Source organism: Carnobacterium sp. (genome assembly GCF_049673005.1).
Classification (GTDB): Bacteria; Bacillota; Bacilli; order Lactobacillales; family Carnobacteriaceae; genus Carnobacterium_A.
This window is the reverse complement of sequence record NZ_JBATXB010000035.1, coordinates 1-52,313: the sequence shown is the minus strand read 5'-3', so window position 1 is coordinate 52,313 and position 52,313 is coordinate 1. Positions and strand designations below refer to the sequence as shown.

51 protein-coding genes and 1 other annotated feature are annotated in these 52,313 nt (G+C 33.9%); of the genes, 17 read left to right on the top strand and 34 right to left on the bottom strand.

All coding sequences use genetic code 11. From position 1 onward, the window contains the following. Positions 1-453: 453 nt before the first annotated feature. Positions 454-1,431, top strand: a complete 978-nt coding sequence (locus tag WBF61_RS03475) for an L-lactate dehydrogenase (protein WP_424253940.1) — start codon at positions 454-456, stop codon at positions 1,429-1,431. An 82-nt stretch (positions 1,432-1,513) separates the two neighbouring features. Here WBF61_RS03475 and WBF61_RS03470 read toward each other — a convergent pair whose 3' ends face one another. From WBF61_RS03470 to glmU, 5 genes are all read right to left on the bottom strand, one after another. Then, on the bottom strand, positions 1,514-2,851 hold the full coding sequence (locus WBF61_RS03470; RefSeq protein ID WP_424253938.1) for a M20 family metallopeptidase: 1,338 nt from the start codon (positions 2,849-2,851) through the stop codon (positions 1,514-1,516). 26 nt (positions 2,852-2,877) lie between these two features. Beyond that, complete coding sequence (locus WBF61_RS03465) at positions 2,878-4,527, bottom strand: peptide ABC transporter substrate-binding protein (RefSeq protein ID WP_424253936.1); 1,650 nt, start codon at positions 4,525-4,527, stop codon at positions 2,878-2,880. A 211-nt stretch (positions 4,528-4,738) separates the two neighbouring features. Further along, complete coding sequence (locus WBF61_RS03460; RefSeq protein ID WP_424253934.1) at positions 4,739-5,170, bottom strand: NusG domain II-containing protein; 432 nt, start codon at positions 5,168-5,170, stop codon at positions 4,739-4,741. A gap of 163 nt (positions 5,171-5,333) precedes the next feature. Then, a complete protein-coding gene (locus tag WBF61_RS03455; RefSeq protein WP_424253933.1) occupies positions 5,334-6,317 on the bottom strand; it encodes a ribose-phosphate diphosphokinase in 984 nt (327 codons plus the stop codon). A gap of 121 nt (positions 6,318-6,438) precedes the next feature. Further along, a complete protein-coding gene (gene glmU / locus WBF61_RS03450; protein WP_424253931.1) occupies positions 6,439-7,806 on the bottom strand; it encodes a bifunctional UDP-N-acetylglucosamine diphosphorylase/glucosamine-1-phosphate N-acetyltransferase GlmU in 1,368 nt (455 codons plus the stop codon). Positions 7,807-8,073: 267 nt separating this feature from the next. On the opposite strand from glmU, the gene WBF61_RS03445 reads away from it, so the two are divergent. Continuing rightward, positions 8,074-8,580 carry a cupin domain-containing protein gene (locus tag WBF61_RS03445; protein ID WP_424253929.1) on the top strand — a complete coding sequence of 169 codons (507 nt, stop codon included), beginning with the start codon at positions 8,074-8,076 and terminating at the stop codon, positions 8,578-8,580. Between the two features lie 83 nt (positions 8,581-8,663). Here the strand turns inward: WBF61_RS03445 and WBF61_RS03440 are convergent, their stop codons facing one another. The 10 genes from WBF61_RS03440 to metG all read right to left on the bottom strand — a co-directional run bounded on the left by WBF61_RS03440 (position 8,664) and on the right by metG (position 19,520). Next, a complete protein-coding gene (locus WBF61_RS03440) occupies positions 8,664-10,643 on the bottom strand; it encodes a glycosyltransferase (RefSeq protein ID WP_424253928.1) in 1,980 nt (659 codons plus the stop codon). 304 nt (positions 10,644-10,947) lie between these two features. Further along, positions 10,948-11,778: a pur operon repressor gene (gene purR / locus WBF61_RS03435; RefSeq protein ID WP_424253926.1), complete on the bottom strand. Its 831-nt coding sequence runs from the start codon at positions 11,776-11,778 to the stop codon at positions 10,948-10,950. Between the two features lie 179 nt (positions 11,779-11,957). Beyond that, positions 11,958-12,791: a metal ABC transporter permease gene (locus WBF61_RS03430; RefSeq protein WP_424253924.1), complete on the bottom strand. Its 834-nt coding sequence runs from the start codon at positions 12,789-12,791 to the stop codon at positions 11,958-11,960. Next, entirely contained in the window at positions 12,737-13,444 is a 708-nt protein-coding gene (locus tag WBF61_RS03425; protein WP_424253922.1) for a metal ABC transporter ATP-binding protein, read from the bottom strand. Before WBF61_RS03425 ends, WBF61_RS03430 begins: the two co-directional genes overlap by 55 nt. Before the next feature lie 326 nt (positions 13,445-13,770). Beyond that, positions 13,771-14,628: a 4-(cytidine 5'-diphospho)-2-C-methyl-D-erythritol kinase gene (gene ispE / locus WBF61_RS03420; protein ID WP_424253920.1), complete on the bottom strand. Its 858-nt coding sequence runs from the start codon at positions 14,626-14,628 to the stop codon at positions 13,771-13,773. 163 nt (positions 14,629-14,791) lie between these two features. Then, positions 14,792-15,049, bottom strand: coding sequence for a Veg family protein (locus WBF61_RS03415; RefSeq protein WP_424253918.1), 258 nt, complete (start codon positions 15,047-15,049; stop codon positions 14,792-14,794). Positions 15,050-15,214: 165 nt separating this feature from the next. After that, a complete protein-coding gene (gene rsmA, locus WBF61_RS03410; protein WP_424253917.1) occupies positions 15,215-16,102 on the bottom strand; it encodes a 16S rRNA (adenine(1518)-N(6)/adenine(1519)-N(6))-dimethyltransferase RsmA in 888 nt (295 codons plus the stop codon). Next, the gene (gene rnmV, locus WBF61_RS03405) at positions 16,092-16,655 is read right to left on the bottom strand and encodes a ribonuclease M5 (RefSeq protein ID WP_424253915.1); all 564 of its coding nucleotides are present in this window, start codon (positions 16,653-16,655) and stop codon (positions 16,092-16,094) included. Before rnmV ends, rsmA begins: the two co-directional genes overlap by 11 nt. After that, positions 16,643-17,422 carry a TatD family hydrolase gene (locus WBF61_RS03400; protein ID WP_424253913.1) on the bottom strand — a complete coding sequence of 260 codons (780 nt, stop codon included), beginning with the start codon at positions 17,420-17,422 and terminating at the stop codon, positions 16,643-16,645. Before WBF61_RS03400 ends, rnmV begins: the two co-directional genes overlap by 13 nt. 70 nt (positions 17,423-17,492) lie before the next feature. Further along, a complete protein-coding gene (gene metG / locus WBF61_RS03395; protein WP_424253912.1) occupies positions 17,493-19,520 on the bottom strand; it encodes a methionine--tRNA ligase in 2,028 nt (675 codons plus the stop codon). A gap of 375 nt (positions 19,521-19,895) precedes the next feature. Here metG and WBF61_RS03390 point away from each other — a divergent pair, with 375 nt between their 5' ends. Continuing rightward, a complete protein-coding gene (locus tag WBF61_RS03390; RefSeq protein WP_424253910.1) occupies positions 19,896-20,735 on the top strand; it encodes a DUF72 domain-containing protein in 840 nt (279 codons plus the stop codon). Between the two features lie 65 nt (positions 20,736-20,800). Here WBF61_RS03390 and WBF61_RS03385 read toward each other — a convergent pair whose 3' ends face one another. Continuing rightward, positions 20,801-21,793, bottom strand: a complete 993-nt coding sequence (locus WBF61_RS03385) for an LLM class flavin-dependent oxidoreductase (RefSeq protein ID WP_424253908.1) — start codon at positions 21,791-21,793, stop codon at positions 20,801-20,803. 196 nt (positions 21,794-21,989) lie between these two features. Between WBF61_RS03385 and WBF61_RS03380 the strand changes: the two genes are divergently transcribed. Further along, complete coding sequence (locus WBF61_RS03380; protein ID WP_424253906.1) at positions 21,990-23,165, top strand: cation:proton antiporter; 1,176 nt, start codon at positions 21,990-21,992, stop codon at positions 23,163-23,165. A gap of 58 nt (positions 23,166-23,223) precedes the next feature. Here WBF61_RS03380 and WBF61_RS03375 read toward each other — a convergent pair whose 3' ends face one another. The 3 genes from WBF61_RS03375 to WBF61_RS03365 all read right to left on the bottom strand — a co-directional run bounded on the left by WBF61_RS03375 (position 23,224) and on the right by WBF61_RS03365 (position 26,243). Then, positions 23,224-24,219, bottom strand: coding sequence for a hypothetical protein (locus WBF61_RS03375; protein ID WP_424253905.1), 996 nt, complete (start codon positions 24,217-24,219; stop codon positions 23,224-23,226). A gap of 124 nt (positions 24,220-24,343) precedes the next feature. Continuing rightward, positions 24,344-25,147 carry a hypothetical protein gene (locus WBF61_RS03370; protein WP_424253903.1) on the bottom strand — a complete coding sequence of 268 codons (804 nt, stop codon included), beginning with the start codon at positions 25,145-25,147 and terminating at the stop codon, positions 24,344-24,346. Between the two features lie 220 nt (positions 25,148-25,367). Continuing rightward, positions 25,368-26,243, bottom strand: coding sequence for a DUF1295 domain-containing protein (locus tag WBF61_RS03365; protein WP_424253902.1), 876 nt, complete (start codon positions 26,241-26,243; stop codon positions 25,368-25,370). A gap of 282 nt (positions 26,244-26,525) precedes the next feature. Beyond that, positions 26,526-26,745 (top strand) — a binding site (T-box leader). A 69-nt stretch (positions 26,746-26,814) separates the two neighbouring features. On the opposite strand from WBF61_RS03365, the gene tyrS reads away from it, so the two are divergent. From tyrS to WBF61_RS03350, 3 genes are all read left to right on the top strand, one after another. Then, on the top strand, positions 26,815-28,077 hold the full coding sequence (gene tyrS / locus WBF61_RS03360; protein WP_424253900.1) for a tyrosine--tRNA ligase: 1,263 nt from the start codon (positions 26,815-26,817) through the stop codon (positions 28,075-28,077). A gap of 106 nt (positions 28,078-28,183) precedes the next feature. Beyond that, positions 28,184-28,675: a GNAT family N-acetyltransferase gene (locus tag WBF61_RS03355; RefSeq protein ID WP_424253898.1), complete on the top strand. Its 492-nt coding sequence runs from the start codon at positions 28,184-28,186 to the stop codon at positions 28,673-28,675. Positions 28,676-28,723: 48 nt separating this feature from the next. Continuing rightward, the gene (locus WBF61_RS03350) at positions 28,724-30,187 is read left to right on the top strand and encodes an amidase (RefSeq protein WP_424253897.1); all 1,464 of its coding nucleotides are present in this window, start codon (positions 28,724-28,726) and stop codon (positions 30,185-30,187) included. A 51-nt stretch (positions 30,188-30,238) separates the two neighbouring features. On the opposite strand, the gene WBF61_RS03345 is transcribed toward WBF61_RS03350, so the two are convergent. The 6 genes from WBF61_RS03345 to WBF61_RS03320 all read right to left on the bottom strand — a co-directional run bounded on the left by WBF61_RS03345 (position 30,239) and on the right by WBF61_RS03320 (position 35,526). Beyond that, positions 30,239-30,886: an SDR family oxidoreductase gene (locus WBF61_RS03345; protein ID WP_424253895.1), complete on the bottom strand. Its 648-nt coding sequence runs from the start codon at positions 30,884-30,886 to the stop codon at positions 30,239-30,241. Between the two features lie 109 nt (positions 30,887-30,995). Further along, on the bottom strand, positions 30,996-32,180 hold the full coding sequence (locus WBF61_RS03340; protein ID WP_424253893.1) for an amidohydrolase: 1,185 nt from the start codon (positions 32,178-32,180) through the stop codon (positions 30,996-30,998). Positions 32,181-32,295: 115 nt separating this feature from the next. Beyond that, complete coding sequence (locus tag WBF61_RS03335; RefSeq protein WP_424253891.1) at positions 32,296-33,426, bottom strand: sodium ion-translocating decarboxylase subunit beta; 1,131 nt, start codon at positions 33,424-33,426, stop codon at positions 32,296-32,298. Between the two features lie 22 nt (positions 33,427-33,448). Next, complete coding sequence (locus tag WBF61_RS03330; protein ID WP_424253889.1) at positions 33,449-33,817, bottom strand: biotin/lipoyl-containing protein; 369 nt, start codon at positions 33,815-33,817, stop codon at positions 33,449-33,451. Positions 33,818-33,831: 14 nt separating this feature from the next. Beyond that, entirely contained in the window at positions 33,832-34,113 is a 282-nt protein-coding gene (locus tag WBF61_RS03325) for an OadG family transporter subunit (protein WP_424253888.1), read from the bottom strand. A 15-nt stretch (positions 34,114-34,128) separates the two neighbouring features. After that, positions 34,129-35,526, bottom strand: a complete 1,398-nt coding sequence (locus tag WBF61_RS03320) for an oxaloacetate decarboxylase subunit alpha (RefSeq protein WP_424253887.1) — start codon at positions 35,524-35,526, stop codon at positions 34,129-34,131. Between the two features lie 350 nt (positions 35,527-35,876). Here WBF61_RS03320 and WBF61_RS03315 point away from each other — a divergent pair, with 350 nt between their 5' ends. Continuing rightward, positions 35,877-36,782: a Gfo/Idh/MocA family protein gene (locus WBF61_RS03315; RefSeq protein WP_424253885.1), complete on the top strand. Its 906-nt coding sequence runs from the start codon at positions 35,877-35,879 to the stop codon at positions 36,780-36,782. 86 nt (positions 36,783-36,868) lie between these two features. On the opposite strand, the gene WBF61_RS03310 is transcribed toward WBF61_RS03315, so the two are convergent. From WBF61_RS03310 to WBF61_RS03300, 3 genes are all read right to left on the bottom strand, one after another. Continuing rightward, positions 36,869-37,051 carry a hypothetical protein gene (locus WBF61_RS03310; RefSeq protein WP_424253883.1) on the bottom strand — a complete coding sequence of 61 codons (183 nt, stop codon included), beginning with the start codon at positions 37,049-37,051 and terminating at the stop codon, positions 36,869-36,871. A 10-nt stretch (positions 37,052-37,061) separates the two neighbouring features. Then, positions 37,062-37,754, bottom strand: a complete 693-nt coding sequence (locus WBF61_RS03305; protein WP_424253881.1) for an NAD(P)H-dependent oxidoreductase — start codon at positions 37,752-37,754, stop codon at positions 37,062-37,064. 150 nt (positions 37,755-37,904) lie between these two features. Continuing rightward, positions 37,905-38,930 carry a DUF7309 domain-containing protein gene (locus tag WBF61_RS03300; RefSeq protein WP_424253879.1) on the bottom strand — a complete coding sequence of 342 codons (1,026 nt, stop codon included), beginning with the start codon at positions 38,928-38,930 and terminating at the stop codon, positions 37,905-37,907. A 219-nt stretch (positions 38,931-39,149) separates the two neighbouring features. Here WBF61_RS03300 and dhaK point away from each other — a divergent pair, with 219 nt between their 5' ends. The 4 genes from dhaK (at position 39,150) to WBF61_RS03280 (ending at position 41,748) form a co-directional block, all read left to right on the top strand. Continuing rightward, the gene (gene dhaK, locus WBF61_RS03295; protein ID WP_424253878.1) at positions 39,150-40,139 is read left to right on the top strand and encodes a dihydroxyacetone kinase subunit DhaK; all 990 of its coding nucleotides are present in this window, start codon (positions 39,150-39,152) and stop codon (positions 40,137-40,139) included. 15 nt (positions 40,140-40,154) lie between these two features. Next, positions 40,155-40,742, top strand: a complete 588-nt coding sequence (gene dhaL, locus WBF61_RS03290) for a dihydroxyacetone kinase subunit DhaL (RefSeq protein ID WP_424253876.1) — start codon at positions 40,155-40,157, stop codon at positions 40,740-40,742. Next, positions 40,735-41,109 carry a dihydroxyacetone kinase phosphoryl donor subunit DhaM gene (gene dhaM / locus WBF61_RS03285; protein ID WP_424253874.1) on the top strand — a complete coding sequence of 125 codons (375 nt, stop codon included), beginning with the start codon at positions 40,735-40,737 and terminating at the stop codon, positions 41,107-41,109. Before dhaL ends, dhaM begins: the two co-directional genes overlap by 8 nt. Before the next feature lie 198 nt (positions 41,110-41,307). After that, complete coding sequence (locus WBF61_RS03280; protein ID WP_424253872.1) at positions 41,308-41,748, top strand: OsmC family protein; 441 nt, start codon at positions 41,308-41,310, stop codon at positions 41,746-41,748. A gap of 60 nt (positions 41,749-41,808) precedes the next feature. On the opposite strand, the gene WBF61_RS03275 is transcribed toward WBF61_RS03280, so the two are convergent. Further along, a complete protein-coding gene (locus WBF61_RS03275; RefSeq protein ID WP_424253870.1) occupies positions 41,809-42,336 on the bottom strand; it encodes a DUF1456 family protein in 528 nt (175 codons plus the stop codon). A 328-nt stretch (positions 42,337-42,664) separates the two neighbouring features. Between WBF61_RS03275 and uraA the strand changes: the two genes are divergently transcribed. Further along, entirely contained in the window at positions 42,665-43,927 is a 1,263-nt protein-coding gene (gene uraA, locus WBF61_RS03270; RefSeq protein WP_424253869.1) for a uracil permease, read from the top strand. Between the two features lie 48 nt (positions 43,928-43,975). Here the strand turns inward: uraA and WBF61_RS03265 are convergent, their stop codons facing one another. Both WBF61_RS03265 and WBF61_RS03260 read right to left on the bottom strand, forming a co-directional pair. Then, the gene (locus tag WBF61_RS03265) at positions 43,976-44,548 is read right to left on the bottom strand and encodes an NUDIX hydrolase (RefSeq protein ID WP_424253867.1); all 573 of its coding nucleotides are present in this window, start codon (positions 44,546-44,548) and stop codon (positions 43,976-43,978) included. A gap of 371 nt (positions 44,549-44,919) precedes the next feature. Next, complete coding sequence (locus WBF61_RS03260; protein WP_424253865.1) at positions 44,920-45,468, bottom strand: DUF488 family protein; 549 nt, start codon at positions 45,466-45,468, stop codon at positions 44,920-44,922. Between the two features lie 182 nt (positions 45,469-45,650). On the opposite strand from WBF61_RS03260, the gene WBF61_RS03255 reads away from it, so the two are divergent. Continuing rightward, positions 45,651-46,841 (top strand): coenzyme F420-0:L-glutamate ligase, encoded by a 1,191-nt coding sequence (locus WBF61_RS03255; protein WP_424253864.1) that lies wholly within the window; start codon positions 45,651-45,653, stop codon positions 46,839-46,841. Positions 46,842-46,908: 67 nt separating this feature from the next. Here the strand turns inward: WBF61_RS03255 and WBF61_RS03250 are convergent, their stop codons facing one another. The 3 genes from WBF61_RS03250 to WBF61_RS03240 form a co-directional block, all read right to left on the bottom strand. Continuing rightward, a complete protein-coding gene (locus WBF61_RS03250) occupies positions 46,909-47,925 on the bottom strand; it encodes an FUSC family protein (RefSeq protein WP_424253862.1) in 1,017 nt (338 codons plus the stop codon). A gap of 69 nt (positions 47,926-47,994) precedes the next feature. Continuing rightward, on the bottom strand, positions 47,995-48,792 hold the full coding sequence (locus WBF61_RS03245) for a hypothetical protein (protein ID WP_424253860.1): 798 nt from the start codon (positions 48,790-48,792) through the stop codon (positions 47,995-47,997). A gap of 100 nt (positions 48,793-48,892) precedes the next feature. Next, a complete protein-coding gene (locus WBF61_RS03240; RefSeq protein WP_424253859.1) occupies positions 48,893-49,360 on the bottom strand; it encodes a GNAT family N-acetyltransferase in 468 nt (155 codons plus the stop codon). 338 nt (positions 49,361-49,698) lie between these two features. Between WBF61_RS03240 and WBF61_RS03235 the strand changes: the two genes are divergently transcribed. From WBF61_RS03235 to fabV, 3 genes are all read left to right on the top strand, one after another. Beyond that, complete coding sequence (locus tag WBF61_RS03235) at positions 49,699-50,406, top strand: pseudouridine synthase (RefSeq protein WP_424253857.1); 708 nt, start codon at positions 49,699-49,701, stop codon at positions 50,404-50,406. A gap of 112 nt (positions 50,407-50,518) precedes the next feature. Then, on the top strand, positions 50,519-50,845 hold the full coding sequence (locus tag WBF61_RS03230; RefSeq protein ID WP_424253855.1) for a PTS sugar transporter subunit IIB: 327 nt from the start codon (positions 50,519-50,521) through the stop codon (positions 50,843-50,845). A gap of 111 nt (positions 50,846-50,956) precedes the next feature. Next, positions 50,957-52,153: an enoyl-ACP reductase FabV gene (gene fabV / locus WBF61_RS03225; RefSeq protein ID WP_424253853.1), complete on the top strand. Its 1,197-nt coding sequence runs from the start codon at positions 50,957-50,959 to the stop codon at positions 52,151-52,153. Positions 52,154-52,313: the final 160 nt, after the last annotated feature.

The following is a 52,313-nucleotide window of genomic DNA, read 5'->3' as shown; positions in this document are numbered from 1 at the left end:
ACAAGATGTCTTAGATATTGTAGAAGCATTAGATTTAAAAGAAATAATCTTTGTAGGACATTCCGTTAGTTCAATGATAGGTTTATTATCAGTACTTGAAAAACCAGGTCTTTTCGAAAAATTAATTTCATTTCACTTTAATTGCTTTTTCAGCTACATCTATTAGTATAGAGTATTTTACAACTTATTGCCCTACTAATTCCATTTTTGCTGAGTTAGTGATTTTATTATTATTTTTTTTGTCACATAATAGATAAAATCTATTTATGTGTCGTGTTTTTATTTGTTCATGATATTAAATTCGTTTACGGTAGTTAAATAGTGAGCAAATATAGCGATAATGAAATGAATGCGTTTTAATTTACTATTAACCGCTCTCTTCTATTTCCACTTCTTATACCAGAGTGCTATAATCAAGATGCATGATAATGTTTATAAGGGGGACAATATATTATGGTCAAGAATGAAATAAAAGATCATCAAAAAGTTATTATCATTGGAGATGGTGCAGTAGGATCTAGCTACGCTTTCGCCTTAGTCACACAAAACATTGCTCAAGAAATCGGTATTATTGATATCGATACTGCAAAAGCAGAGGGTGATGCGATGGACCTTTCTCACGCATTAGCTTTTACCTCTCCTCAAAAAATTTATGCTGCTAAGTATAGCGACTGTCATGATGCAGATATTATTGTTATTACTGCTGGGGCAGCTCAAAAGCCCGGCGAGACTCGTCTAGACTTGGTACAAAAAAACTTAAAAATATTTAAAGGAATTGTCGATAGCATTATGACAAGTGGTTTTGATGGTATCATCATCGTTGCTACCAATCCAGTTGACATCCTAACGTACGCTACTTGGAAATTCTCTGGATTGCCTCAACACCGTATTATCGGATCCGGTACTTCTTTAGACAGCGCCCGCTTCCGTCAAGCTATTGCTGAATTGTTAGGAGTGGATTCTCGTAATGTTCATGGATACATTTTAGGTGAACATGGAGATACAGAATTCCCAGTTTGGTCACATGCCAATGTAGCCGGCCTCCAAATTTACGAATGGATAAAAGATAATCCCGGAGTAGATGAAAAAGCTTTAGTTGATATGTTCTTTAAAGTTCGTGATGCTGCTTACGATATCATTGAGCGTAAAGGAGCAACTTTTTATGGAATTGCAGTTTCGTTAACGCGCATTACCAAAGCTATTTTATCTGATGAAAATGCTATTTTACCAATTTCTGTTTATTTAGATGGGGAATACAACCAAAAAGATATCTTTATTGGTGCACCCGCAATAGTTAACCGTCAAGGTATTAAAAGTGTTATTCAAATACCTTTAAACGATTCCGAACAAGAAAAAATGAATTACTCTGCTGAAACACTCAGAAAAGTTACTGAAGAAGCTATGAATAAACTAGAAAAAGAATCAGACTAAATAAATATAGACTAACTGCTTTCTTAAACTAAAAAAACATCTCACTACTTATTGATAAGTGGTGAGATGTTTTTTAGTTGAATTATTTACAACATAGTTGATAGATTGTTTCTGCATAGATATCCATTGCTCGGAACAGTTCATCCAACGATATCCCTTCATTACTCTGATGAGCTAATCCAGCTGATGTGGGGAAATGAGAACCAAAAGCAACCATATTTTTCATCGTTCTTGCATAAGTCGCTCCTCCCGACGTAAGCGCTTTTGTTGTATCCCCTGTTTTATTTTGATAAATAGCCATTAATGTTTTTACTAGTTCACTTTCCTCAGGAACATATAATCCAGCTACGCGATCAAACTCTTTATATTCTAAATCATAAGCGGTTATTTTTTCTTTCAGTGTTTGTACTAAATTTTCTATTGAAAAACTAACAGGGATACGTAAATCTAAGTCTATTTCCGACTTATCTTCACCAACATAAAGGGATGCAACATTAAACGTTAATCCACCGGTCATTTCGTCTTTGATTTCACCAAAAATACTGGAACCATTCGATTCATTTCCTACTTTTTCTACTAAAAATTTCAGTATCGGATGGGAGTGTACATGAATTAAACCTGTTGCTAATTGATTAATTGCATTAACACCTTCGCCAGCTATACTAGCATGGACAGCTTTACCATTTACTGTAACAGTTTGTCCATCGAATTCCTGTTCAATAGCCTTTTTACTTAATTCTTGACTTACTAATTTAGCGTCCTTACCTTGATAACTTGCACGTCCAGGAACTATATTAAAAGCCTCTCCACAAGTCAAATTAAATTCAGAACTTCCTGGTCCAATCAGTTTAGCTTGAAGCAATCCTTTTTCAGCATAAGTTACAGGGAAAGAACTATCTGGAACAAATCCCATTGTAGGTTGCTCCTCTTTCAAGTTGTAACGCTCCATACAACGCCATAAGGTTTCTTCGTCTGTTCCAAAAACAAAACGGATACGTTTTGTGAATAGAATCCCCTCATCGATTACTGCTTTAAATCCATATAAAGCTGCAATTGTAGGGCCTTTATCGTCTTGCGAACCACGTCCAAGTACTTTTCCATTTTTAATCACTGCACTGAACGGAGGAGTATCCCACAAACTCAAGTCCCCTGCAGGAACAACGTCTAAATGACATAAGACAGCTACCATTTCTTCTCCTTGCCCATAGTCAGCATACCCATAGTACCCCTCTGGGTCTAAATAAGTAGACATTCCTAAATCTTCACAAAGTAATAACGTTTCTTTTAAACAATCATCTATAGCTTGTCCAAATGGTGGATATGTTGTTCCATCTCCTGAATTAATTGAGGGAATATCAATTAATTTTTTCAAAGCTTGTATACTCTCTTTCTGATGCGTTTCATTTATCCATATTTTCATAAGCTAGTTAAGCTCCTTTTGAATTTTTATTTCTTAATAGAAACATATTTTAAATTGACACTATTAATTTGACTCAAATGATAGTTATGAACTGTTTTTCTTAAAAGCATGGCTTGAGCTTGTTGATACAACGGAATAATTGCTGCCTCATCCATCAGAATTTTTTCAGCTCCTAAATTATTCTTCCATTTTTTTTCAGGATTAGTACTCTCTCCACCCATAGAATCTTGAATCAGTTTATCATATTCCTCATTCGAGTATTTCCCACCATTAAAAACAGAACCGGATAAAAATAAACTTAAGAAATTATTTGTATCATTTGTATCTGCACCCCAGCCGGATAGTAATAAATCAAAATCTCCATTGTCACCTAATTCAATCCGATTTTTAAAAGGAACACTTTTTATAGTAACTGCTATACCAGGTAAATTTTTTTCAATTGTATTTTGTAAATACTGACTTACTTTTTTTGTTACTTCATCATCATCTGCTACCAGTTCTAGCTCTAGATTATCCAATTCCAATTCTTCTTGTGCTTTCGCCCATAACTCTGAAGCTTTTTCTGGCTCATACTCTAAATAATTGCCGGCTTCTTCTCTAAAATCTTTTCCAGTCTGAGGATTTTCTACTAATCCTTTTGTAACCAATCCTCCTAGTGGTTCAGATCCGTTAGCAATTATACTTTCTGTCAACTCTTCGCGAGATATCGCTAGTGCTAGAGCTTTCCTTAAATCCTCATTTTTTAATGCAGGGTTGTTTTTATGATCTATCTCTAAGTATACCGATTTAGCCATTAATGGTGCTATAAACTCAGTATTTTCGTTATATTGTTTCGCGAATTCTCCAGTTAATGCAATTGAATCAATTTCTCCGTTATTATATAAATTTAATCCTGTAGAAGTCTCTTTAATCACCTGATTAGTAACCGTTGTTAAAGCAACATTTTCTTTATCCCAATAATGATTGTTTTTTTCATATGTCCAAGATAATCCTGTACCGTCCCAATCTTTCAAAATAAAAGGCCCATTATATAATGCCGCCTCACTATTTGTTCCAAATTTCGAACCTTGAGCAGTAACGAATGATTCTTTTTGAGGAGAAAATGTAGGTTTTGTTAATAGTTTCAAAAAGTTTTCTACTGGCTTCTCTAAAGTTATCTCTAATTGTGATTCATTTATTGCTTTTATACCCAAATCAGCAACATCTGCTTCGCCTGCTAAAATAGCTTCAGCATTTTTTATGTCTGTCATCACAAATGAATAATTAGCAGCTGTTTTAGGATCTACAATTCGTTTCCAACCATATTCAAAGTCAGCAGCTATCAATGACTCACCGTTTGACCATTTCAAATCCGGTTTTAACGTGAAGAGATACTTTAAACCGTCCTCACTCACTTTAGGTTCTTCTTTAACTAACGCTGGAACTGGCTTTTCATTTGTATCTAAACGATAAAGCCCCTCCATAACTTGATTCAATGCAGTGAAGCTAATTGTATCTTGTGACAAAGCCGGATCAATTGTTGGTAATTCTGAAGCGACACTTAAGTTTAGCGTTTGTTCAGTTTTATTTTTTTCTTTTGAACCTAATAAGGATTCTTCATTTGTTGCCTGAGTAGTAGATTGACCACACCCGCTTATAACCATCATTCCAACAGCGAAGTAAATGAATTTTTTCATTTTTTATCTCTCCTTTTTTAAATGTTTTATCTTATTACGATAGTTTAATCTGTTTAAGCTTTTTCCTATCATACAAGATTAAACATAAATATACAACATTAAACTTAATTTTAAATAAAAATACGTTTATTATACATTAATTTTGCATATATTCATTTTTAATTTAAATTTATTCAAAAAAAATAAAGCTGAATTGTTTCTTTCAGCCTTATTACAGAGGTATTATAAAATCTTCTTCCGTTTCTTCATTTGAATTAATTGACTTTATTTCAATAATTAGTTTATGAGGCAAACAAATACTTGTTTCTCCTGGTTTACTAATCCAACCCGTTTTCACCGCTATTTGATCAGGACTATTATCTTCTTTATTTCTTATTTTCGTTCCATCCACTTCAATAATATTGTATTGGTCACCTGATGGATAGAAAGTAAATAGTTCTTTTTCTGTTTCTTCTGATAACTCTATCTGTTTTACTTCTTTGCCATCAATTGAAATAATGGCCATGACTATACTATTTTCATCTTCTGAACGATTGGACATAGTAAATATAAAATATGGAATAAACGAACCCATAAGCAATAAGATAATAATAACTACGTCAAGTGGCTTAACTAATTTTTTATACATTTTAAATTTAATCATAAGAATTGGCTCCATCCATCCTACACTTCTTAATAGAGTGTCTGTTACTCATATTGTAGCAATCAAAAGACTACTCAACAAGAGTAACGTTTCTTTTTAATTCTTATTTTAGTCAAAAAAAGCAACAAAAGCTATACAGCTCTTGTTGCTTTTTTCGCTATTTTTACTTATGGCTTTCTTTAAACTTTCTTTCGAAAAGTGGGCTAACAGATTTATTTTCATGGATCCGTTTAATGGCATCTGCCATTAAAGCACTAACACTTATTCCGATAATTTTATCGATTTTTTTCTCATCAGGAAGATAAATAGAATCTGTCACAATCAATTGCTTGATAGCAGAATTTTGGATTCGTTCGATTGCAGGACCTGATAAAACTGGGTGTGTGCAACAAGCATAAACTTCCGTAGCTCCTGCTTCTTCTAAAGCTTTAGCAGCTAAGGTAATTGTTCCAGCTGTATCAATCATGTCGTCAATTAAGATACACTTTTTACCTTCAACTGACCCAATGATATTCATTACTTCAGCCACATTAGCTTTTGGACGACGCTTGTCAATTATAGCAATTGGAGCTTTTAAAAACTCAGCTAATTTGCGAGCACGAGTAACTCCACCATGATCAGGAGAAACAACAACTACTCCTTCTCCTTCAAGACCACAGTCTAAGAAGTAATTCGCTAAAAGAGATGCTCCTAGCAAATGGTCCACTGGCATGTCAAAGAACCCTTGGATTTGTGAAGCATGTAAATCTAATGTCAGAATACGGTCTGCTCCTGCAGCTGTAATCATATTTGCGACTAATTTGGCAGTTATCGGCTCTCTAGAACGTGCTTTACGGTCTTGTCTAGCATATCCGTAATAAGGAATAACTAGATTTACTGTTTTTGCACTAGCTCGCTTTAATGCATCAATCATAATCAACATTTCCATGATATTATCATTTACTGGATTAGAAGTCGATTGAATAATATAAACATGATCTCCACGAATACTTTCTTCAATATTGATTCGAATTTCTCCATCGCTGAACTGATCCACTGAGAGTTTTCCTAATTCTACCCCTACTTCACTAGCGATTTTCTCCGCTAATGGTTTATTGGAGTTTAACGCAAAAATCTTTAACTTTGGATCAAAATAATGTTCTGACATAGTGACCTCCACTTTCTTTATTTTCAAGAATATCCTTTGTTTACAATTCAATTCTATACTATGCATTTTCATCAAAGAAATCAAGACAATTCTTATCTTTACTTGAATTTCACAGGTTATTTTAATGTGGTAATTTATTATAGTACTCTAATTTATTTTCTTGGCGTGCCCGAGCAATTGCCATAGCTTGAGTTGGAACGTCCTTTGTAATTGTAGACCCTGCAGCAATGTAAACATTTTCTTCAATGGTTAATGGTGCAATTAAGTTAGCATTACAGCCAATAAAAACATTATTTCCCACAGTTGTTCTGAATTTATTTTTACCGTCATAGTTCACAAAAATTGTGCCACAACCAATATTAATATTTTCACCCAAGTCAGCATCACCAACATACGTTAAATGTCCAACTTTAGATGTCTTTCCGATAGTTGCATTTTTTATTTCAACAAAATTACCGATATGAACTGATTCTCCAATATGACTATTGGGACGAAGATGGCTATAAGGTCCGATATTGCTATCTTTTTCCATTACAGAATCCTTAATACTTGAATTCGTAACACGTACGCCGTCACCAATTGTTCCATTTACTATTTCAGAATGAGCTCCAACAAAGCAATCTTCGCCTATTATAGTCTTTCCTTTTAACGTAACATTTGGCTCTATAATGGTATCTGATCCAATCGTAACGTCGCTATCAATATAGGTTGTCATAGGATCAATCAATGTTACACCATTTTGCATATGCATTGTATTAATACGTCTACGCATTAATCTAGAAGCCTCAGCAAGGGCAACCCGATCATTAACTCCCATTCCTTCATTTTCACTAGTCATGATATAGGCATCTACGATTTCGTTTTGATTTTTAAGTATTTCGATAACATCTGGTAGATAGTACTCTCCTTGAGAATTTTCATTGCCTACTTGTGAAAGCGTCTCAAATAATAGTTTGTTATCAAAGCAATACGTTCCTGTATTAACTTCTTGAACTAATTTTTCTGTATCATTAGCGTCTTTTTGCTCAACAATTTTTTCTACGTAGTTTTCTTCATTACGAATAACTCGACCATATCCTGTTGGATCTTGAGCATGTGCCGTTAAGATTGTTGCTTTTGCACCCTTTTTTTGATGATAGTCGAATAAGTTGTTTAACGTTTCTGCTGATAATAAAGGTGTGTCTCCACAGATAACTAAAGTAATCCCGTCTTTATTCTTCAAATGAGTTTCCGCTTGTATTACTGCGTGCCCCGTACCTAACTGTTCTTCTTGCACCGCGTAGTTTGTTCTATCCCCTAAGTAATCCTTAACTTTCTCTGCACCAAATCCCACGATTGTAACAATTTTACTTGCACCTGTTGCCTCTACTTGTTCAATTACATGTCCAACCATCGGTTTGCCAGCAACGGGATGCAACACTTTATATAACTTAGATTTCATACGTGATCCTTGACCTGCCGCTAACACTACTGCATATCTTTGTGTCACTTTCTGTACCCTCCATTCGCTATTCTAGGCGTTGCTTATTTTTTCATCTCTATTTTTATGACTTTATTTAATTATTCTCTTAACTCTAGCTACTCAATAATAGCTTAAAAAAGCTGATTTTTCAAGAAAAATCCCTATTCCTTGCTAGTCTATAACAATAATTCCAAACTAATTAGAATGAATAATTCCCTCTTTTTTCAAAAAAATTATCGTCTTCGTGCATCTTCTTGTATACTGATAGAAAAGAGAATAAAGGAGTTCATTAATATGAATCAAAAAACGGAGCACTACTGGATAAAAAATTTAGAACTATCTCCTCACCCTGAAGGAGGTTTTTTTAAGTCTATCTCTCAGCCAGCTGAGTCGTATACTACTAAAGAAGGAGATGAACGACCTTTATATACAAGTATTTATTTTTTATTGAATCAAGATAGTCCTTCTCATTTTCATCGTTTAAAATCCGATGAGGTTTGGTATTTCCATGCTGGTAATGCATTAACTATCCATATGATTTATCCTGATGGACGTTATGATCAAGTCAATTTAGGCGCTAAACTTGAAAACAATGAAAAACTGCAATACACGGTTCCTAAAGGTGTTATTTTCGGGTCAAGTATTGAAGGGATTCGGGGTTATTCATTAGTTAGTTGTATGGTCTCTCCTGGTTTTGACTACGAAGATTTCGAGTTATTTACACAAGCAGAATTGCTTAAGGATTATCCACAACACGAAGCAATAATACAAAAATTAGCATTTGAGATCTTGCCTGATTAAACAATTTAATTTTATGTATCAGTAAATTAAAAAAACGACGTCTTTCATATAAAAAGGCGTCGTTTTTTCTACTCATTAAATTGTTAAACATTTAGGGCTTTTTTTATTTTTAACTTTGCCATGTAATAGCCTATAGTTAAGTGATATACAGGACGTTTATAATCTGTTTCTCTTTTTTTGAATCTTTTTGTATTTAATTGATCTAAGTACTCAAAAAAAGACAAATAGGTTTGTTTATCTAATTCTTTTACTTTAACAGAATATCGTTTTGTTTGAGAAGGATGTGACGATTTTAGAATGCAGACAGGAATTAGAAGTCCTTTTTCAACTTCCATAATATATTCTTCCCCTACTTTTATCGAGAATCCAAAATCATTGTTTACTTTAATAACAGCTTTTTCCGCATGTATCTTTATAATAGTAATTGGAACTTCATTTTGTTTGTTTTTCAATACTGCTTTGGAATTACAAGGAACTAATTGATTCTTATATCTTTTTCGATCGACTGATATGTGCAAGGCTCCTATTAAACAAAGGATATTATAGCTAAGCCAGAACAACGGAAGAGCCCAATAAATTAAGACTTGAACTGGATTTACTATCATTTTTATTCCGATTATTCCTAAACTAAGAAGTGATAAAATTAAAAAACCAAGTTGAACAATCATCATTCTCCAATGAAAAGTTGTTTTATCAATAGTTTGCCCTTTTGTTGTAACAGCAAATGTTTTTGTTTTTTGTCCAATTAATTCTAAAAAAACTGCCAATGCAATATGTGGAAAAATAGCTAATTCAGCTACACTAGCCCACATCGGTCTAAATTCTTTTCCTGCAACAGAAGAAAAAACTAGGTTTGATAAAATATAAGAAACCAGCCATATTGGTAAGAAGATTGATGACGGGGTTTCAACTACTTGAACACCGAATAAAACGGATACGATAGGAAACATCAAATATAAGAAGTGATAAATACCAAAGAACCAGTAATGCACACCATCCATGTACAATAATTTTTGAATACTATTAAGATGGTTCAATTTTCTAGGTGAATATTTCTTAAATACCTGTATATTTCCTTTAGCCCAACGTACACGTTGTTTTATAAGTTCCTGAAATGTTTCAGGTGAAAGTCCAGTAGCTAATACTTTATTCAAAAATTCTGACTTCCAGCCTTTATTTTGAATCAATAGACCAGTTGCCATATCTTCAGTTATAACATCTGTCACAAAGCCATTGACAGATTCAAGTGCAGTTCTTCTAAATACTGCATTACTTCCTACATAAATAACCGCATTAAATTTATTTTTAGCTGGTTGTAAGAAGCGCATAAAAAAATCTTGATCATTTCTTACATTACTTTCTACATATAGATTATGCTGGAAAACATCAGGATTATGAAAAGCTTGAGGTGTTTGAACGAATCCCATTTTTTCATCTTGAAAGAATGGAATAATTTCTTTAAGAAAGTTTGGTTTCATCATCATATCTGCATCCATCGTAACAATCAGCTCTCCCTTTGAATGCATTAAACCATAATTTAAATTTCCTGCCTTAGCTCCTTTATGGTTTGGTCTAGATAGATATTGAATAGACCACTTTTTGGCAAGTTCTTTTATTTCTACTCTGTTTCCATCATCACATAGATATATTACTTTTTTATCTTCTGGATACTTAGCTAATTTAGCAGCAACTACTGTTTTCTCAAGTAATTCTACTTCCTCGTTATATGTAGCAATGAATATATCTACCTTTGGAACAAAATCGTACGAAAATACTACTTCTTGACTAATCTTTTTTTCTTTTGAAAATAAAAGAATGAAAACAGCCGTTTGTAAAAAAGAAAATATTTCAGTGAATACTAACAGTAACCCAAAAAATGTTCCATCAATACTTGTAATGGGGATTGTACTTGTTACCCTCCATAAAAGATAAAACAACTGAAAGGAAGCATAAACAATCATAATTCCTTTTCTATAAGCAGGTATTTTTAAGGCTAGCGCCCATAACCCTACTCCTATTACTAATATGGATACACACATTATCCATATAAAAACATTTGACATATAATGGCCTTCCTTCTCTATAAATGAGTGTACTTTTTAACTTCTTGCTATTCTACCACTTAATCTTAAAATAACTATGCTTTATTTAATACGCCTGTTAAAAAATAATGTAGTATCATAAATGAATAAAAAATAAAGAGGCTGGGACAAAACTACTTTTGCGAATAAAGTAGTTCCACTCTCATTTGTTTTTATAAAGATATAGAAAAACACACTCCCACTACTGAACAAAATAGTTCATAGTTTTGGGAGTGTATTTTTTTTGAGAGACCTTTTGTCCCAGCCTCTTTAGAATAGCCTATAACTACTCTTTGCTTTTTTGATTAAAGTAATTTCCTGGAGTTACGTGGATAGTTTTATCACGTATATCTACTTCATCTACACACAATAAAGATGTGTAGTCTTCAATCATTCTGTTGCCACTAAAGGTTGACTCTGCAAAGACAGTTACTCCAACCAATTGAGCCTCAAACTCTTCAATCAGACTCTTCATTCCATTAACGGTCCCGCCGCCTTTCATGAAGTCATCTACGATTAGGACGCGTGACCCTCTTTTCAAGCTCCGCTTGGATAATTCCATTTTCTCTATTCTTTCAGAAGATCCTGAAACATAATTGATGCTTACAGTTGACCCTTCGGTAATTTTAGAATCACGTCTCACCATTACGAACGGTACATTTAAATAACTTGAAACTGCTTGGGCAATTGGCACACCTTTTGTAGCTACTGTCATAACAGCATCAATAGAATCATGAAGATACTGCGATGCAATGATTTTACCAATTTGTCGTAAGATTTGTGGCTCCCCTAGTAAATCAGATAAATAAACATAGCCTCCTGGCAATAAACGATTGGTCTCTGACAAACGTTCGCACATCTCCTCGATAAATTCCTTAGCTTCTTCTTTAGCGATTTCAGGAATGTATCGAACGCCTCCTGCTGCTCCAGGCACTGTTTCTAATGTACCCGTACCACGTTCTTTAAACGTTTTTTTAATAATGGATAAATCTTCACTGATAGAGGATTTGGCAGAATCATAGCGCTTTGCAAAATAAGTTAAAGAAACTAACTTATGTGGTTTTTCTAGTAAGTAACGAGTCATATCGATTAATCGTTCACTTCTTTTTACTTTCAACTCTTTCACCTCATCATAATTTACTTTTTAGTCTAATTTTAAAATGGTTGTATTTATTATAATCATATTTACTTAGAAAAGGTAGTCATTTTTACTAATTATAGTTTAAATGTTCGTTTTTGTCATTAATTTCTCATAAAAAAAAAAGCGAACTTTCGTATTCGCAATTTTCTAGGCTATTAAACGTGTTTAGCTTTTTTATATCTTAGATGGCTGATCATTTTTTTTAAAATCGTTGTGATAATAAAAATAGCAATAAATACTAGCGTAATCGTTGCTCCTGGTGGTGTTCCAAACTGGTATGAAGCTATTAATCCGGTAAACATTCCAATTTGACCGATAAAAATCCCTACTAAAATAACTAGATTAAAACTTTTGCTCAATCTCATCGCAATTGCCGCTGGCAATATAATTATAGCTGAAACTAATAACGCTCCAACAATCGGCATGATTACCGCAATCGTGATACCTGTAATCACATTAAATATAATAGATATAAACTTTACTGGTAGTCCTGCTGTGTAAGCTGTATCCTCATCAAACGTCAAGACGTACATCGGTTTGCGAAAGACTAAGAATAGACCTACTACTAGCGTGAAAAGAAACAATAATAAACGCACTTGAGCGACATTAATTGTCACTATTGAACCGAACAAGTACTGCTGGATACTCGTGTTCGTGCCACCCTCATTTAGACTCATTAAAACTAAAGCTATTGCCATTCCGGCGGACATTAAAATAGCAATCGAAATTTCTGAATAAGATTTATAGAGCATTCGTAAATAATCTATTGATACTGCTGCTATGACAACAACAACTAAAGTCATAAAGGTCGGATTAACATTTAGCAACAATCCTAAAGCAATACCTGCCAAAGAAATATGTGATAATGTATCCGCCATCAACGATTGTCGTCTAAGGATTAAAAATAAACCTAGAATTGGAGCAATAAATGCTATTAAGAATGAGGCTTGGAAGGCTCTTTGCATGAATCCATAGAAAAACATCTCCACGGTGAATCCTCCTTTCTAATAAGCTGAATATGTCGATCTGCATACTGTTTGATATCTTCATGATCGTGAGTAACCATCAAGATTCCTTTACCATGAACTTTGCTATTATGCTTTAATAATTCATAAAATTCGCGACGCGATTCAAGATCCATACCAGTCGTCGGTTCGTCTAACACAAAAAGATCTGGGTCCGTTGCAAAAATACGAGCTAAAGAAATACGTTGCTTTTGTCCTCCAGAAAGGTCGCCAATTCTTTTATGTCTCATTTCCCACATACCAACGGATTTTAAGGCACGTTCAACATGCTCTTTATCTTCAGCATCCAATTTTTTGAACCATTTTCCTCTTTGATAACGCCCAGAGCATACTAGTTCCAAAACTGTACTAGGAAATCCGGCATTAAAAGAAGCTACTTGTTGAGGAATGTATCCAATAGCTAATTTTTCATTTCTCTCATTTACTAAAGAAATTGAAGCTGTTCCTTTATTTGGTGTTAATAGGCCAAGGATGTTACGAAGTAAAGTTGATTTAGCAGCACCGTTTTCTCCTGTTAGCATAACAAATTCACCTGGATCAACTGTAAAAGAAATATTTTCTAAGACTGGTTCTTCATCATAGTAAAAAGATAGGTCTTTGACTTCAATATAATGCATTATTATCCTCCTTTCATTTTTTATTTTCTAAATATAAATAAGTTTTTCATACTCTTACATCAATCATTTTATTTTCACCAAATCGTAATGATTACTCTTTAGAAATTACTTTAGTATCTTATCATTACGACTATTATCCGTCAAGAAGAAAGTATCTATAGAAAAAACTGTTTGATTGGAACTGCTTTAAACATACTCCTCCATTTAACGTGCACTATGTTTCATCTATTATTTCTTGCAATTTTATTCCCTATTCAAAGAAATATAGTCCGTTTTTTTAGACATACAATAAGGCTAGGACAAACGTCCTAGCCTTATTGTATGTCTTATTTTAATGTTCTAACAAGATAAACTTCATTGCAAAATCCCTTCAGACCATTATAAACTCTTTGCGCTCTAGAATATTTACGACAAAGCGCAAAGATCGTTGGCCCACTCCCACTCATTAAAGCTGCATCTGCTCCAAAAGAGACCATTTTTTGTTTAATCGTTTCAATTGATGGCTGACGATTAATCGACGTCTCCTCTAATGAGTTGCCTACTAATTTTGTCATGTCTAAATAGTTTTGCTCCTTGATAGCTGTTAGCATTGAGTGTGTATCAGGGTGTTCGAGAGTATCATAAGCTAGAGCGTTAAAAACTGTTCCAGTCGATATACCCTTTTTAGGTTTAACAAGAACTACCCAGCACTGGGGAACGGCTATCAGCTGTTCTATTTTCTCTCCACGTCCGCTTGCAAAAGCTGTACCACCGTAAATACAATAAGGAACATCAGATCCTACTTCTGCACCTAATAAAGCTAGTTCATCTAATGATAACCCTAAGTCCCATAAATGATTCAATCCTCTTAGAGTTGCTGCGGCATCACTGCTACCGCCTCCCAAGCCTGCGGCAATTGGAATGTTTTTATTAATCATCATCTCCACGCCTAGTTGAATGTTGAAAGTTTCTTTTATTAACTTAGCTGCTTTGTATGCATGGTTTCTATGGTCGAGTGGTAAAAAGCCATTATTAGATTGAATAATAATCGTATCTTCATTTATTGTTCTTAATGTTACATGATCCGCTAAATCAACCGATGTCATGATCATTTCCAGTTCATGGTAACCATCTTCTCGTTTGTGTAAAACATCTAGTGTTAAATTGATTTTTGCAGGAGCTTTTTCTGTTACTTCTCTATTCATTCTTTACCTCCTTTCATTTTAAAAAGTCTTTTGTCTGTTAAACATACTAGCTTAAAAAAAATGAATTGCAAATAAAGAATGATTAATTTTAACGAAAATATTATAATTATCTGTTTTTTCGCAAAAAAAAAACGAGCTTATCTCTCAGCTCGTGGTCTTACGATTAAGCATATAGTAGACTTTCTTCATCTAGAAATTGGATTTCTACTGATTGAGTCAAAACATCTGTATAACTATAAGAAACACGTTCAAAAGCATTTTCTTCTTGATCTAATTCCACAACAAAAACGGAAGGATACGTTTCAGTCAAAACACCTTTACGTTCTGTTTTCCTCTTACGACCCACTTGAGCAGTCAACATAATTTTTTTACCTAATTTGAGATCTAGTTTTTCTTTGATACTGGCTAATGTAATTGGCATCAGTTTCACCTCACTCATCTAGTGAATAGTATACCATACTCAGATTAATTTTACAAGTATATCATATCAAAAAGAAGGAATCAACTATTTTCTCTCTAATAAAAAAAACACCGAAACCCCTTATTAACAAAGGGTTTCGGACTTCTGTCTTATCATTTTCTAATTTTATTTTAATAGTTTCAAATAGATTCCATCGGCTAATTTACCAAATTCTACTAAACTTAATGTTTCTCCTCGTCGCTTTGGATCTATTTCAGCATAGTCTAATGCTTCAATTAACTTTTCTTTTACTAAGTCATTTTTTCCATATCGACCTATTAAGTTGTTCCATAATGTTTTTCTTCTTTGAACAAATGCAGCTCTTGTTACTTCAAAAAATACTTTTTCATCTATTACTTCGACAGCTGGTGTTTCTCGACGTGTTAATTTAATAATCGCTGAGTCTACATTTGGTTGAGGAACAAAGACTGTTTTAGGTACGATAAACGATATCTCTGCATCCATATAGTATTGAACTGCAATAGAAAGCGAACCATAAGCTTTACTACCTGGTGCTGACGTTACTCGTTCTGCAACTTCTTTTTGCATCATAATCACTAATGCATCAATACGAATAGCTGATTCTAGAAAATACATGATAATCGGAGTAGTAATATAATAAGGCAAATTGGCTACAACCATTAAAGGTTCCGTTAAGTCAATTTTTTCTGATAATGTCTCTTTTAAGTTCGCTTGTAAAACATCTTTGTTTATAATCGTTACATTATCGTATGGACTAAGCGTATCGGCCAATACAGGGAGAAGACGCTCATCTATTTCAAAAGCAACAACTTCCTTACTAGCTCGTGCTAAATGCTCTGTTAGAGCACCAATACCAGGACCTACTTCAACAACGTTCGTTTGCTTGTTTAGTTCTGCAGTGTGAACGATTTTAGTTAAGATATTTGAATCAATAATGAAGTTTTGACCCAAACTTTTTTTTAATGAGAAACCATGTTTTTTTAGTATTTCTTTCGTTCTAATTGGTGTTGCAATATCTTTATTAGTTGTCATTTTCTTCCTCCAAAATCTGATGCATAGCTTGAATAACTTCGTCTGGTGAGATTTGGAACATGTTTAATCTTTTTTGAAGTTGTTTTCCATTAGTGTAACCAATATTAAGTCGTTCTCCTAGTTTTTCACGTCTTCTTTTTGCAAATTCTCCTGCGATCAAACCTGCATCTAGTAACAATTGTCTTGGGATAACAGTCTCTTGTTCCAGTACCTCTGTATAACTTTTTGATAAAGCTCTACGAATAGATTCAGGAGAAGCATGTTCGATACCTAAACTTCCTTTGTGCTTAGGTTTTGCCTCATCAATTGTTAAAAAAGCATGTTTTACCCCTGGTACAGCTCTTGAAATAATTTTCCTTATTTTTTCTCCAGGAAAATCAGGATCAGTAAAAACAATAACTCCTCTTGTTGCCTGTGCTTTTTCAATTAGCTTCAACGTCTCAGCATTGATTGCTGAGCCATTCGTTTCAATTGTATCGGCTTCTAGCGATTCTTTAATTCTTCTCGTATCATCTCGTCCTTCAACAACAATAATTTCTTTTATTTTTTCCATTCGTCTAACCTAAACAACCTATTGGCATTTTCCATTGTTTGACTGGCTACTTCTGAATACGAACAACCTCTTAACTCTGCAACTTTTTCAGCAACATATTTAACATACGCAGGCTCGTTGCGCTTCCCTCTATAAGGAACAGGAGCGAGGTAAGGAGCGTCTGTTTCAATTAACAATTTATCAAAAGGAATTCCTTTAGCTACATCTTTAGGTTCTTGAGCATTTTTAAAAGTCACTACTCCACTTAAAGAGATATGCATCCCTAAATCCAAGAAACGCTCCATCCACTGTGTATCTCCACTGAAGCTATGCATGATACCTCCGATATCTTCAACATGTTCTTCTTTTAGAATTTTATACGTATCTTCTAAAGCATCCCGCATATGGATACTAACAGGTAGTTTTAATTCTTTTGCAATCTGTAATTGTCTTCTAAACACGTCCTGCTGCTTTTTTTTAGGAGACGTATCCCAATGATAATCTAAACCCATTTCGCCCATTGCTATAACTTTAGGTAACATTAATTGTTGATACAATTGTTCTTCAATTTTTTCTGTATATAAATAACTTTCAGTTGGGTGCCAACCAATAATACTGAAAATTTCCGGATAATCCTCGCTTAAAGCTAATGTTTTTTCAATTGTTAACGAATCAAAACCAACTACCGCCATCCGAGAAACATCGTGTTCTTTTGCTCGCTGGATTGTTTCCGGAATTTCTTTATCAAATTCTTCTGCATTTAAGTGGGTATGTGTATCAAATAACATTTTTTCAATCCTTTCTGTAATTCAATACCCTGCTAAATATTCTTCAGCAGGGTATCTATTTATTTGCAATTTAGGCTACTTCAGAACCGTTTGGAGCTTCTTTAGGAGCTTCAATAATTTGTAAGACTCCATCTTTTTCAGCAGACAAAATCATCCCTTGGCTAATCTCACCACGCATTTTACGAGGTTTCAAATTAGCTACAATAATAACTTTCTTGCCAATTAATTCTGCTGGATTAGGATACCATTCAGCAATTCCAGAAAGAATCTGACGGTGATCTTCATCGCCAGCATCTAAACGGAACTTCAATAGCTTATCTGCACCTTCTACTTTCCCACAATCGACTACTTCAGCAACTTTTAGTTCTACTTTATCGAAATCTTCATACTTAATTTGTTTTTCTTTAACAGAAACTAATTGCGTTTCTGTCGGATTCCATTCTGCTGGGATTACTTCTTCATCTTCGATTTCAGTCGAACCGCCATCCATTTGGTGTTTAATGTAAGCTACTTCTTCTTCCATATCTAAACGTGGGAATAGAGGTGTTCCTTTTGAAACAACTTGAGCCCCTTTTGGGAAATTCCCAAAATGCATAACACTTTCCCAATCTTTTGAAGATTCAGTTTCAATACCTAGTTGTCTAAACAATTCTTTAGGTCCTTGAGTTAAGAATGGTTGAAGTAACACACCTGAAATTCTTAAACTTTCAGCTAAATGAATCATAATACTTTCTAAAGCCTGCTTTTCATCCTCATTTTTAGCTGCTTTCCAAGGTTCAGTTTCATCAATATATTTATTCGCTCTTGAAATTAATACCCAGATATTACTTAGTGCACTACTGAATTGCATTTTTTCCATTTCAATTTGATAATTAGAAATGACGGTTTCAGCTGTTTCTTTCATTGACTCATCGAAAGCAGTCACGTTACCGACGTATGTTGGGATTTTCCCATCAAAATATTTATTGATCATTGCAATCGTTCTATTTAATAAGTTTCCTAAGTCATTTGCTAAATCATAATTTACTCTTGAAACAAAATCTTCCGGTGTAAATACACCATCACTACCAAACGATACTTCTCTCATTAAATAATAACGCAAAGCATCTAAACTATAACGTTCAACTAGCATTTCAGGGTAAACAACATTGCCTTTTGATTTCGACATTTTTCCGTCTTTCATCAACAACCAACCATGCCCAAATATTTGTTTCGGTAACGGTAAATCTAAAGCCATTAACATAATCGGCCAATAGATTGTGTGGAAACGGACAATTTCTTTTCCAACCATGTGTACATCTGCTGGCCAAAACTTATCAAATAAAGCTGTATCATCTGTACCATATCCTAAAGCAGTAATGTAGTTAGCTAATGCATCAATCCAAACATAAATAACATGTTTAGGGTTACTAGGTACTTTAACACCCCAAGAAAAGGTTGTTCTAGATACGGCCAAATCTTCTAATCCTGGTTTGATAAAGTTATTAACCATTTCGTTTTTACGCGATTCAGGTTGAATAAAATCAGGATGTGCATTGTAATAATCTAATAAACGATCAGCATATTTACTCATTTTAAAGAAATAAGACTCTTCTTTTATTAGTTCTACAGGATGTCCGCTATCTGGAGATTTCCCACTAACAATTTCTCCATCAACATTGCGCTCAATATCGACTAATTGAGTTTCTGTATAAAAGGTTTCGTCAGGTACTGAATACCACCCTTCGTACTCATCTAAGTAAATATCTCCTTGTGCTAAAAATTGCTCAAAAATATCCGCTACTACTTTTTCGTGAACCGGATCTGTTGTTCGAATAAACTTATCATTGCTAATCTCTAATAACTTCCATAGACTTTGCATATCATCAGCCATTTTATCAACATACTGTTGTGGGGTAATGTTTAATTCTTCTGCTTTATTTTCGATTTTCTGTCCATGTTCATCACTTCCAGTTAAATAAAACACATCAAAACCAATCATTCTTTTATAGCGAGCCATCACATCACAAGCAATAGTAGAGTAGGCATTTCCTATGTGTAGTTTTCCGCTTGGGTAATAAATTGGTGTCGTAATATAAAACGGTTTTTTTTCAGTCAAAATAAACGTCTCCTTTTTTAATTCCTAAATTTTTTCATTAATAAATTTTATTTATATTTTCATAGTTTCTTTTTTCACTAGTCAATTAAAACTATCCTAGAATAGTATACCACACAAAGATAGTCAGTTAAGGACTTCTATCTATAATTTTAACGTCATTTCCGTCCATTGAATCCCTTTGTGTTTCATTCATTAATAGATCCTATATTCGATTTTTAAAAATAACTTTACCAAGAATAGTTTACTGTCTTTGTCTTTGCTTGTAAATGTTTCCCGTGAAACATTTACAAATAAAGACAAATAATTTTTTGCTTTCACCTGTATAAGGTACACTTATAGAAAGAGAAAAGCTTAATAAAAAGGAGTTTTTATAATATGATTACAATCGGTTTAACGGGTTGGAGTGATCACGATTTGTTGGTGATTAATAAATCTAGAAAGTTAGAGGATTATGCTTCTCATTTTCCTTTTGTCGAACTGGATACGAGTTTTTATGCTATTCCTTCTGAAAAAAACATGCTAAGTTGGATGAATAAAACACCTGAAAATTTCCAATTTATTCCAAAAGCTTTTCAAGCCATGACCCAACATAAAGAATGGATAGACTTTTTCCCATCACAAGAAATTATGTTTCAACACTTTATTGCAGCATTTAATCCAATGATAGAATCAGGTAAAGTAAAAAGTTTTTTATTTCAATTTCCTCCCTTCTTTCATTTTACAGATGAAAATTTAGTGTACTTAAAGAATATCAGATCATGGATGGGCGATTTACCAGTAGCTATTGAATTTCGTCACTCAAGTTGGTTTACTGAAAAAAATCAACCACTGACGTTAACGTTTTTGGAGAATCATCAATTTATTCACGTCACTATTGATCAACCTCAAACTCCCGGAAATAGTATTCCAATGATTACGGCGACTACCAGCAAAAAACTTTCTCTCTTTCGCTTACATGGTCGAAACTATGAAGGATGGTTAAATTCAAGCGGCCCAAATTGGAGAGAAAAAAGAACCTTTTATGATTATAGCGAAGCAGAACTAATTAGTTTTGTTCCTATTATTCGATCATTGGAGAATACCTCCACAGAAGTCGCTGTTATCTTCAACAATAATTCTGGCGGTCATGCCGCGAGTAATGCTAAATATTTACAAAAATTATTGAATCTAACCTTTAATCAATTAGGACCCCAGCAACTCAATTTATTTGACTAATCCTTCTTTCTGTTATATTCAAAAAAACCAGACGGCATAAATATCCGTCTGGTTTTTATATTTTATCAAAGCAATTCTTTTGCCAATAGACGATAAACTTCTAAACGTTTTTCTTGTGAATGTGGAATACTGCATATCATTGCTTCGTCAAATCCATAATATTCTTGTTCTTCTTTCAGACGTTCAGCCACTTCTTTAGCTGTACCAACAAGATGCAATTGGCGGTTATCTGCAATCATTCGTTTATCTATTTCCGTTAACGGATAATTTTGAGCTTCTTCCGGTGTTAACAAGGTACCTGGCTTTCCTTGCATCAACCACAACCTACCAATATCTTGTGGCAAAGCTTCAAATTCAGCTTCTTCTTTTGTTTCTGCAACAGTAGCTAAATAAGCGACACTAATTTCTGGCTTCTCCATAAAATATGACGGAATAAAATTATTTCTATACTGGTCTAGTATCTCTTTTGTCATACCACCCATGAAAAATTGCGCAAATGAGTAACCAACTCCCATACGTGCTGCTTCTAAGGCACTGCTTCCGCTTGAACCTAACAACCAAGCTTGTGGTAAACTTATGTTAGAAGGTGTCGCAATCGTCTTATCGTATAGTCTATCATTGGGGACTTTATCATTAATCAATTGTAAAGTTGTCTCTAGCTTCTCATACAAATTATCTAAGAGCGGTTGCCGTCCTTCTGATAAAGCATACATCGCATTTCTGTCCCCGCCCGGAGCTCTACCTACACCAAAATCTATTCGACCTGGCGACAATGCGCTTAGTGTTTTAAATACTTCAGCCATTTTTAAAGGTGAATAATGCATCATCATAATACCACCTGTACCAACCCGAATATTTTTTGTTTTAGCTGCTATATGTGCAACACTAATTTCAGGGGCCGAACTAGCGTATCCATTTGTCCCATGATGCTCTGCCATCCAAAAACGACTGTAACCTAACTTATCCGCTAAAATTGCTAGTTCTTCTGCTTTTTTCAAAGCATCCACTGCTGTATTTCCACTTGTAATAGGTGCTTGATCTAATACACTTAATTTCATTATTCATTGTCTCCCTTTCTTTTTAACACTCTTTTTATCTATGTAAGGTAGTATATCAGTTTCCGTTTAGAATGACAGAATTCTAGCTTTTTGCGTTCTTATGTTGTTATAAAAAAAAACATGTAGTATCCTCAATACTATATGTTGAAAAACAAAAATTAAACATATTTAATTTTAAATGGGGGTTGAGTAAATAATGCTTTTGAGTCTTTCTTTACTATTAATTGTTGGCTTCATTCTTAGTTCACTATTTGTACGGCTACATTTACCTGGGCTATTAGGCTTAATTCTTACAGGAATTATTTTAGGCCCATATGTTTTAGATCTTTTAGACCCTAAATTATTAAGTATTTCAGCTGAGGTAAGGCAAATCGCATTAATTGTTATTCTGTTTAGAGCAGGGCTCACAATGAATATTCGTGATTTGAAAAAAAATGGTCGACCAGCTATTTTAATGACTTTTTTACCTGCTACATTTGAAATAGTGACCGTCATCTTATTGGCTCCGTTATTATTTGATATTACTACTTTAGAAGCAGCTATTTTAGGAACTGTTTTAGGAGCTGTCTCTCCAGCTGTTGTTGTGCCACGCATGATTGGATTAATTGAAAACGGCTATGGCAAAGCCAAAGGAATTCCCCAAATGATTTTAGCTGGTGCTTCTGTGGATGATGTCTTCGTTATCGTGCTTTTCACTTCTTTCTTGAGCATGTTTCAAGGGAGCGGTTTCAATCTTCTCTCGCTCCTTTCTGTTCCTTTATCCATTGTATTCGGTCTATTGTTGGGTGCTATTTTAGGCTATGTTCTGGTTAAATTATTTAAGTATTTACATATTCGCGACACAATGAAAGTCTTATTGATTTTAAGTGTCTGTTTCTTAATGGTAGCTTTGGAAGATGGCCTAAAAGATAGTTTCCCTCTTTCAGGATTACTAGGCGTGATGGCTTTAGGCGGGGTTATATTAAAACTTTACCCGCTTTTAGCTAAACGTATGAATAGTAAATTTTCAAAAGTATGGTTAGGTTCAGAAATTTTCTTGTTTGTATTAGTAGGAGCCGCCACTGATATAACTGCTCTTAACGAAGCAGGATTTGCTGTTGTCTTATTAATAATCGTCTCATTATTTTTCCGTATGATTGCTGTTTTTTTAAGTGTTTCTGGCACAGACTTAACAGTAAAAGAAAAAATTTTTACTGCCGGTGCTTATACACCAAAAGCGACTGTTCAAGCTGCGATTGGATCTATTCCTCTTGCAATGGGTGTTCCCGCAGGAAGTTTGATTTTAACTGTAGCCGTTCTTTCTATCATCATAACTGCTCCAATAGGTGCAACTTTTATTGATCTAAGTCACAAAAAACTTTTGCAAAAATAACTAAAAAGAACCCTCTACAGTTGAAGTTTTATTCAGTCGTAGAGGGTTCTTTTTCCAATTAAAAGGCTAAAAAAAGTATAATGGTTAATAGTAGCAAAACTAGTGCAGCATTCATTATTATGCCAGTTTTCATTGATTTTCTATGAGAAGCAGCGGAGTAATCAGGGATATTATCTAAATCTAACTGATTGTATTGTTTTATCATATCTTCCTCATTTTTAATTTCGCTATAGTAGCCAGGGCTATCTGATAAATAATGCTGTGCGTAAGGGAAGTACACTACCTGTTCTGGTTCGCTGCGAAATAATCCATCAAACCATGTATTCTTAGTGACTTTAACCTGTTCAAGAGGAATAGTAAATCCTTTTTCAACTTCTTTAGGATCAAATTTCAATGAAAAAACGTCATCTGAGTTTTGCGAAATTTCTCTTCCATATCCTACAGATAAATTTCCTTCTAGCCATAATTTTTTATCCATTATTTTAACCTTAGAATTTATCATACTGCTATCAAAAATTAACGCACGATTTTTGTCCTTGTTTTCAATATCAACGATTATATTTCCGTCATAATCCGTTGTTAAAAGAGCTTGTTCTGTTGTAGATTCAACGACTCCTTTAGATACGTCATGACTTAAGGTATTGGTATCGTAATCAATGATTACCCAACTTAGTAGATTGTTTTTTTTATTTCTAGCTATAATGTTTACTTCTAGGCGTGTCCCCCAAAATGCGCTCGTGTGGACATTAAAAGAGCCGAAAATCGCGTAATATTTAGGCTCATCATCAGAAAAAATTTTAGTCTGTATTAACTCAAATCCGTCCGGAATTAATTTTTTTGCCCAATCTAAGTCTAGTAATTCATAACATAAAAACACACTATATGGTTCTACTACAAAACCCATATAAGGATTATTTTTAGCTGATTCATTCATTACTTTATTTTGAAGTTTTTTAGGAATAAACTGACTAAATGGAGCTAATAATTGAAGTGTGGCAATGTCTTTAGGCTTAATCATTTGTTCTACTTTTTTTATAAATGAATAATCTCCCATAAAGGTCCCTCCCTAAGCGTTTAAAAAACGCCATCAAATTAGTTAAGAGAACAGTTTAAATCTTGGTATCTACTTACTACTATAGCGAGAATTTATTTTAAACGCTGGTTACTCATCGTTCGATTTATCTTCTTTCTACGACCTTAAACGCAACGAAATAAATAGAGACACCTAATATAACGGATAAGTAAATAATCAGATTATTTATACTAATCTTTTCAAAGAAGAACAGTAGAAATATAGTTAGGCTATATAGTAACTGACTCGCTATTATTTTAGAATTTTTCACTCTATTTCCCTTGTCGTCTTCAATTTTATCTTTTGATAAAAACAAAAACAACAGAAAGGATAGACTTAATAGAGAAAACGTAACTATGCTCATAGGATGCAAATAATCTATCCTGTTAAATGATAAATAACCTATAATGAAACTTTCTACTACAAAAAAACCTAAACTAATTCCGCTAGCTACCAATACTTTATTTGATTGCTCGCTTGTTTTAATGACAAAAATCATTGCTAAAAAGTAGATAAATAAATAGATACTATTTTGGTTGCTTAAAGATAAGTATATAGTAAGTCCTAGTACTGAAAATACATCGAAGAGGGTTAACTCTTTCCCGGTAATACCATTTACTATTCTCATAAGTAGCATTATCCAAAAAACTGTTAAAAATTGGAAGTTTTGATAATAAAATAAATTCAAGATTGAAATCGCGGAGGCTATAAACGCTGAATAGTTATGTTTAGGATCAAGTTCTCTAGAAAGTGCCCAAGTTAAGAATACTCCAGCTCCTATATAAACTCCTGACAGCATATTCCCTGTTAAAAACCATCCTAAAACAGCTACTATCAATGACATTAGCAGTATTAACTTATTTGTTCTATCTTTAAAATCCGGATTTCTTCCTAATGTAAATGTAAACATAGCATCTCTCCTTCATAATCCTAGTATACCTTAATTTCAAGTATCTATTAAAGCAAGATAGCTTAAGGTATCCCTTTCAATTTTACGTAGATAATTATTTCTGCTATAAAAAAGATTTAATCTAAAAAATTCGGTACCAACTTCTTATCTATCTATTTTTTGTAATAGATAGATAAAAAAATAGAAATCACCTTTTAAAAGTAATTTCTATTTTTTAACCTTATTTTTTAGCCCAAGGAAAAATCATTGGAACTTTCTTTGTATATTCTTCCCATCCACTATACTTCTGCATGTTTTTCTCTAGTAATGGAGTTGATACTTTCATTAATACGGTAGTCATCAAAACAGGTGAAATAATTAAAAGCAGATAGTATAGTGGATTCACAGAATTAGTAAAGAACAACGTAGCACCGCTAGCGTATAGTCCAATCCAAATAAGTATTTCCCCAAAATAATTTGGATGACGCGTAATTGACCATAATCCTGATTGCAGTAATGTATGTGAGCCTTCAGCAATGTGCTGTCTTAATTGTTCATCCCCAACTATCTCGAAGAATAGCCCTACTAGCGAAATAAGTAACGCTGCGTAAACAAAATACTGATGATTTGAACCAATACTAAACTCATTGTATTTAATTACTGTATAACTTGCAGATCCAACAATAAAATTAATGATACCTTGAACCATAAATACTCTAAAAAAGGCAATGACGACTACATTATCGCCCCACTCTTTACGCCATTGTGCATATCTGAAATCTTCGGGTTTCCCATAATTTCTTTTTAATAGGCGTAATGACAATCTAAGACCCCATACACTAATTAATCCAACGATAGCATAAGATAAAACAGTAGGATTCTCAGTTATACTTAATGTAAGCCAACTTCCAACAACAAAACCCATCCCCCAACCAATATCTACAATTGAATTATTTTTAATGACTGTTGCTATAATAAAAATGACTATGAAATAGGCAAAGGTAAAAATTAATGGAATAAGTAGTCCGTCTAATCCTAAATTAGTAAAGCCTTGGGTCGCTATTGCTAGTGTTGCGAAAAATAATATACTATAAATCACAATTCTTTTTTTATCCATAATAAACCCCTTTCAATTTTTATACATTGTACCATACCCTCAACTAATGTAAATTTATGTGCTTATAATCCGCTACCTATACTAAGCTAATAAATGTACTTTAAGAATAGGGAGTGTTGGAAAACCATCTTTTTTAAGTAATTTATTTACTCTTTTTGGCCACTCCTTAATCATTAATCATTTAATTTCTTACAAAAAACATCTAAGTAAAAATATATCTTTTTTACTTAGATAATTGACAAGCTATAATTGGTTGATTATACTAAAATCAATCTAACAACACTATTTACGTTGATTGAGCATAGTAGTAAGAAGAACGTTGTTCCCAGAAAGCTAGTGGCTGATGAAAACTAGTACAACTCTTTTTCACGAATTACACTCATAAGTAACTTGATTAACCTCAAGCGTCCTACTGGCGTTAACAGTATATGAGTGGTCACTAATTGAGTTCTTTACAATTACTGGCAAATTGGGTGGTAACACGGAATTATTCGTCCCGATGAGAAGGTTTTTTCAGCCTTTTCATCGGGATTTTTTTATTTTAATATTATTTTATAGAGGAGATTACAACATGACAATTATTGATGAACTAACATGGCGTGACGCCATTAACCAACAAACAGATGAAGAGGGCTTAAATAAATTAATTAAAAGCAAAAAAATTTCTTTATACTGTGGCGTTGATCCAACTGGAGATAGTATGCATATTGGCCACCTTATTCCTTTTATGATTTTAAAAAGATTCCAACTAGCTGGACACCGTCCTGTTATTTTGATTGGTGGAGCAACCGGTACGATTGGTGATCCTAGCGGTAAATCAGAAGAACGGGTTTTACAAACAATGGAACAAGTGCAAGATAATGTTAGAAAGCTTAGTGCACAAATGGTTCGTCTTTTTGATGCAGGTGGAAGCAATGGAATTAAAATGGTTAATAATTATGACTGGACTAAAGATTTAAGTTTACTCGATTTTTTGCGTGATTACGGTAAGAGTTTTAACGTCAATACGATGTTAGCAAAAGATATCGTTGCTAGCCGTTTAGAAACCGGTATTTCTTTTACAGAATTTACTTACCAAATTCTTCAATCAATGGATTTCTTGCACTTGTATCAACATGAAGATGTTCAATTGCAAATTGGCGGAGCAGATCAATGGGGAAATATTACAGCGGGTCTAGAATTCATTCGTAAACAAGAAGGTTCAGAAGCTCAAGCATATGGCTTAACTATTCCACTTATGTTAAAAGCTGATGGAACAAAATTTGGAAAAACAGCCGGCGGAGCGGTCTGGTTAGATCCTGAAAAAACAACTCCCTATGAATTCTATCAATTTTGGCTAAATCAGGATGACCGTGATGTCGTAAAATATTTAAATTACTTCACTTTCCTAACAAAAGAAGAAATCGATAGCTTGGCTGAAAAAGTAGCTAGTGAACCTCATAAAAGAGAGGCTCAAAAAACACTTGCACGTGAAATGACATTATTTGTTCATGGTGAAACTGCTTTAAGTGATGCTGAAAAGATTACGACAGCTCTTTTTTCTGGCGATGTAAAAAGCTTAACCGCTAACCAAATTGAAGAAGGTTTTAAAAATATGCCTACTTTTGAAGCTCCAAAAGAAGAACGCAATATTATTGAATGGTTGGTTGATGTTGTAGGAATTGAACCATCTAGACGTCAAGCACGTGAAGACATCACTAACGGTGCTCTTTCTATGAACGGCGAAAAAATTACAAGTGTCGATACTATCGTTACTCCTGAAAATTCATTTGATGAGCGCTTTATTCTTATTCGTCGAGGCAAGAAAAAATACTTCTTAGTAAAACTAGTTTAGCACTATAAACTAAACGTATTCTGTTTTGGCAATACTTTTTAACCACCTTACTAAAAGGACGTAGATTATCTGCAGTCCTTTTTAGTTTATTTAGGAGGAAATAAATATGATCCAACTAACACCCGCTACAACCCAAGAAGATGTTCAACTCATTGTTCAGTTAGCAAAAGAAATTTTGGAAGAGCATTACACTTCTATTATCGGGCCTCAACAAGTTCAGTATATGCTTACTATCTTTCAATCTAAAGAAGCTATCTTAAATGACTTAGACCGTGGGAAAAAATACGTACTTGTTAACTTGAATAACCAAACTATTGGGTATTTTAGTTATGAACTAATCGACAAGCAGCTCTTTCTTAGCAAGTTGTATCTTAAAAAAGATCAACGTGGCAAAGGCAATGGACGTTTTCTTATAGCTCAGATAAAAGATATTGCTCAAAAAAATAAAAAAAGAGTCATTGTTTTAACAGTCAACAAGCACAATCATGCTAGTATTGCTGCTTATAAAACATTGGGATTTACCTTAGTCAAACAACAGCAAGTTGACATCGGAAACGGTTATATTATGGATGATTATGTTTTCCACTATTCTCTCTAATGAAAGCTAATTTGCTAAAAACAATACAGTAGAAATGAGGTTTTTGATATGAAAATAGATCGAAACAATGATGGCTTGGCTACTGCCAAAAAACTTCATGATCACGAAGTCACTCCTTTTGAATTAGTTGAAGAAGCTTTTAAAAAAATTGAAGCCCAGAACCCTAAATGGAATGCTGTTATTCATACTCGCAAAGAAAAAGCTCTGGAGGAAGCAAAAAATAAAGATTTCTCCAATACGTTATTTGGTGGTTTACCTATTTTAGTCAAAGGCTTAGGCCAAGATGTCGCTGATGAACCTAGTACTTCTGGGTCTCGACTTTTAAAAAATAACTATGCTAAATATACAAGTAACTTCACAAAAGCATTAGAAAAAGCAGGATTTATCGTGATTGGCCAAACAAATACACCTGAATTTGGCTTCAAAAATATTACTGATCCTAGTTTATACGGTCCGACTCGTAATCCTTGGAAAGCTGATTACTCACCTGGTGGATCGAGTGGTGGCGCTGCTGCTAGTATTGTTTCAAATATGGTTTCAATCTCAGGAGCTAGTGATGGTGGTGGTTCTATTCGGATACCTGCAGCTTTTTCAGGTCTTGTCGGTTTAAAACCTACTCGTGGAAGAACGCCCATTGGACCTGGTTCTGGTCGCGGTTGGCAAGGCGCTTCTATTAGTTTTGTTTTGACAAAAACGATGCGCGATACGGCAGCGATGATGGATGTGTTACAGACAGTTCAAGAATTAGCTGCTTTCCAAACTCCTCTTTTTGAGTTTGGCTACCTAAATACGTTACAAAAGTCTGCTCCAAAAAAATTTAAAATAGCTTATTCTTTCATCTCTCCTGTTCATGGACCGGTTAGTTCAGATGCTAAAAGGAGCGTATTATCGACCGTAGATTGGTTACGTCAAAAAGGGTATGAAGTTGTAGAGTGTACTCCCAATATAGATGGTGTAGCTTTGATGCAAAGTTATTACACAATGAATGCTGGAGAAACAGCTGCTATGATGGCAAACCTAGAGCAATCTCTCCAACGATCTTTAACTATTGACGACATGGAATTAATGACTTGGACATTATACAATGCTGGAAAATCTATTTCAGCGGCTACCTATTCCAATAGTTTAGCTGCTTGGGATACCGCTGCAGAAACGATGGCACAGTTTCATGAGACTTATGACTTATACCTAACCCCTACTACTGCAGACACAGCTCCTTTAATCGAAGCTAAATTGCAAACCGATGAGCAGATTGAACGCATGAAGCGTGTCACTGAGCTAGCACCTGAGGAACAACAAACGCTCATTTGGGATATGTTTGCAAAGAGTTTAGATATTACGCCTTTCACCCAACAAGCTAACTTGACAGGACAACCAGCCATTAGTTTACCCGTTTTTTTGACTGAAAAAGGCTTGCCACTAGGAGTACAGTTCACAGCTCCAAAAGGTAAAGAAGACTGGCTACTTTCTATAGGATATGAAATGGAAAAGGCTGGGTTATTTATTCAATAAAAAATAGCATACCTTTAAAAATATATACTTTTAAAGGTATGCTATAATTTTTTATTCTATTTGATCTAAAGCTTCTTTAATTTCTGTATTCCCTGAAATCAAATCAAATGCTTTTCTGCTTAAGTTTGAATGGTCTAAAGCTGAAACAATTGTACTGGCTACGTCTTCTCTAGGGATGGACTTAATAGCTGTTTCTTTTCCAAGTTGGATTTTACCTGTACCCGGTTTATTTTCTAACATGCCCGGACGAAAAATAGTATAATCTAAACTACTCTTTTCTAGCATTTGGTCTGCATAATATTTAGCAGCCATGTAAGGTTTCATTTCTTCACTCCATTTTCCACGGTCATTCGATGCAATCGAGCTGACCATTATGAATCGTTTAACACCTGCTTTTTCGGCTGCCTCTATTGTTTTTGCGGCACCATCCAAATCAATCAGTATTGTCTTGTCGTACCCAGTAGAACCGCCTGATCCCGCTGAAAAGATAACGGCATCTACTCCATCCATTGTTCGCTGGATATCTACTACAGATCCTTCCAAATCAGCCAATTTTGCTTCTACTCCCTTGCTTTTAAAATCTTCTACTTGATTATCTTTTCGTACCATTGCTTGGACGTTATGCTGTTTATTTTTTTGTAACTTTTCTACTATCATTTTTCCTATTTGACCATTTGCACCAACAACTAATACGTTCATCTTTAAGATACCCCCTTGAGATATTTTTCTATTATCAGTTTAACAAAGATAATAAGATAAGCCACTGAAAGGAACTCAGCAGCTTAACTTTTTTAATGATTAACATTGACTAATCTAAGGCAAAATAACCACAAACTACATCTCCTACAGCTTTTGCAGCAACCATAATAGATTCTTCATCTACATCAAATTTAGGATGATGGTTATCATAATATGTTTTTTCTCCTTTTGGTCGACACCCTACAAAGAAAAAACAACTTGGGATTTTTTGAGAATAATACGCAAAATCTTCATTACCAGTTTGCATTGGAGCTTCTACTACTTCTTTTAAATAGTCATCCAGACCATTCTCTAAATAATCTACTACACTGCTTGTTAGTTCAGGGTCATTCGTCACTGGAGGACAGCCCTCTTCAACGGTCATGATTGTTTGAACAGCAAACATTTCTTCCAAGCCTTTTGCTAAACGCTTTACTTCACGATTTAATAATTCAAATGTAGATTCTTTCATGTAACGCATATCACCTTCTATCGTTACAGCATCCTTAATTACGTTAAAAGCTCCTTTCCCCTCAAATGAACCGATTGTGACTGTACCAACTTCAAAAGGATCTAATCTCCGACTAATGACCGTTTGGAGTGCCGTTACAAAATAAGAACCCGCTACAATGGCGTCATTCGATTTGTGTGGCGTTGAAGCATGCCCACCCGTTCCTCGAATAGTTATTTTAAACTGTGCTCCTCCTGCCATCGCTGCTCCACTACGATAAGCTACAATACCTACTGGATAATCGGGCATAACATGAATTCCGATTATATGATCTACATCATTCAAAACACCAGATTCCATAATATATTTTGCCCCACCCGGAGGAGCTTCTTCAGCATGTTGGTGAACAATTTTTATTGTTCCCGGAATTTCTTCTTTCAATTCAATCAAACAGTCCGCCAGTACCATCAAATAAGCTGTATGAGCATCGTGTCCACAAGCATGCATAACACCCTTGTTTACTGATGCAAAGGGTAATCCTGTTTCTTCTTCAATTGGTAAAGCATCAAAATCAGCTCTCAAGGCTAATGTTTCTCCAGGTTTACCTCCGGTAATCGTTACGACAACACCATTTCCACCTACGTTAGTTTCTATATTTGCTGCTTTTCCTTGATAGAAAGCTGCTATGTAAGCTGCCGTTTCCTTTTCTTGATAAGATAATTCTGGATGAGCGTGCAAATGTCTGCGAATTTTAATCATTTCTTCTCTTCGTACATCTAACATCTTCATTAATTTTTCTCTCATCTAAATCCCTCCAATTAAAGTCATTTTTTATTCATTTCTATTAGTTATTTTACTATAGCATAATTTTTAAAAAATCACTTAATCGAAGAATGATTAAGTGATTTTTTAATTTTACTTAACTAAAAAACTGCAATAAAACACCCGCTGCAACCGCTGATCCAATTACACCTGCAACATTAGGTCCCATCGCATGCATCAATAAAAAGTTTGAAGGGTTAGCCTTTACTCCTTCTTTTTGAACAACGCGTGCAGCCATAGGTACTGCTGAAACACCCGCTGCACCAATCATTGGATTCACTTTACCGTTTGTTACTTTACACATTAATTTTCCCATTAATACTCCGCTCGCTGTTCCTATGGCGAATGCAAGCAGACCTAAAATAATAATTTTAGCTGTTTGAACGGATAAGAATAACTCTGCCTCAGCTTTTGCTCCAACAGTAATCCCTAAAAATACAGTGATAATGTACATTAAAGAGTTTTGAAGTGTATCCGTGATATTAGGTACTCTTCCACTTTCCTTAATAAGATTTCCAAGCATTAACATACCAATTAAAGGAGCAGATGAGGGCAGTAATAGGATAACAAAAATAGTTACAACTATCGGAAAAAGTATCTTTTCTTTTTGAGATACTGGTCTTAACTGCTCCATTTTTATTTCTCGTTCTTTTTTAGTCGTTAATAGCTGAATAATAGGCGGCTGAATAATTGGAACTAACGCCATATAAGAATATGCCGCCAAGGCAATACTTGAAAGCAAATGTGGCGCTAATTGACTTGTTAGAAAAATAGCTGTTGGTCCATCTGCTCCTCCAATAATTCCTACAGAAGCCGCTTCTTGTCCTGTCATCCCTAATGCTAAAGCTCCAAAAAAGGCCACAAATATCCCAATTTGAGCCGCACCTCCAAGTAATAATGTCTTCGGATTTGCAATTAATGGACCAAAATCAGTTGCTGCACCTAAACAAAGAAAAATTAACGGCGGGTAAATACCAAGATTCGTTCCCTGATACAAGTAATAGAGTAGTCCTCCATTACTGCCCTCAACAGGTGGTGCCATCAACCCTCCTATCGGTAAGTTTACTAACAACATTCCGAAAGCAATTGGAATCAATAGGTAAGGCTCATAGCCTTTTTTTATAGCTAAATATAGAAATGTACAAGCAATCCCAATCATAATAGCTTGTTTATATGATAAGTTAGCAAATCCTGAATTTATCAGAATCTCTTTTATTGCTTCAATCATAATAATAGCTCCTCATCTGACATTATAGTCTGACTAAACTAGCTCCTGCCTCGACTGTGGTACCTTTCGATACCATAACTTCTTTTACTGTTCCATCTTCAGGTGCTACAATTTCGTTTTCCATTTTCATTGCTTCCAAAATACATAAAACTTGCCCAGCTTTTATCGTATCTCCTAATTGAACCAATACATTGATGATTGTCCCGGGCATCGGTGCCTTTATGTCGACCTCAATTGAATTTGAAGTTGCTGCTAGTTTTTGATGACTCGGTTCATTCTTTGAAACCAATCTTTCATTTTTATTTTCATGAGTATTCATACTCACTTCATCAACTTCTTCTACTGAAACTTGATAAACTTTATTATTTACCGTAATTTCATAAGTTTTCATCCCACTAAGCTCCTTTATTTCACTCGTTTTATGGAAGTTACTTGATAGTATTTGTCTTGTTGGTCTTCATTAGCTAAAATTAAAGCCGTTAAAGCTGCTACAATTTTTGTTTCTTCATCTTCTTCTAATACATTTATCTCTGCTAAAGGTAAAGCATTTTCTTGATTTAAAGTTTTATCTTCCTTAAAAATATATTTAAACGAAATTAGAATTAACTGTAGCCCAAAAAGTACGAGGAAAACAATTACAATAGATATAATAGATACATTTATGCCTTCTGATAAACTGATTCTCATTCTTTTCTCCCTCCTTTACATAACAGCGTTGATTCGAATCACTTCCTTATTTATTATTTTTTTGGACTGATACTTTTCTTTTAAAAACGTTTCCCCTAATTGTGGAAACATCGCATAAATTAAAATATCTTCATCTGTCTTAGCGATAGCTTTTATTTCTTTTTTTTGTTTTTCAAATTCAGGTTCCAATAGATCTGCTGGTCTACCTGTTATAACTTCGTCATTGCCAATAATTATTTTTCTTATGGATTCATTGATTGGAGCTGGCGGAGTACCGTATAGACCTCGAACATAATCTTTAATTTCATTTGGGATCATCTTATAACGTTCTCCTGATAAAACATTAAATACAGCCTGTGTCCCAATCATTTGACTCATCGGAGTTACTAATGGTGGAAAACCTAAATCTTCTCGCACTTTCGGTACCTCGCGTAAAACTTCTTCATATCGTTCTTGGGCATTGGCTTGTTTCAATTGCGAATATAGATTAGATAACATCCCGCCTGGAACTTGATAAATTAAAGCTTTTGGGTCAACTGTCATCATTTTAGGATCTAAGATCATTTCTTTCAAATAGTGATCTTTAATTGGTTTAAAATAATCTGCAATTTCTTCTAGAATGTCTTTTTTTAAATGTGTTTCATAGCCTAACTCCGTTAAAACAATGCTTAACGATTCTGTAGCTGGCTGGCTAGTTCCACCTGAAAAAGGAGATATCGCTGTATCGATGATGTCTGCTCCCACTTGGACAGCTGTTAAGTAAGTCATTTCTGATATCCCACTTGTTGCATGCGTGTGTACTTCTATTGGTAAAGAGGTCACTTCTTTAATAGCTGGGATTAATTTTTTCACGACAAAAGGTGTTAAGATGCCAGCCATATCCTTGATGCAAATCGAATCTGCTCCCAATTCATCCAACCTCTTTGTTAATTTTTTATAATAATCAATCGTATGAATTGGACTGATTGTATAACAGATTGTTAACTGAACATGACCACCATATTTTTTGACCGCTTTTACGCAAGCTTCCATATTGCGACTGTCATTTAAAGCGTCAAATACACGAATGATATCTATTCCATTCTCAATAGACTTTTCAATAAATTTATCAACAATATCATCTGCATAATGGCGGTAACCTAAAAGATTCTGTCCACGCAAAAGCATCTGCAAAGGTGTGTGTTTCATTCTCTTCTTAATTTCTCTTAATCGTTCCCAAGGATCTTCATTTAAAAAACGAATGGACGCATCAAATGTCGCTCCTCCCCAACATTCAATCGCGTGATAGCCTACCTTATCCATTTTTTCTAGAATAGGTAGCATTTCTTCTGTCTTCAAGCGTGTGGCCATTAGACTTTGATGAGCATCTCTTAAAACCGTTTCTGTAAACTGAACGTCTTTTATTTTATTCAATACCGTCACATCCTATCTTAAGCAGTTTCTTATTAATTAAATGCCACTATTCTAGAATAAAAGTAGTTGAATCTTACAAATGAATTTACTCACAATCCACCTTTCTCGTTCATTTTTATTAAACACTAGTTACAGCCTATTAAAAGCGCTTACATAAAAAGAATGCTTTTGTACTTATTTTAACATAAGCTAACAAAATAGTATCAATATCCTACTCCTTTTCAGTGCTTTATTTAAAATTGAATTTTAGCTCTTAGTACAGTACACTTTAACCAACAAGAAAATGCTTCTTAATTTAGCATGTAATACCGTTAAATTTTATTAAACTATATTTTAATGGAGGAAAAAAGATGAGGATTGGAATTATTGGTTTAGGCGATATTGCTCAAAAAGCTTATTTGCCTGTTCTTAATGAGAAAGAAGGTATAGAACTTGTCCTTTGTACTCGTAATAAAGAAAAATTAGAAAGTCTTGCAAAAAAATATCGTCTATCAGAATATGTTCAGACTGTCGAGGAATTAATTGATTCAAAGGTTGATGCGGCTTTAATTTGTACTCCTTCTCCTACACACTTTGAACTAACAAAAAAACTATTAGAAAATGGTGTTCATGTTTACATCGATAAACCTATTGCAATGAATTTAAATGAGACGAAAGAAATTGTTCAATTAGCAAAAGAAAAAGAATTGATTGCGATGGTAGGATTCAATAGGAGGTTTGCTCCGATGATTACAGCTTTAAAAAATGAAGGAAAAGCTGAGTTGGTTATGATACAAAAAAATAGGTATATCCTTCCTGGTGATAAAAAAAGTTTCGTTGTGCAAGACTTTATTCATGTCGTGGACACATTACGCTTCTTAATGGATACTGAGATCCTTGATTTAACGGTTCAATTTTTAGAAAAAGAGGGTTTGCTTTATAATGTTGTCATTCAATTAATTGGTAAAGAATGTACAGCTGTTGGTATCATGAATCGAAATAATGGTATAACGGAAGAAATCATTGAATACATGGCTGCCGGAAACAAGCTTGTTGTTACTGATCTTGTTGAGACTGCTCAATTTTCAAACGATTCAAAAAGCTTCATTGAATTTAATGGCTGGGAGCCAACTTTAGCCAAACGAGGTTTTTATCAAATCATCGAACATTTTATTGAATGTGTCGATTTGAACAAGCAACCCGATCCCTCTATTTCTGATTCTCTTATTACTCATGAAATATGCGAGGAAATCTACAAAAGAGTTACTAAATTTTAATTTTTTCTGCTAAATAATGTAAGCCCCAAAAGACGACCTCCTTAAAAATGGATACTCGTTTTTTGGGGCTTTATTTTTTTAAATACTTAGTCATTCCAATCTCTAGGGCTCCACAACCGGCCGTCGAGTTCACCTTCCATTTGATTTATCCGTTTAAATTGTTCTTTTACTATGTCCATTGTTGCTTTAAGTAAAGCTTTTTGCTTATATTCTTGGCTACTAGAAAACAATGCTTCTAATTCCAATAATAGCCAGTCTTCTCTATCCATTGTTAACCTCCTAGTTCATATCGTCTAATAAAAGTTTTAAATCGTCCATTGTTTCTCTATTCTCTTCTATCATTTCAACAACGTGCTGTAGTTTTTCTTCGCTCCCTATCCCTAAAGAAGATAAATCGGTTTTTTCTAGCTGATTTAATACCCATTTTTCACGAGAAAGGAAACTAGGATCAGCATCATTCGTCAAGAATAATTGATAGTCAATGAGTAAAGTCATTTTCTCTTCTTCGGTCATATAAACAAATTGATGAATTGAAAAAGTTTTTAAGAATATCATTCCTGTTTTATGAGCCATGGCTTGAAAAGGTTTCGTTAACTCATCTATACTATATAATTCTTTTCCCCCAGCTTGATAATCTGTTTTTGCAGCTCCTACTAATAAAACAAGTGCAAATTCTTTATCCTTCAGTTGATTGCCTTTTTTTCCATACGCAAAATCATCTGTTAATACTTCATCTTGCCACTGCTTAAGTAAAGCTGGCGAGCTGTACCAATAAAGTGGAAATTGAAAAATAATTCGATCATGTGCAGCTAGTATTTTTTGTTCCTCGCTAACATCTATAGGCTTATTAGAATACTGTTCCTCCAGATGACGTATCGTTATCTCGTGATCACTAGGAATTGAGTGAAGTAAGTATTGTTGACTACTAGACTCTTTAATCTCAGGATGAGATATAATTATTAATGTTTTCACTCATTTATTCTCCTTCATCTACCATTTAGTCTCAATACGACTTGTACTTAATGTAACGCATAATCTCTTACTAAGTATAGATAAATAATAAAAAAAAGAAAGAAAATGACTTTTATCATTTTCTTCTCCTAAATTGTATTTTTATTCTAACTAATAAAATATGTCTCTTTTCAAAGTAGAAATCATTGGCAATTTTTGAATAGGAATTAGCTCAATTTCTAAGTTTAACAATAAATTTTCTAAGTACCTAGCAATTCTATGACAGTGATGTATATTAATAACAATTTTTGGTGGTTTCCCATTTTCTGATAAAATCAGCTGAATTAACACGCGTTGAATAGCTTCACTATCACCTGGTTCAAAAAACTCACTACAAATAATTTTATTGTCTTCACTATCTACCACTAACAAAACTAATGGAAAGTAAGGTCTTTCTCCATTTTCTGGAATTATAGGCGAATTCATAAAATCAATGTCTAATTCCCAAATAGAAGGGCCTATTTTTTGATTGCCAACTCTTTTCATTTCAAAAGAGGTTAATAATATTGGAGCCGCTTTTTTCAACTGTGAAATACCTGCTAAACTATCTTTAGGTAAGTCAAATAAACCATCTATATAGTTCCCATTTTTTTGATATATTCGACTTAGTATTTTAGAAGGCAATAATTCTTCTCCATAAAAAGCCTTTTTTCCACGAAAATCCTTAGCTGTTTCTTTGAATTTTTCCATTACTTCAATTATTAACGGAATGTCTTGCTCATCCATTGAGGAGGGATGGTAACCTGGAAAATAATCTACAAAGACTGGCCATGATTTTTTACCTCTAAATAGTATCCCACTCTCTTTAATAAACTGATATTCTTCTTTGCTAATGGATTTTCTATCTTCATATTCTATAGAAAGGCAATGCTGAACTTGAATCACATCTAACATTGAGGTAAATTGTTGTTGCTTTATTTTTATTGACGCTTCAAAAAAACAAGCTAATTCTTCTAAATTTCGGTGAACTAGAAATCCATAATTGTGTTCTTTTTCACCTAATACTGAAATGATTACAGGCTCTTTTCGATCAGGGAGTTGTATAGCAATCAAATCTGTTTTTGAATAGTCATCCCAAAATTTTTCTTCATACAATTGTTTAGCAAGCTCATACAATCGATGCTGTAGAACCATCATAAGTTAACTCCTTTCGCATAGATAGAATGACTAACTATCTCATTTATTTTAGTATACCAAAATAAACCGCTTTCAACTTTATTTTTTTAATTTTTCAAGTATAGATCTACTTAAGAAAATAATTCATTTTTATTTTAGTCATTGTATTTGTTGTTAGCAATAAAAACGGTTACAATGGAGATGTACCCTATAAAAACAGACTACTAGGAGGACTTTTTAATGAAAAAAATTATGAATGATCCCTCATCTATTTTAGATGAGATGCTTAACGGTATGATTTTTACTTACGATGATTTGATAGAACGTTTACCTGAAACAAATGTTATCCATCGAAAAACTTCTCATAATAGAAAAGTAGCGCTAGTAAGTGGCGGTGGCAGCGGGCATGAACCTTCTCATGCTGGTTTTGTTGGACAAGGTATGCTTTCTGCCGCTATTTGTGGTGAAGTCTTCACATCTCCTACTCCTGATCAGATTTTAGAAGGAATCAAGGCTAGTGACGAGGGACAAGGTGTGTTTATGATTATTAAAAATTACTCTGGAGATATCATGAATTTTGATATGGCAAAAGAATTAGCAGAAATGGAAGATATCGCTGTTGACTTTATAGTTGTTGATGACGATATAGCTGTTAAGGATAGCACTTACACAGCTGGAAAAAGAGGAATTGCAGGAACTGTTTTTGTTCATAAAATATTAGGTGCAGCTGCAGATGAAGGTCTTTCTTTAAAAGAAATTAAAGTACTAGCTGATCAGTTAATTCCAGCTGTTAAATCTCTTGGTGTAGCTTTACGCGCTGCCACTGTTCCTGAAGTAGGAAAACCTGGATTTGAATTAGCTGAAGATGAAATTGAATTTGGTGTCGGTATTCATGGTGAGCCAGGATATCGCAGAGAAAAAATTAAGCCTTCTAAAGAGTTAGCAAAAGAAATAATCGACAAATTAAAAGACGAATTCCAATGGGAAAAAGGGGAAAAATATGCTGTTTTAGTTAACGGCATGGGTGGAACACCTTTAATGGAACAGTTTATCTTCATGAATGATGTAAAAGAATTACTGGAGAATGAAGGAATTGAATTAGTCTTTAAAAAAGTAGGAGACTACATGACCTCAATTGACATGCAGGGACTTTCATTAACACTAGTTAAATTAGAAGAAGATAGATGGCTTGATTATCTAAATGCACCTGTAAAAACGATTGCTTGGTAAGAAAGGATGAATAAAATGCTCTCTGTAGAAAATACAAAACAATGGTTGACTCTTTTCACAGCCCTATTAATAGAAAATAAAGCTTACTTAAGTGAGTTAGATACCGCTATTGGTGATGGCGATCACGGCAACAATATGGCACGTGGGGCAACTGCTTTAAATGAAGTTCTAGAATCTAAAAATCCAGAAGACATTCCCTCTTTATTAAAGTTAATCGGAATGACTTTGGTCAGTAAAGTTGGTGGAGCTTCTGGTCCGCTTTACGGGTCCGCATTTATTAGTATGGCAAAAGTTAGTCAAGAGAACACTGATTTATCTGTTCTTTTACAGGCTGGTTTAGATGGTATCCAAAAAAGAGGGAACGCAACTGCTGGCGAAAAAACAATGGTGGATGAATGGATTCCTATTATACAAGCTGTTAAAGAAAAAAAATTGACTATAGAATTAATTGAAGAAAGCGTCCAAAAAACAAAAAATATGAAAGCTACCAAAGGACGCGCATCTTACCTGGGGGATCGCTCCATTGGACATATTGATCCTGGTGCTATGTCTAGTAGTTATCTATTTAAAACAATGATTGAGGCAGGTGTTTATGATGAGTAAAGAATATGGAGTTTTGTTGATTTCTCACGTAGATGGGTTAGCCAAAGGAGTTGCTACATTACTAAATGAAGTTGCAGCTAATATAACTATAAAAACAGCTGGAGGAACTTCGGATGGAAGCGTTGGAACTAGTTTCGATAGAATTCAAGAAACTTTAGAATCTTTTGAAGAGAATAACATTTTAGCTTTTTACGATTTAGGTAGCGCAAAAATGAATTTGGAATTAGCTATTGAAGTATCGGATAAAAACGTTACTTTCTACGACATAGCTTTCGTTGAGGGATCCTATACTGCAGCTGCCTTATTGCAAGCAGAGGCTTCTATAGAGGCTATCGAAGAACAACTTCTGCCTTTAAAAATAAAATAAGGGTGTTCTAATTATCAACTAACTGTACTGCAGAGTACTATGGCAGTACAGTTAATTTTTGCTAACCAAAATGTTCAACTAATACATTAGATAGTCATTTAAACTAAAAAATTTTTATATACAATTACATGTGAATAAATGAGCATAACATACTTTATTATGATACAATAAAGTATAAACTAATAGGAGGTTTTTTTTATGGCAATTGAAACATTTCACGCAGTAGCTAAATCAATTGGTGGATTAAAAGTTTCATGTACATCAAGAAATTTTGAGTTTATTTTAGATGAACCTAGAAACTTAGGCGGATCAAATGAAGGGATGAATCCAGTAGAAGCATTATTGTCATCTCTGGGAGGTTGTAAAGTCATTGTAGCTCGCTCTTTCGCTAAAATGCATGGCATAAATTTAAAAGACATTCGTGTAGAATTAGAGGGAGAGTTAGATCCTGATGGTTTTATGGGAAAAAATAAAGACGCCAAAATAGGGTTCTCAACAATTGTATCTAAATTTTATATTGATGCTGATAATACTGATGAAGAAATAGCAGATTTCGTAGCTTTTATTGACCGCACATGTCCAGTAGCTGACACAATTCATCATGCTCCTATTACCAAAACTGAAATCCACAAAAATTAATTAAAAAAACACTGTAATTTTTCTTAATATGTAAGAAAAATTACGGTGTTTTTTCATACCTTAGTCATTTCGATAACGTAAAGCTAATCCTTTTAAAAAGTTTCTCGCATATCGATCGCCACACTCTTTGTAGTTTCGTTGTCCTTCTCTTCTTAAGACAGCACTTAGTTCACTTTTAGACAAATGAACTCCTGTTTCATCTAAAATACCAAGTATATCATCACTAGTAAGAGATAGAGCTATTTTTAATTTTTTAAGCATGACATTATTCACACTTCTATCATTTTTTATCATTCCCTCTACTTTACTCGTTTGTTCACCTGGTTGAGCTTCTTTTTTTCCTCTTTTAAAGACAATTAGACCATTTAAGAAAGCCTCTAAGACAGTGTTTTTACATTTTTTCATGTATTCATTAACTGAATACCCTTCTTCATCTGCTTGAGTTTGTTTTGATTTAACTTTTGTTAATAGTTGTTGAACCTCTTCTTTGGTTATCTCTAAGTCGCCTAATTTAAACATTTCAACCATTTCACTGTCTTTAATATCTAAAGCGTATCTTAAGCGTACAAGCCTATCATTATTATTCATTTTCGTCCTCCGAATCTTTCTCAATTAGATCTTTCATTTCTAATCTAATTAAATTAGTCTATTTATTGCATTATGCCATGAAATAGTACTCTTGACTAGTCGACAACATGGAGGATTCTTCTTGTGCTTAATTAAGTGTTTTAAAAAAATATTAGTCCATTATTGTAATTATTATTTATTACTGCTAGAATAACGGAAGCGAAGTCCTTTTAAACTAATCCAGAGAGATTAAAAAGGGTAACAAATCAAATATTTGATACCTTAGGTCCTTTTGCGAATAACACATTCAAAAGGCATTTTTTTGTGCCTAAAATTGGGGGAATCATAGATGTCAAAGAAGAATATTATTCAAGTAGATGAAAAAGTACCAGCAAAATTACTTATACCTTTGAGCTTGCAACATACGTTTGCAATGTTTGGAGCATCGGTTTTAGTTCCTATTATTTTTGGAATTGATCCGAGTATTGTATTGCTAATGAATGGACTTTCAACGCTATTATTCATTTTTATCACAAAAGGAAAAGCTCCGGCTTACCTAGGTTCGAGTTTTGCATTTATCGGTCCGACTAGTATTATTATTGCTAATCAGGGATTTCAATATGCACAAGGAGCTTTTGTTGTGCTAAGTTTGATTGGTTGTCTTTTAGCTCTTTTCATTCACCGAGTAGGAACAGCATGGATTAATATTGTACTCCCACCTGCAGCTATGGGAGCTGTTGTAGCTTTAATTGGATTAGAGCTAGCAGGAAACACCGTTAATGGAGGTACAATAGGTGCCAATTTAATGACCGATACTGCAACATCTCAAAACTTCATTATTTTCTTTATCACTTTGAGTGTCGCTGTTTTAGGTTCTGTATTGTTTAAAGGTTTTCTATCTACCATTCCTATTTTAATTTCTATTGTCGTAGGATATATTTCTGCTATTGCTTTTGATATGGTTGATTTCACGCCTGTTTTAGAAGCCTCTTTATTCACCATGCCTCACTTTCAATGGGCAAAATTTGATTTTCAATCTATCTTAACAATGCTACCTGTTCTTTTAGTTTTGACTTCCGAACATATTGGTCATCAAGTTGTGACATCAAATGTTATTGGACGAGACTTAATGAAAGAACCAGGTTTACACCGTTCATTATTTGCAGATTACTTAGCGTCCGCTATTTCTGGCTTAATTGGTGGTGTTCCTACAACGACCTATGGTGAGAACATAGGCGTTATGGCTATTACACGTGTTTATAGCGTTCGAGTTATTGCTGGTGCTGCTATTTTCTCAATCTTTATGGCTTTTATCGGACCATTAGCAGCTTTAATTTCAACTATTCCTGGAGATGTCATTGGTGGTGTAACTTTCTTACTTTATGGAATGATTGGAACAAGCGGGTTGCGTTTACTAGTTGAGTCTAAAGTTGATTATAGCCAGTCTAGAAATCTTATTCTAACATCCATTGTATTCGTTGCTGGATTAAGTGGTTTAAGTGTTAACTTTGCGGGTATTGAGTTAAAAGGAATGATTCTTGCCAGTGTTGTCGGTATTGTTTTAAGTATCTCTTTTTACTTATTTGATAAACTAGGTTGGATGAATGAATAAACTAAAAAAACAAGCTTCTATGCAATTGCATGGAAGCTTATTTTTTTACTACAAATTATTATTTTGATACTCTTTTAATTTCTTATTTAATTTCTGATAAATTATTTTCATTTCAGGCTCGCTACAAGCCTCTATAGCTTCGTCTAATTCCATCCATTCTACTCCACTGTTTTCATCAGGTTTAATCGATGTTTTTTCATTTTCATCTGCTTCAATTAAATAAGTAAAATTTAAATGAAGATGTTCAGCAATGAGTTTGTTTTTTTTCGTATGCTCTGGAACAGTTAATATTTCAATAGAATAAATGTCTTCAGACACAGAATCAATAGCTAGTAAGCCTGTTTCTTCTTGCGTTTCTTTTAAGGCTACATGCAACAAATCTGCATCGCCATCTGCATGACCGCCTAACCATGACCAAGATTGATAAATATTATGATACGCCATTAAGACTTTTGTTCTCGCTTTGTTTACTACCCAAGCTGAAGAAGTAAAGTGAGCTTGTTCATTTTCTCTTGTCAATAGGTTATCAAATGTCTTCAAGTAATGTAATATCTCCTCTTGATCTTTCGTTTCTTGAGCATCAAAGGGATGATAGTGATTCAGTTGTTCGATTAAGTTCATCTAAATTTCTCCTTTAATTAAATTTAATGTTCCGCCACATATTTGTTCTAATCTACTGATCTTATTATTATAGGATATCAGAAAGAACAGACGTAAAAACTAATTTCTATAAAAAATTCTAGATAAGAGAGTTTCTTCTGTGCCAAATATACTTATCATTGGGCTTTAGGTTAAAAATGTAGAAGATAATGCCTCTTTTTAGAAAAAATAGTTTACAGCTAAAGAAGTTGAATGAGTTAAACTAAATGACAATTTATTACTCTTAAACTGTTATCTAATCGTCACTTCCAATTTTTTGATGGTCACTCTATTAGTGAACACTCTCCTGAAATTGCAAACAACCGACTTTAGCAATGCAATTTGCTCGTTTATTAGTTTTTATCTTCAGGAATTCTTGGATAAATGAGTGTAGACCCTTCTTTTACAGCTTTCGCACCATACTTACTTATCTCATGTGAAATTGTTTTTTTCTCTGTCATAATATGCTTAACTTCCCAACCTGTTAGCGTTAAAGTATTGGAAATAATTAATCGATGACATCTCCAAGGAACACTTTCTGAACACATATAACAAGTTGTTTTTTTATTGCCTAGATTAATCAGCTCAACCATTGCTTCTTCGTACTCTTTCGTTAAACTATACGCTGCATAGTTCTGAAACGATGTGTTTTTCCATCCATTAACTAATGAATGATCTATTTCATCATTCTTCTTTCTTCTCCCACCCAATGAACGCATATGATAGTAAGCCATACCATTTTTGGGTATCCATTCTTCCATACTTTCTTTATTAAATTGAGGCATATAATTACTCCCAGGATAGGACCGCACATCAACTAATGTCTCAATATCGTATGCTCTAAGTAAAGAAAGAAATTCATCCTTGCTGTGAGTTGAATGACCTATTGTGTAAATCTCCATATAAAATCCCGCCTCTCTACTTCAAAAAACTACTCACTATATTTGAAAAAAACTTGTCTATATACTAAGTATTATAATATAACATTTTACATCTATCCATTCAGAAAGGTATAATAGAATAATAGTGTATAGGTTGTTGTACATACTTATATATAAAGTACTTTTTACTAGGGGAGATTATATTGGAAAGAGCAGTTGGAACAGTTGTACGAGGTCTTCGTGGACCAATTATCAACCAAGGCGATGATATTGAACAAATCGTAGTGGATACGGTATTAAATGCAGCAAAAATTGAAGGCATCACTTTTGAAGATCGTGATATTATAACGATTACCGAATCAATTGTTGCACGTGCACAAGGAAATTATGTCAGCATAGATGATATTGCTGAAGATATTCACACAAAATTTGGAGACGAGACAATTGGTGTTATTTTCCCAATTCTTAGTCGCAATCGTTTTTCAAACATCCTACGTGGTATAGCTAAAGGAGCAAAAAATATTGTTTTGATGTTGAGCTATCCTTCTGACGAAGTGGGTAACCAACTTGTTGATATCGATGAATTAGATGTTAGAGGCGTTAACCCTTGGACAGATGTTTTAACTGAAAGTGAGTTCCGTGAACACTTTGGTTATAAAAAACATAAATTCACTGGTGTTGACTACATCGAATATTATCGTTCAATCATAGAAGCTGAAGGAACAAGTTGTGAAATTATTTTTTCAAATGATCCGAAAACAATTTTAACTTACACTAAGAGTGTACTTGCAAGTGATATCCATTCTAGAGCTAGAACAAAACGCATTCTTACTAATGCTGGTGCAGATAAAGTTTATGGCTTGGATGATGTCTTATCAAAATCAATCAAGGGTAGTGGATTTAATGAAGCTTATGGTCTTCTTGGATCTAATAAAGCAACCGACGATACATTAAAGTTATTTCCTCATAGTTGTCAGCCAATTGTTAATCATATTCAAGAAAAAATGAAAGAACAAACAGGCAAATTGATTGAGGTAATGGTTTACGGTGATGGTGCTTTTAAAGACCCAGTTGGAAAAATTTGGGAACTTGCAGATCCAGTTGTTTCGCCTGCTTATACATCTGGTCTTAGTGGAACTCCAAATGAAGTTAAATTAAAATATTTAGCAGACAATAATTTTTCACATCTTCGTGGAAAGGAACTGAATGATGCGATTTCTAATTATATCGTAAACAAAAAAGAAGACCTTGTTGGTGCGATGGAAGCTCAAGGGACTACTCCTCGTAAATTAACAGATTTAATCGGGTCATTATCTGATTTAACTTCTGGTAGTGGCGATAAAGGAACACCTATCGTTTATATTCAAGGTTATTTCGATAACTTTACTGAATAATGTATTTATCAAAAATGATTAGTAAAAAAGCAAAAATCCTAATAAATAGGGTTTTTGCTTTTTTTGCTTAATTAGCCGTATCTAACGTTTCGTAATCCTTGTACTGTTTCTGAAAAATCAATTTATCTACTAATAGAGCTAGCGCAGTGCCAACTAGTATATAGCCTACCCTATTCACTGCAGCATATAGAGTATTATTTACTAACGCAGTAGACGCAATAACCGATATTGTTACACAAATCATTTTATCTCTATAATTTGTTGTATAACTATCTAGGTAACCACCAACTAGTATAATCATTGCTCTTAAACTGGTATCTTTAATAAAGAAGAATAAGACTAAGACAATTAATGTCCCTAGAATGGTTCCTTGAATTCTCTGCTTAGATCGACTAATACAATCTTCCGAATACAATTCTGTTAATGCGAATACTGTGTAGACAACCCATCGACCTTCTTGTAAATTAAAAAAGGCTACTATAAAAGCCGTGATTGCTGTTATTAAGCCGATTCTAAGGGCATATGCTCCTCTAATCGAATGGATTGCATATTCTCTTCCAAATAGTCTAACTGGCTCATACAAGCTATTAAACTCATCAATTGGACCTGGATTAAGGAGTTCTTCTTCTTGGGAAATATTTTTTCTATGAACAATAAACTGGACGATCATGACCAAAACTGCACCAGCTATTAGTCCTATTAACCGTTTATTAAAATCTATTCCAGAAACTGGATTGTACAACATAAATAAATAGTGCAGCCCAAAAGGGACAACCATGATTTTATTTAATCTAGAACTAAAAAAATAACCTATTGTAGACAATGCGATAAAATTTAAAACCAACCCTATCCATATATTTTGGCTCGAAAAATAGGTTAGAATACCTGAAATTAAATTTATGCTTGTTAGCTTCATAAAATTTTCAACTGGCTTTTGAGTTAAATCTTCTTGCATGAGTACCAATAGAACAATTAAAATTGTGATACCTACTAGATTATTGTTTACTCCGAATACATATCCAAATAAGTTTATGAAAGCCAAAATCATAGCAAACATAACCGTATTTGACACAATTTTTTTCAACAACTATTCCCTCCTTTATAACAACGAACAACATTATCACAAAGAAAAAAAACTTACAAGTAGATTGCTTTATAAATAAATATTGCGTTTTGGAGCCGGAATCCATTTCCATCTGTTTAATTTGAATTGAATAACAGCCCCAACCACTAAAAAGCCCATATAAATGATGGAAACAAGTGATAGTAAAAAATATCGATTTTTTAATTCAGTAGATGAAACCAAAAATTGATACATCTCATAACAAGCCCAAGCTGCTGGAATAGTAAAACTTGCATTTTTTAACCAACCCATCATAAGAACCGCAAGGATAAAAGCTAAGCTCAGTAAGATAATGCCCCACGATTCTTCTGAAAGTCCCCATTTGTTCCATTCTCTTTCCACTAAGTAGGCAGCTAAATTAGCAATAGACACAATTAAAAGCCATCCATTGTATAGGCCAAAAGTTAAGGCTAAAAAATTTTTTTTATTGTCATTATTCCTTACTATCATCCTATTCATAGCAGTTAAAACAACCGTTAATCCTAAAATAAAAACAATGGAAATTAATCTTTTGTTAGATAGAAATGTAACAACCCAACCAATAGTTAGTAATGACGATAACCAAAATAAAGGAGAGATGTCATCAATCATATTGCGATAACTTGCTCTATTTCGATTCAAAATCATAACTACCAGTGACATAAAAATTAACGTATAAATGACTCCCCAGATACTCAAAGTAAACGGAGCAGGATTTATAGGCGTAAGGTAGTTGTTAAACAGTTCTTTTTGATTGGTGTTTTTTATTAAATTACTACTAAAATAATGAACGATTAGTAGAATAGCAAATACAGCACTATTTATCCATGCTTTAATAGCTGTCTCCATGATGACCCTCCTAAAAATTCTATCTTGTATAAAAACTAGTACATCATTCTTCTTACTTCTGTTTCTTTTATTACATCTTCCAACTTTACTTTATTTGTAACTAGTTCTTATCTGTGGAACTAAAAAGTGTAATCGATGAATCTAATGAACTGAATCCATTAGCGAGATAGAAAGATTCAGCTGGATAACCTCTATCTGTATCTAATAGTATCGTGGAAACAGTTAACGTTTTTAATTGCTCCTTAATAAAGGCTAAAAAAAGAGTCCCTATTCCTTTACTTTGATAGTCATTTGAAATATAAAATGTATCCAAATGATACTCTTCCCCCTTATACCAAGGTCTAACAAAACCAAGTGCTGCACCTAGTAATTTAGTCGTACCCGTTTCTCTAACGATATATCCTTTAAAAGTATTTAATCTCATCATTCGATTAACGTATTCTATAATTTGCTCTTGCGTCAATTGATCATTCCACGGTTCAGCTGAAAATACCTGAATATAACTGTTGACCACTTCTTTTAAATCATTAGTAGTCATTTCTCTAAAATATAGTTCTTTCTTTTTCATTTCTTTAACCAGCTTTCTTAAAAAAATAGTTTTATTTTCATTCATTGTTTTGTGTATCTAGACCTTTTTTAATACCTTATAACAGATACAATCACTCTCTTCGTCTTGTCTTAAATTTACATGAAAGAGTGTATCGTTTCAAGAAATCATTTTAAGAATAAATGATTTAACTAGCCTGCTAATCTACTATTTATTGATTATTGCTATGCACTCATTATTGCTTATAGACAACTCTTCCTAACCGTTCAAAATGACTTTATAACCTAGTAGGTGAATTTACTTTTGATATGACGTATAGTAAGTATAGAAATACTATTCTTGAATTAGGAAGTGTCTGTATGCGTATAAATAAATACATAAGTGAAGCAGGAAAAGCCTCTAGACGAGGTGCTGATAAATTAATTACTGAAGGCCGTGTCTTTCTAAATGGAAAACGAGCAACTATAGGTAGCCAGGTAGAAGTTGGAGATGATGTACGAGTAGATGGCAATCAACTATATGTTGCTAGGAACAATGTATACATTGCTTTAAATAAGCCTGTTGGCATTACTAGTACCACTGAGAAAGGAGTAAAGGGCAATATCGTTGATTTAGTTAACCACCCCTTTCGAGTTTTTCATATTGGACGTCTGGATAAAGATTCAGAAGGGTTAATTCTCCTCACTAATGATGGCGATATCGTTAATGAGATTTTACGTTCTGAGAATCGACATGAGAAAGAATACATTGTTTCAGTTGATCGCCCTATTAATCCAGAGTTTTTAGAAAATATGTCTACAGGTGTTAAAATTTTAGATACGACGACACTCCCTTGTGAAGTTGTCCAATTATCAAAATACGATTTTAAAATCATCCTTACTCAAGGACTAAACCGTCAAATTCGTCGAATGTGTGAAGAATTAGGTTATAATGTCTATCGTTTACAGAGAATTCGAATTATGTCTATTCAATTGGGCACTCTTCCTGTTGGACAATGGCGTTATTTATCCAAGAAAGAAAAAACGAACTTATTTAAAGAACTAAACTATGAACCTAAAGAATGGTAGTGAAAAATGACTGAAATGAACTTTTTAACTAGCTAATTCTAGAAGAAATAAGTTGCCAACTTAATTATTTAATGAGAACGCATTCATTGATTCATATTGGAGGAGAGTTTAGTTGAGTAAAAGAGTGATTATGTTAGTATGCTCGGGAGGGATGAGCACTAGTCTTCTAGCAGCAAACATGGTTAAAGTCGCCGATCAAATTCATTTAGATGTAGATGTCTTTGCTGTTCCAATGTCCGATGCAGTCGATTTTGCAAACAAACATACTGTTGATGTCTTGCTAGTAGGTCCTCAAATCCGATATATGTTAACTGATTTCAAAAATAAGCTTGCTTCTACTGCTATCCCTATAAGCGTTATCCCTATGAAAGATTACGGCATGATGGATGGTAAAAGTGTTCTAGCTTTTGCAGATGAGCTAATTAAAAATAATGCCTAATTGAAAAAGACTAATAGCCACTTAATAGTAAACTTTCAGTCGTTTATTGTAATGGTAAATAGCTTTTTCTGGTATTATGTTCTTATCAAGATTTAATGGGGGTAATGACTAATGTTAAAATTCGAACATAAATTACGTGGAAATGTAGCTCTTGGTATAAATCCACTTGGGTGTAAACAAGAAGTATTAAATGAAATTGACTATGTAAAAAATAAAGGGACCTATTTCGGTCCTAAAAAAGTCTTAATCATTGGTGCATCATCAAGTTATGGTCTAGCTACTAGAATTAGTCTGGCTTTCGGAGCAGGATCAGATACTATAGGTGTTTCATTTGAAAAAGGACCTAAGAGTGAAAGAAATTTAGGAACAGCTGGTTGGTATAATAATATTGCTTTTAGAGAAGCCGCTGAAAAAGAAGGTTTGATTGCTAAGAACTTTGTTCAAGATGCCTTTAGTCACGAAAGTAAACAAGACGTCATTGATTATATAAAGAAAGATTTTGGTGGAAAAATAGACTTAGTGGTTTACAGTTTGGCGAGCGGAGTGAGAAAAGATCCTGATACAGGAGAACTTTACCGTTCTTCCATTAAAGCTATTGGAGAACCTGTTGTTGGCCCTAGTATTAATATGGAAGAGCAACTTTATTATACTGAAACGCTAGATTATGCAACGGAGCAAGAAATCGCTGATACCGTAAAAGTGATGGGTGGCGAAGACTGGCAACTTTGGATGGAGGCACTAAAAGACGCTGATGTACTGGCAGATAACGTTTTAACAACTAATTATTCTTACTTAGGAACTGAACTGAATCATCCTTATTATGGCGGTGGGACTCTTGGTTGTGCCAAAGCGGATTGTGATGAGAAGACAGAGGCTATTAATGAGTTGCTTTCTGATATAAACGGTAAAGCCCAAATTGTTGTAGCCACTGCTGTTACGACTAAAGCAAGTGCCGTTATTCCATTTTTCCCTGTCTACTGTATTGCTCTCTATAAAGTAATGACCGAGCAAGGAACACACGAAACACCTATCATGCATCAAGATCGAATTTATCGTGAAATGATCTATGGAGATCGAGCTGAATATGATGAGATGGGACGACTTAGACCGGATAACTGGGAAATTAACAGTGACACTCAAGCCAAGACAAAAGAACTAATACAAACATTAAATGCCGATAATTTTAATTCTGAAATAGCCGCTTATGATATTCTGTATAAAGAATTCTCTGTTTTAAGTGGTTTCTTAGTTGAAAACTATGAAGAACAAGAAGTTACTATAGATGAGTTAAAAGAACTAACGTATTAATTTTTTAGAATCTCATTCATTCAGTATAAACTCAGTATAAACTTTTCATAAAAAAGATAGTGTTTATCAGAGGCTTAAAAACCTGTGGTAAACACTATCTTTTTTTTGATGAGAATAAGCTTAGGTGATTTTTTAATATCTACTTATTTATATAAAAAAC

Excerpts from the sequence above, each read along its gene's own strand:
- WBF61_RS03375 (WP_424253905.1), bottom strand. The coding sequence starts at position 24,219 with ATGGGAGATTATTCATTTATAAAAAAAGTAGAACAAATGATTAAGCCT.
- WBF61_RS03440 (WP_424253928.1), bottom strand. The coding sequence starts at position 10,643 with ATGTCAAATGTTTTTATATGGATAATGTGTGTATCCATATTAGTAATA.
- WBF61_RS03455 (WP_424253933.1), bottom strand. The coding sequence starts at position 6,317 with ATGTCAGAACATTATTTTGATCCAAAGTTAAAGATTTTTGCGTTAAAC.
- WBF61_RS03380 (WP_424253906.1), top strand. The coding sequence starts at position 21,990 with ATGCTTTTGAGTCTTTCTTTACTATTAATTGTTGGCTTCATTCTTAGT.
- WBF61_RS03265 (WP_424253867.1), bottom strand. The coding sequence starts at position 44,548 with ATGAACTTAATCGAACAACTGAATCACTATCATCCCTTTGATGCTCAA.
- dhaL (WP_424253876.1), top strand. The coding sequence starts at position 40,155 with ATGCTCTCTGTAGAAAATACAAAACAATGGTTGACTCTTTTCACAGCC.
- WBF61_RS03465 (WP_424253936.1), bottom strand. The coding sequence starts at position 4,527 with ATGAAAAAATTCATTTACTTCGCTGTTGGAATGATGGTTATAAGCGGG.
- rsmA (WP_424253917.1), bottom strand. The coding sequence starts at position 16,102 with ATGACAACTAATAAAGATATTGCAACACCAATTAGAACGAAAGAAATA.
- WBF61_RS03315 (WP_424253885.1), top strand. The coding sequence starts at position 35,877 with ATGAGGATTGGAATTATTGGTTTAGGCGATATTGCTCAAAAAGCTTAT.
- WBF61_RS03350 (WP_424253897.1), top strand. The coding sequence starts at position 28,724 with ATGAAAATAGATCGAAACAATGATGGCTTGGCTACTGCCAAAAAACTT.
- WBF61_RS03425 (WP_424253922.1), bottom strand. The coding sequence starts at position 13,444 with ATGCATTATATTGAAGTCAAAGACCTATCTTTTTACTATGATGAAGAA.
- WBF61_RS03415 (WP_424253918.1), bottom strand. The coding sequence starts at position 15,049 with ATGCCAATTACATTAGCCAGTATCAAAGAAAAACTAGATCTCAAATTA.
- WBF61_RS03240 (WP_424253859.1), bottom strand. The coding sequence starts at position 49,360 with ATGAAAAAGAAAGAACTATATTTTAGAGAAATGACTACTAATGATTTA.
- dhaK (WP_424253878.1), top strand. The coding sequence starts at position 39,150 with ATGAAAAAAATTATGAATGATCCCTCATCTATTTTAGATGAGATGCTT.
- WBF61_RS03385 (WP_424253908.1), bottom strand. The coding sequence starts at position 21,793 with ATGAAATTAAGTGTATTAGATCAAGCACCTATTACAAGTGGAAATACA.
- WBF61_RS03340 (WP_424253893.1), bottom strand. The coding sequence starts at position 32,180 with ATGAGAGAAAAATTAATGAAGATGTTAGATGTACGAAGAGAAGAAATG.
- WBF61_RS03275 (WP_424253870.1), bottom strand. The coding sequence starts at position 42,336 with ATGAATAATAATGATAGGCTTGTACGCTTAAGATACGCTTTAGATATT.
- ispE (WP_424253920.1), bottom strand. The coding sequence starts at position 14,628 with ATGAATAGAGAAGTAACAGAAAAAGCTCCTGCAAAAATCAATTTAACA.
- WBF61_RS03365 (WP_424253902.1), bottom strand. The coding sequence starts at position 26,243 with ATGGATAAAAAAAGAATTGTGATTTATAGTATATTATTTTTCGCAACA.
- rnmV (WP_424253915.1), bottom strand. The coding sequence starts at position 16,655 with ATGGAAAAAATAAAAGAAATTATTGTTGTTGAAGGACGAGATGATACG.
- WBF61_RS03235 (WP_424253857.1), top strand. The coding sequence starts at position 49,699 with ATGCGTATAAATAAATACATAAGTGAAGCAGGAAAAGCCTCTAGACGA.
- WBF61_RS03335 (WP_424253891.1), bottom strand. The coding sequence starts at position 33,426 with ATGATTGAAGCAATAAAAGAGATTCTGATAAATTCAGGATTTGCTAAC.
- WBF61_RS03300 (WP_424253879.1), bottom strand. The coding sequence starts at position 38,930 with ATGATGGTTCTACAGCATCGATTGTATGAGCTTGCTAAACAATTGTAT.
- WBF61_RS03260 (WP_424253865.1), bottom strand. The coding sequence starts at position 45,468 with ATGGAGATTTACACAATAGGTCATTCAACTCACAGCAAGGATGAATTT.
- fabV (WP_424253853.1), top strand. The coding sequence starts at position 50,957 with ATGTTAAAATTCGAACATAAATTACGTGGAAATGTAGCTCTTGGTATA.
- uraA (WP_424253869.1), top strand. The coding sequence starts at position 42,665 with ATGTCAAAGAAGAATATTATTCAAGTAGATGAAAAAGTACCAGCAAAA.
- WBF61_RS03400 (WP_424253913.1), bottom strand. The coding sequence starts at position 17,422 with ATGTTATTTGATACACATACCCACTTAAATGCAGAAGAATTTGATAAA.
- WBF61_RS03330 (WP_424253889.1), bottom strand. The coding sequence starts at position 33,817 with ATGAAAACTTATGAAATTACGGTAAATAATAAAGTTTATCAAGTTTCA.
- WBF61_RS03355 (WP_424253898.1), top strand. The coding sequence starts at position 28,184 with ATGATCCAACTAACACCCGCTACAACCCAAGAAGATGTTCAACTCATT.
- WBF61_RS03370 (WP_424253903.1), bottom strand. The coding sequence starts at position 25,147 with ATGTTTACATTTACATTAGGAAGAAATCCGGATTTTAAAGATAGAACA.
- WBF61_RS03470 (WP_424253938.1), bottom strand. The coding sequence starts at position 2,851 with ATGAAAATATGGATAAATGAAACGCATCAGAAAGAGAGTATACAAGCT.
- WBF61_RS03475 (WP_424253940.1), top strand. The coding sequence starts at position 454 with ATGGTCAAGAATGAAATAAAAGATCATCAAAAAGTTATTATCATTGGA.
- WBF61_RS03390 (WP_424253910.1), top strand. The coding sequence starts at position 19,896 with ATGATTACAATCGGTTTAACGGGTTGGAGTGATCACGATTTGTTGGTG.
- WBF61_RS03310 (WP_424253883.1), bottom strand. The coding sequence starts at position 37,051 with ATGGATAGAGAAGACTGGCTATTATTGGAATTAGAAGCATTGTTTTCT.
- WBF61_RS03460 (WP_424253934.1), bottom strand. The coding sequence starts at position 5,170 with ATGATTAAATTTAAAATGTATAAAAAATTAGTTAAGCCACTTGACGTA.
- tyrS (WP_424253900.1), top strand. The coding sequence starts at position 26,815 with ATGACAATTATTGATGAACTAACATGGCGTGACGCCATTAACCAACAA.
- WBF61_RS03345 (WP_424253895.1), bottom strand. The coding sequence starts at position 30,886 with ATGAACGTATTAGTTGTTGGTGCAAATGGTCAAATAGGAAAAATGATA.
- WBF61_RS03245 (WP_424253860.1), bottom strand. The coding sequence starts at position 48,792 with ATGGAGACAGCTATTAAAGCATGGATAAATAGTGCTGTATTTGCTATT.
- WBF61_RS03325 (WP_424253888.1), bottom strand. The coding sequence starts at position 34,113 with ATGAGAATCAGTTTATCAGAAGGCATAAATGTATCTATTATATCTATT.
- WBF61_RS03280 (WP_424253872.1), top strand. The coding sequence starts at position 41,308 with ATGGCAATTGAAACATTTCACGCAGTAGCTAAATCAATTGGTGGATTA.
- dhaM (WP_424253874.1), top strand. The coding sequence starts at position 40,735 with ATGAGTAAAGAATATGGAGTTTTGTTGATTTCTCACGTAGATGGGTTA.
- WBF61_RS03445 (WP_424253929.1), top strand. The coding sequence starts at position 8,074 with ATGAATCAAAAAACGGAGCACTACTGGATAAAAAATTTAGAACTATCT.